This is a genomic window from Methylobacterium sp. WL8 (assembly GCF_008040045.1).
In the GTDB taxonomy this organism is placed as follows: Bacteria; Pseudomonadota; Alphaproteobacteria; order Rhizobiales; family Beijerinckiaceae; genus Methylobacterium; species Methylobacterium cerastii.
In genome coordinates, this window is record NZ_VRVF01000004.1 from 55,036 (window position 1) to 110,066 (window position 55,031).

At 72.2% G+C, this 55,031-nt stretch carries 55 protein-coding genes and 1 tRNA gene (2 of these 56 only partly in view); 17 read left to right on the forward strand and 39 right to left on the reverse strand.

Going from position 1 to position 55,031, the window contains the following annotated elements; genetic code table 11:
• The 3 genes from ftsE to FV234_RS02600 all read left to right on the forward strand — a co-directional run.
• Positions 1-108 carry the 3' portion of a cell division ATP-binding protein FtsE gene (gene ftsE, locus FV234_RS02590; protein ID WP_147750720.1) on the forward strand. 603 nt of this gene lie to the left of the window's left edge, so the window shows 108 of its 711 coding nt (coding positions 604-711); the start codon falls outside the window, past its left edge; the stop codon is at positions 106-108.
• The gene (locus FV234_RS02595) at positions 108-1,082 is read left to right on the forward strand and encodes an ABC transporter permease (RefSeq protein WP_147827989.1); all 975 of its coding nucleotides are present in this window, start codon (positions 108-110) and stop codon (positions 1,080-1,082) included. The genes ftsE and FV234_RS02595 overlap by 1 nt, the downstream gene beginning before the upstream one ends.
• 143 nt (positions 1,083-1,225) lie before the next feature.
• Positions 1,226-2,050, forward strand: coding sequence for a YdcF family protein (locus tag FV234_RS02600; RefSeq protein WP_238271108.1), 825 nt, complete (start codon positions 1,226-1,228; stop codon positions 2,048-2,050).
• 104 nt (positions 2,051-2,154) lie between these two features.
• On the opposite strand, the gene FV234_RS02605 is transcribed toward FV234_RS02600, so the two are convergent.
• The 18 genes from FV234_RS02605 to FV234_RS02690 all read right to left on the reverse strand — a co-directional run bounded on the left by FV234_RS02605 (position 2,155) and on the right by FV234_RS02690 (position 20,674).
• Entirely contained in the window at positions 2,155-2,811 is a 657-nt protein-coding gene (locus FV234_RS02605; protein ID WP_147750722.1) for a hypothetical protein, read from the reverse strand.
• A gap of 62 nt (positions 2,812-2,873) precedes the next feature.
• Positions 2,874-3,260, reverse strand: coding sequence for a PepSY domain-containing protein (locus tag FV234_RS02610; protein WP_147750723.1), 387 nt, complete (start codon positions 3,258-3,260; stop codon positions 2,874-2,876).
• 474 nt (positions 3,261-3,734) lie between these two features.
• Positions 3,735-4,088 carry a hypothetical protein gene (locus FV234_RS02615; RefSeq protein ID WP_147827990.1) on the reverse strand — a complete coding sequence of 118 codons (354 nt, stop codon included), beginning with the start codon at positions 4,086-4,088 and terminating at the stop codon, positions 3,735-3,737.
• Positions 4,085-4,552, reverse strand: a complete 468-nt coding sequence (gene ptsN, locus FV234_RS02620) for a PTS IIA-like nitrogen regulatory protein PtsN (protein ID WP_147750725.1) — start codon at positions 4,550-4,552, stop codon at positions 4,085-4,087. Before ptsN ends, FV234_RS02615 begins: the two co-directional genes overlap by 4 nt.
• Positions 4,553-4,685: 133 nt before the next feature.
• The gene (gene raiA, locus FV234_RS02625) at positions 4,686-5,294 is read right to left on the reverse strand and encodes a ribosome-associated translation inhibitor RaiA (RefSeq protein WP_147827991.1); all 609 of its coding nucleotides are present in this window, start codon (positions 5,292-5,294) and stop codon (positions 4,686-4,688) included.
• Positions 5,295-5,535: 241 nt separating this feature from the next.
• The gene (gene rpoN, locus FV234_RS02630) at positions 5,536-7,092 is read right to left on the reverse strand and encodes an RNA polymerase factor sigma-54 (protein ID WP_147827992.1); all 1,557 of its coding nucleotides are present in this window, start codon (positions 7,090-7,092) and stop codon (positions 5,536-5,538) included.
• A 319-nt stretch (positions 7,093-7,411) separates the two neighbouring features.
• Positions 7,412-8,422 carry a helix-turn-helix domain-containing protein gene (locus FV234_RS02635; RefSeq protein ID WP_147827993.1) on the reverse strand — a complete coding sequence of 337 codons (1,011 nt, stop codon included), beginning with the start codon at positions 8,420-8,422 and terminating at the stop codon, positions 7,412-7,414.
• Positions 8,423-8,638: 216 nt separating this feature from the next.
• On the reverse strand, positions 8,639-10,261 hold the full coding sequence (locus FV234_RS02640) for an ABC-F family ATP-binding cassette domain-containing protein (RefSeq protein ID WP_147827994.1): 1,623 nt from the start codon (positions 10,259-10,261) through the stop codon (positions 8,639-8,641).
• A gap of 69 nt (positions 10,262-10,330) precedes the next feature.
• Positions 10,331-10,684, reverse strand: a complete 354-nt coding sequence (locus FV234_RS02645) for a hypothetical protein (RefSeq protein ID WP_147827995.1) — start codon at positions 10,682-10,684, stop codon at positions 10,331-10,333.
• Positions 10,685-10,950: 266 nt separating this feature from the next.
• On the reverse strand, positions 10,951-14,079 hold the full coding sequence (locus FV234_RS02650; RefSeq protein ID WP_147827996.1) for an efflux RND transporter permease subunit: 3,129 nt from the start codon (positions 14,077-14,079) through the stop codon (positions 10,951-10,953).
• Positions 14,080-14,089: 10 nt separating this feature from the next.
• Positions 14,090-15,802, reverse strand: coding sequence for an HlyD family efflux transporter periplasmic adaptor subunit (locus FV234_RS02655; protein WP_147827997.1), 1,713 nt, complete (start codon positions 15,800-15,802; stop codon positions 14,090-14,092).
• Between the two features lie 82 nt (positions 15,803-15,884).
• The gene (locus tag FV234_RS02660) at positions 15,885-16,307 is read right to left on the reverse strand and encodes a hypothetical protein (protein WP_147827998.1); all 423 of its coding nucleotides are present in this window, start codon (positions 16,305-16,307) and stop codon (positions 15,885-15,887) included.
• Between the two features lie 91 nt (positions 16,308-16,398).
• Entirely contained in the window at positions 16,399-16,995 is a 597-nt protein-coding gene (locus FV234_RS02665) for a type II toxin-antitoxin system MqsA family antitoxin (protein ID WP_147762487.1), read from the reverse strand.
• Between the two features lie 344 nt (positions 16,996-17,339).
• Positions 17,340-17,753 carry a DUF305 domain-containing protein gene (locus FV234_RS02670; RefSeq protein WP_238271104.1) on the reverse strand — a complete coding sequence of 138 codons (414 nt, stop codon included), beginning with the start codon at positions 17,751-17,753 and terminating at the stop codon, positions 17,340-17,342.
• Between the two features lie 76 nt (positions 17,754-17,829).
• Positions 17,830-18,507, reverse strand: coding sequence for an NrsF family protein (locus FV234_RS02675; protein ID WP_147827999.1), 678 nt, complete (start codon positions 18,505-18,507; stop codon positions 17,830-17,832).
• Positions 18,500-19,171 carry an RNA polymerase sigma factor gene (locus FV234_RS02680; RefSeq protein ID WP_348643049.1) on the reverse strand — a complete coding sequence of 224 codons (672 nt, stop codon included), beginning with the start codon at positions 19,169-19,171 and terminating at the stop codon, positions 18,500-18,502. The genes FV234_RS02675 and FV234_RS02680 overlap by 8 nt, the downstream gene beginning before the upstream one ends.
• A gap of 182 nt (positions 19,172-19,353) precedes the next feature.
• Positions 19,354-20,082: a DUF1223 domain-containing protein gene (locus FV234_RS02685; protein ID WP_147828000.1), complete on the reverse strand. Its 729-nt coding sequence runs from the start codon at positions 20,080-20,082 to the stop codon at positions 19,354-19,356.
• 70 nt (positions 20,083-20,152) lie between these two features.
• Complete coding sequence (locus FV234_RS02690; protein ID WP_147754506.1) at positions 20,153-20,674, reverse strand: phosphate-starvation-inducible PsiE family protein; 522 nt, start codon at positions 20,672-20,674, stop codon at positions 20,153-20,155.
• Positions 20,675-20,704: 30 nt separating this feature from the next.
• Here FV234_RS02690 and FV234_RS02695 point away from each other — a divergent pair, with 30 nt between their 5' ends.
• Complete coding sequence (locus tag FV234_RS02695) at positions 20,705-20,920, forward strand: hypothetical protein (RefSeq protein ID WP_187273560.1); 216 nt, start codon at positions 20,705-20,707, stop codon at positions 20,918-20,920.
• Positions 20,921-21,006: 86 nt separating this feature from the next.
• Here FV234_RS02695 and FV234_RS02700 read toward each other — a convergent pair whose 3' ends face one another.
• Both FV234_RS02700 and FV234_RS02705 read right to left on the reverse strand, forming a co-directional pair.
• A complete protein-coding gene (locus FV234_RS02700) occupies positions 21,007-21,189 on the reverse strand; it encodes a hypothetical protein (RefSeq protein ID WP_147754504.1) in 183 nt (60 codons plus the stop codon).
• A gap of 48 nt (positions 21,190-21,237) precedes the next feature.
• Positions 21,238-22,527 (reverse strand): glycosyltransferase family 4 protein, encoded by a 1,290-nt coding sequence (locus FV234_RS02705; protein ID WP_147828001.1) that lies wholly within the window; start codon positions 22,525-22,527, stop codon positions 21,238-21,240.
• Between the two features lie 139 nt (positions 22,528-22,666).
• On the opposite strand from FV234_RS02705, the gene FV234_RS02710 reads away from it, so the two are divergent.
• The 5 genes from FV234_RS02710 (at position 22,667) to FV234_RS02730 (ending at position 29,826) form a co-directional block, all read left to right on the forward strand.
• Positions 22,667-23,941 (forward strand): glycosyltransferase family 4 protein, encoded by a 1,275-nt coding sequence (locus tag FV234_RS02710; RefSeq protein ID WP_147828002.1) that lies wholly within the window; start codon positions 22,667-22,669, stop codon positions 23,939-23,941.
• 320 nt (positions 23,942-24,261) lie between these two features.
• The gene (locus FV234_RS02715) at positions 24,262-24,615 is read left to right on the forward strand and encodes a phasin (protein ID WP_147762492.1); all 354 of its coding nucleotides are present in this window, start codon (positions 24,262-24,264) and stop codon (positions 24,613-24,615) included.
• A 186-nt stretch (positions 24,616-24,801) separates the two neighbouring features.
• On the forward strand, positions 24,802-25,635 hold the full coding sequence (locus FV234_RS02720; RefSeq protein ID WP_147828003.1) for a hypothetical protein: 834 nt from the start codon (positions 24,802-24,804) through the stop codon (positions 25,633-25,635).
• Between the two features lie 323 nt (positions 25,636-25,958).
• Positions 25,959-27,224 (forward strand): N-acetylmuramoyl-L-alanine amidase, encoded by a 1,266-nt coding sequence (locus tag FV234_RS02725; protein ID WP_147828004.1) that lies wholly within the window; start codon positions 25,959-25,961, stop codon positions 27,222-27,224.
• 181 nt (positions 27,225-27,405) lie between these two features.
• Positions 27,406-29,826: a penicillin-binding protein 1A gene (locus tag FV234_RS02730; protein WP_147828005.1), complete on the forward strand. Its 2,421-nt coding sequence runs from the start codon at positions 27,406-27,408 to the stop codon at positions 29,824-29,826.
• 610 nt (positions 29,827-30,436) lie between these two features.
• Here the strand turns inward: FV234_RS02730 and purQ are convergent.
• The 10 genes from purQ to FV234_RS02780 all read right to left on the reverse strand — a co-directional run bounded on the left by purQ (position 30,437) and on the right by FV234_RS02780 (position 38,232).
• Positions 30,437-31,117: a phosphoribosylformylglycinamidine synthase subunit PurQ gene (purQ, locus tag FV234_RS02735; protein WP_147828006.1), complete on the reverse strand. Its 681-nt coding sequence runs from the start codon at positions 31,115-31,117 to the stop codon at positions 30,437-30,439.
• On the reverse strand, positions 31,117-31,356 hold the full coding sequence (purS, locus tag FV234_RS02740; protein ID WP_147754103.1) for a phosphoribosylformylglycinamidine synthase subunit PurS: 240 nt from the start codon (positions 31,354-31,356) through the stop codon (positions 31,117-31,119). Before purS ends, purQ begins: the two co-directional genes overlap by 1 nt.
• Before the next feature lie 88 nt (positions 31,357-31,444).
• Positions 31,445-31,684, reverse strand: coding sequence for a hypothetical protein (locus tag FV234_RS02745; RefSeq protein WP_147828007.1), 240 nt, complete (start codon positions 31,682-31,684; stop codon positions 31,445-31,447).
• Between the two features lie 112 nt (positions 31,685-31,796).
• Entirely contained in the window at positions 31,797-32,396 is a 600-nt protein-coding gene (locus tag FV234_RS02750) for an ActR/PrrA/RegA family redox response regulator transcription factor (protein ID WP_147754105.1), read from the reverse strand.
• Positions 32,397-32,435: 39 nt separating this feature from the next.
• Positions 32,436-33,830, reverse strand: a complete 1,395-nt coding sequence (locus tag FV234_RS02755; protein ID WP_147828008.1) for an ActS/PrrB/RegB family redox-sensitive histidine kinase — start codon at positions 33,828-33,830, stop codon at positions 32,436-32,438.
• 67 nt (positions 33,831-33,897) lie between these two features.
• Positions 33,898-35,202, reverse strand: coding sequence for a Gfo/Idh/MocA family oxidoreductase (locus FV234_RS02760; protein ID WP_147828009.1), 1,305 nt, complete (start codon positions 35,200-35,202; stop codon positions 33,898-33,900).
• Between the two features lie 69 nt (positions 35,203-35,271).
• On the reverse strand, positions 35,272-35,610 hold the full coding sequence (locus FV234_RS02765) for a PilZ domain-containing protein (RefSeq protein ID WP_187273556.1): 339 nt from the start codon (positions 35,608-35,610) through the stop codon (positions 35,272-35,274).
• A gap of 119 nt (positions 35,611-35,729) precedes the next feature.
• Positions 35,730-36,488, reverse strand: coding sequence for a phosphatase PAP2 family protein (locus FV234_RS02770; protein ID WP_147762726.1), 759 nt, complete (start codon positions 36,486-36,488; stop codon positions 35,730-35,732).
• Positions 36,489-36,502: 14 nt separating this feature from the next.
• Positions 36,503-37,057, reverse strand: a complete 555-nt coding sequence (locus tag FV234_RS02775) for a 2'-5' RNA ligase family protein (protein WP_147828011.1) — start codon at positions 37,055-37,057, stop codon at positions 36,503-36,505.
• A 44-nt stretch (positions 37,058-37,101) separates the two neighbouring features.
• Positions 37,102-38,232, reverse strand: coding sequence for a spore photoproduct lyase family protein (locus FV234_RS02780; protein ID WP_238271100.1), 1,131 nt, complete (start codon positions 38,230-38,232; stop codon positions 37,102-37,104).
• A gap of 73 nt (positions 38,233-38,305) precedes the next feature.
• Between FV234_RS02780 and FV234_RS02785 the strand changes: the two genes are divergently transcribed.
• The gene (locus tag FV234_RS02785; RefSeq protein ID WP_147762728.1) at positions 38,306-39,232 is read left to right on the forward strand and encodes a hypothetical protein; all 927 of its coding nucleotides are present in this window, start codon (positions 38,306-38,308) and stop codon (positions 39,230-39,232) included.
• A gap of 92 nt (positions 39,233-39,324) precedes the next feature.
• Here FV234_RS02785 and FV234_RS02790 read toward each other — a convergent pair whose 3' ends face one another.
• Complete coding sequence (locus tag FV234_RS02790; RefSeq protein WP_147828012.1) at positions 39,325-39,552, reverse strand: hypothetical protein; 228 nt, start codon at positions 39,550-39,552, stop codon at positions 39,325-39,327.
• Between the two features lie 192 nt (positions 39,553-39,744).
• On the opposite strand from FV234_RS02790, the gene FV234_RS02795 reads away from it, so the two are divergent.
• From FV234_RS02795 to FV234_RS26895, 7 genes are all read left to right on the forward strand, one after another.
• Entirely contained in the window at positions 39,745-40,722 is a 978-nt protein-coding gene (locus FV234_RS02795; protein ID WP_147753789.1) for a glutathione S-transferase family protein, read from the forward strand.
• 82 nt (positions 40,723-40,804) lie between these two features.
• The gene (locus FV234_RS02800; RefSeq protein WP_147828013.1) at positions 40,805-41,287 is read left to right on the forward strand and encodes a hypothetical protein; all 483 of its coding nucleotides are present in this window, start codon (positions 40,805-40,807) and stop codon (positions 41,285-41,287) included.
• Positions 41,288-41,514: 227 nt separating this feature from the next.
• On the forward strand, positions 41,515-42,429 hold the full coding sequence (locus FV234_RS02805; RefSeq protein ID WP_147828014.1) for a co-chaperone YbbN: 915 nt from the start codon (positions 41,515-41,517) through the stop codon (positions 42,427-42,429).
• Positions 42,430-42,466: 37 nt separating this feature from the next.
• Entirely contained in the window at positions 42,467-43,135 is a 669-nt protein-coding gene (locus FV234_RS02810) for an LON peptidase substrate-binding domain-containing protein (protein WP_147753792.1), read from the forward strand.
• Positions 43,136-43,220: 85 nt separating this feature from the next.
• A complete protein-coding gene (locus FV234_RS02815; protein WP_147762732.1) occupies positions 43,221-43,436 on the forward strand; it encodes a Trm112 family protein in 216 nt (71 codons plus the stop codon).
• A gap of 19 nt (positions 43,437-43,455) precedes the next feature.
• Entirely contained in the window at positions 43,456-43,731 is a 276-nt protein-coding gene (locus tag FV234_RS02820) for an adenylosuccinate synthase (RefSeq protein ID WP_147828015.1), read from the forward strand.
• Between the two features lie 96 nt (positions 43,732-43,827).
• Positions 43,828-43,956: a hypothetical protein gene (locus FV234_RS26895; RefSeq protein ID WP_281406033.1), complete on the forward strand. Its 129-nt coding sequence runs from the start codon at positions 43,828-43,830 to the stop codon at positions 43,954-43,956.
• A 234-nt stretch (positions 43,957-44,190) separates the two neighbouring features.
• Here FV234_RS26895 and FV234_RS02825 read toward each other — a convergent pair whose 3' ends face one another.
• The 8 genes from FV234_RS02825 to FV234_RS02860 form a co-directional block, all read right to left on the reverse strand.
• Positions 44,191-46,173: an alpha/beta hydrolase domain-containing protein gene (locus FV234_RS02825; RefSeq protein ID WP_147828016.1), complete on the reverse strand. Its 1,983-nt coding sequence runs from the start codon at positions 46,171-46,173 to the stop codon at positions 44,191-44,193.
• A gap of 247 nt (positions 46,174-46,420) precedes the next feature.
• A tRNA-Thr gene (locus tag FV234_RS02830) sits at positions 46,421-46,495 on the reverse strand.
• 118 nt (positions 46,496-46,613) lie between these two features.
• Positions 46,614-47,072: an NUDIX hydrolase gene (locus FV234_RS02835; protein WP_147762735.1), complete on the reverse strand. Its 459-nt coding sequence runs from the start codon at positions 47,070-47,072 to the stop codon at positions 46,614-46,616.
• Between the two features lie 356 nt (positions 47,073-47,428).
• Positions 47,429-49,069: a heme biosynthesis HemY N-terminal domain-containing protein gene (locus tag FV234_RS02840; RefSeq protein WP_147828017.1), complete on the reverse strand. Its 1,641-nt coding sequence runs from the start codon at positions 49,067-49,069 to the stop codon at positions 47,429-47,431.
• A 151-nt stretch (positions 49,070-49,220) separates the two neighbouring features.
• Positions 49,221-51,557, reverse strand: coding sequence for a translation initiation factor 2 (locus tag FV234_RS02845; RefSeq protein WP_147828018.1), 2,337 nt, complete (start codon positions 51,555-51,557; stop codon positions 49,221-49,223).
• Positions 51,558-51,715: 158 nt separating this feature from the next.
• Positions 51,716-52,423 carry a uroporphyrinogen-III synthase gene (locus FV234_RS02850; RefSeq protein WP_147828019.1) on the reverse strand — a complete coding sequence of 236 codons (708 nt, stop codon included), beginning with the start codon at positions 52,421-52,423 and terminating at the stop codon, positions 51,716-51,718.
• A 1-nt stretch (position 52,424) separates the two neighbouring features.
• Positions 52,425-53,303 carry an aldose 1-epimerase family protein gene (locus FV234_RS02855; RefSeq protein ID WP_147828020.1) on the reverse strand — a complete coding sequence of 293 codons (879 nt, stop codon included), beginning with the start codon at positions 53,301-53,303 and terminating at the stop codon, positions 52,425-52,427.
• Positions 53,304-53,365: 62 nt separating this feature from the next.
• Positions 53,366-55,031, reverse strand: the 3' portion of a protein-coding gene (locus FV234_RS02860) for an ABC transporter ATP-binding protein (RefSeq protein ID WP_147828021.1). The gene runs 86 nt beyond the window's last position; the window shows 1,666 of its 1,752 coding nt (coding positions 87-1,752); the start codon falls outside the window, past its right edge; it ends in the stop codon at positions 53,366-53,368.

Sequence of the window (55,031 nt, forward strand, 5' to 3'; positions counted from 1 at the left end):
AAGCTCGGCACCTCGGTGATCATCGCCACCCACGATTTCGGGATCATGGATTCGGTCGATGCGCGCCGGATGGTGATCGGGGACGGCCGCCTGCGGATCGAAGGCTGATGGACGCAACCCGCGAACGCACCCAGGCCGCCGCCCGCAAGCCCGTCGATCGGCCAGCGGCCGAGCCGGCGCTTCCCCCGACCCTGCGGCGCAACGCGCCCCTGGTGCCGACCGATTCCGCCGCGAGCCGGTCGCTCGCCGCCGTCATCGCCATCCTCACCTTCCTGGCGGGCCTCTGCGCGGGCGCTGCCGAGATCGTCGCGTCGAGTGCCGGGCAGTGGCAGGGCACGGTGGCGCAGGAGGTGACGATCCAAGTGCGCCCGGCGCCGGGCCGCGACCTCGACGCCGACATCGCGCGGGCCGACGCCATCGCCAAGGCCGAGCCCGGTATCGCCGCGACGCGGGTGTTCTCCAAGATGGAGGCCGAGCGCCTGCTCGAACCCTGGCTCGGCAGCGGCCTCGACCTCTCGGACCTGCCGGTGCCGCGCCTCATCACCCTGAAGCTCGGCGACCAGACGCCCGACCTCAAGCACCTGCGCGCCGGCCTCACCGAGGCGATGCCGGGGGTCGCCAGCCTCGACGACCACGCGCTCTGGCTGCAGCGGCTCTCGACCGCGGCCAACACCTTCGTCGGCATCGGCGTCGGCATCGTCGCGCTGGTCCTGGTCGCCACCGGCCTCGCGGTCGCGTTCGCCACCCGCGGCGCCATGGCGGGCAACCGCGAGGTGGTGGAGGTGCTCCACTTCGTCGGCGCCGACGACGACTTCATCGCCCGCGCCTTCCAGCGGCGGTTCTTCGGCCTCGGGCTTCGCGGCGGCATCATCGGCTCGGCGGCGGCGCTGGCCGCCTTCGCGCTGGCCGGGCTGCTCGCCCGCAACTGGCGCTCGGGGCCGGCCGGCGACGAGGTCGAGGCGCTGTTCGGCGCCTTCCACATCGGCTGGCGCGGCTATGCCAGCGTGATGGCGATCGGCGTCATCGCCTCGCTCGTCACCGCCGTGATCTCCCGGCTGACCGTGCGGCGGTTCCTGGCCTGAGGGCGCGGCCGGGCGACCTGTGCGAACCGCTCCGAAAACCCCCGTGATCGAAAGCGCTTGGCGAACCGTTAACCCTCCGGAAAGGATTCGCCGCCGCAAATGTCGCCTCCGCCCCGCCGCATTCGGCGCTATCCTCAGCGAGCATGACCACGCGTATGGCGCGCGCCTTCGATCCGAGACGGGCCGGCCCGGGTGACGAGCTTGCCGAGCTCACCGGCTGGGTCTGGGATGCCGAGCCGCGCTCGGTGCCCGCGGTGCCCGCGGCGCCGGCCGCGCGGCCCCTCGGCCCGGTGGCGCTGACGATCCTCGGCCTCGGCGGCCTCGCCGCGGTGGCTTTGGTCGCCGGCTTCCTCGCCTTCGTCGCCGCCCTGGACCGCAGCGAGCGGGTGCCGCAGGGCCGCGCCGACGGCATCGTCGCGCTCACCGGCGGCGCCCAGCGCATCGGCGACGCGATCGACCTGCTGGCCGGCGGCTACGGCCGGCGCCTGCTGATCACCGGCGTCAACGAGCGCACCAGCCGCGACGAGATCGCCCGGCTCAACCCGACGCAGCGCCACTGGATCGATTGCTGCGTCGATCTCGACTACCGGGCGCGCAACACCATCGGCAACGCCATCGAGACCCGGCGCTGGATGCGCCACAACCGCTTCAGCACCGTCGCGGTGGTGACTTCGAACTACCACATGCCGCGGACGCTGATCGAGCTCGACCACGCCCTGCAGGGGGGCGACCGGATCGTGCCCCATCCGGTGATCGCCGAAGGGTTCGACGGCGCCGACTGGTGGCACAGCCCCTCGGCCACGAAACTGCTGGCGTCGGAATACCTGAAGTTCCTGGTGGCCTGGGTCCGCACCCGGTTCGAGACCGATCCGGAGAGCTCCCGCGTCGCGATCCTGATCGGCCGCGGCAAGCCTGTGAAGGCACCGGTACGGATGGTCGCAGAGCCGCTGCTGCGCGACCTGCGCTAGACGCCCCTTTGTCTTCCGAACACGAATCAGCCCCGGGCGCCGGGGCGCCGCGGGGCTGAAGATCGTGGGCCGCCGCCGGGGCGACGGACCCTAAGCGAGACCGCTTAAAGCGGCCGGGCGGGGTAGGTGCGGACGCCGGGGCGGCCGCCTGCGTTCGGCGGCAGGCCGTTCGTCGGCGTCGGGCCGGCCGGGTCCGATGCGGTCAGCGCCGGGCCGCTCCAGCCCTCGGAGCGCCAACTGTTCGAGCGCTCGCCGACGTCGACCGAGCCGTGCTCCTCGAGGATGTCCATCACCGTGTTGGCGTGGGCCTCGTCCGCCCGCACCGTGACGAGGGTGCCGCCGCGGCGGATGCCCTCGTTATAGGTGTGGGCGTCGGTCTCGCTGATGCCGGCACCCGTCAGGGCTCCGACGAGGCCGCCGGCGGCGGCGCCGATGCCGGCGCCGGTCAGGGTCGCCACGAGCCAGCCTGCGGCGACGACCGGGCCGACGCCGGGAATCGCGAGAAGGCCGAGGCCGGTGAGGAGGCCGGTCGCACCGCCGACGACGGTACCGAGCGAGGCGCCCGTGCCGGCTGCGGTCTCGGCCTTGTGCGCGGTGTCGGCGTGGTCGCCGGTCCCGAGCCGGCCGGCATGCCGGTCGCCTTCGTTGTTGCTGACGACGCTGATGTCGCCGTGCGAGACGCCGGCGGCCTCAAGGCGGGTCACCGCCGTGCTGGCCGCGTCGTAGTCGTCATAGAGGGCGGTGATGGTCTGATGTGCCATGGTCAAATCCTGGATGTCGTCGAAAATCGCGCGGCTGCGCTCGAACCGTCCGGGGACGGCGCTCACTGCGCGGCGACGTTGCCCTTGAAGTCGACGCCGACCTTGACCGGCTTGCCGTTCAGCACGGCTTCGGCGCGCCAGATGCCCTTGTCGTCCTTCTTCAGGCCGCGGACGTCCTTGTAGCCGGCATCCTCCAGGCGCTTGTGCGTCTGGGCTTCGGTGAAGCTGTTGGCGCCTTCCTCCAGCTTCGCGTTCGCGGCCGCGTTGGCGGTGGCCGGCTTGGAGGCGTCGGGGCGGTCGGTGTTCGGCCGCGTCACGGCCTCCTGACCACCGGACTTCTCGCTGGACTTTGCGTCCGGCGCGGGGGTGCCCGTGGTCGTGGTCTGAGCGGAGGCGATGCCGGTCCCGAGCAGGGTCACGAGCGCGATGGCAGTCAGATGGCGTTGCAAGGCGGTTTCCTCTACTGTTACCCCCAATCAATCCCGTCGCAGCCCCAAGCGTTCCGAACTATATTCTTCGAAGACATCTTCGCGCCGACTCGAGAAAGCGTGGCGTTTCGCGAAAAAATACCGTTTTCCTGGGAACGGTTTCGCGATGAGCGCTGAGACGCACCGGAAAGCCGGGCATTCCGTGCCTCGTAAACGCCTCGCCCCATCGGATGAACCGTGGGCTTCCCCTCTCCCCGCATGCGGGGAGAGGCCCGGCCGCACCCCGTCGTGCAGCCGGGAAGCGAAAGGCGAAGCCGAAGCGAGGGTGAGGGGGAGCGAACGGAGGAAGCTCATCCGGATCGGCTCCTCACCGTCGGCTGCCGCCTCGCTCGGCCGACGACGAGGTCGGCCAAGCCCTCTCCCCGCAAGCGGGGCGAGGGGGGCGCACGCGGCAAGCCGTCGGGAACGAAGGTGGGCGGCAGCCCGGCCGGCGGGTCAGCCCCGGCAGCGCGTCTTGATCGCGGCCGAGAATTCCTTCTCGGAGTCCTGCACCTGGCTCAGGCGCGCGCCGCGCTCGCCGCCGGAGAGGCAGCGGCCGTAGACGCCGGCGACGCGGCGCATGGTGTCGACGTGGCGGCGCCAGATCCGGCAGCTCTTGGCGTCGTCGCCGTCGGCCTGCTCGAGCTGGTCGATCGCCTGGCGCTGCATCGACTGGGCGACGAGCACGTCACGGGCGCAGGTGCCGTCGGCCGCGCCCTGTTGCGCCCGCGCGGCGTGCGGGACGGCGAGCAGCGTCGCCGCCACGGCGAACGGCAAGACCCGCGGCCGGCTCACGCGACGCCCGGTCATGCGGCCTGCGAGGTCGAGGTGTGGGTGAGCAGCGCGTAGAGGGCGTGCGCGTCGCGCGCCGCGCGGATGCGGTCGAGGATGCCGGGCTCGCGCAGGATGCGCGCCACCTGGGCCAGGGCCTTGAGGTGGTCGGCGCCCGCGCCCTCGGGGGCGAGCAGCAGGAAGGCGAAGTCCACCGGGCGGCCGTCGAGGGATTCGAAGTCCACCGGCCGGTCGAGGCGGGCGACGAGCCCGAACAGCCGGTCGAGGCCCGGCAGCTTGCCGTGCGGGATCGCGACGCCGTCGCCGATGCCGGTGGAGCCCAAGCGCTCGCGCTGCAGCAGGGTCTCGTAGACGTCGCGGACGTCGAGCGTCGGCAGGCGCCGGACCGCCTGGGCGGCCAGGTCCTGCAGCACCTGCTTCTTGGCCCGGGCGCGGAGCGAGGGCACCACGGAATCCGGATCGAGGAATTCCAGCATCGGCATCGAAGGACCGCCCGCCCGCTCTCGAACCATGGGGGCCACGCCCCCATGAAGAGGGCGCGCACCGCGTTGTCCGCGCGGCCGCGCCCCAAAAACACCAATCCCCGCCCCGAGGGCCGGTTCCGGCGTCCTCGGCTCAGGCCGCCGCGCTCGGCGGGTCGACCCAGCCGATCGCGCCGTCGCTGCGCCGGTATACGACGTTGATGCGGCCGGTGCCAGCATGCACGAAGACGATCACCGGGGCGCCGGTGAGGTCCAGCGCGGTGACCGCCTCGCTCACCGAGTGGCGCTTGAGGGTCTTGGTGCTCTCGGCCACGATCGGCGGGTGGCTCGCGCCGTCGTCGGGCTCGTCCTCGTCCTCGTCGTCCTCGGGCGCGGCGAACACCGCGTAGGCCGCCTCGATCGCGGCGCCGTTCGGCCCCCCGTTCGGTCCTTGGGCGTGCTCCTTGAGCCGGTGCTTGTAGCGGCGCAGGCGCTTCTCCAGCCGGTCTGCGGTCTGCTCGAAGCTGGCGCGCGGGTCGTGCGCGGTGGACGACGCCTCGATGGTGAGCCCGGAGACGAGGTGCAGCACGCAATCGGTGCGGTAGGCCGAGCCGTCGCGCCGGAGCGTGACGTGGCCGGTGCTGCTCTCGTTCATGTGCCCGTCGAGGTATTTTGACAGGGTCGCCGCCATCCGCTCGTCGACACGGCCCCTGAGGGCTTCGCCGAGGTCCAGGCCGTGGCCCGTGACGCGCAATGACCCCATGTATCCTCCGGTGCGGTTGACCCTGGTCTTTCGCCCGCCGACCGCGGCGAGCGGGATTCGGCGGAACGCCGACCCGTCGGCGTGACGGGGGAGGGAGTAGAGAAGCCGGCGCAGGCGAAGTCAACGGACGTGAGAAGCCTTGCCGGTCACGGTCCAACCGCCGGGGCGGGCCTGAAACCGCCCTGCGCGGCAGCGCCGTCATCCTCCAGCGCGGCGGGCGAAGAGCCCGCTCGCGGCGCGTTCACCGCGCCATCATCACCCCCGCCACCATCCCGCCCTGCGCGTAGCGTTCGCGGCGGCGCTCGATCGACGAGGGGATGCGCAGGGATTCGCGGTACTTCGCCACCGTGCGGCGGGCGATGTCGACGCCTTCGTGGCGCAGCTTCTGCACCAGGGCGTCGTCGGAGAGCACGTCGTCCGAGGTCTCGCCGTCGACGAGCTGCTTGATGCGGTGGCGCACGGCCTCCGAGGAGTGGGCGGCGGTGCCGGCGGCCCCGGGGATCGCGGCGGTGAAGAAGTACTTCATCTCCAACGTGCCGCGGCTGGTGCCGATCGCCTTGTTGGAGGTGACGCGCGAGACGGTGGATTCGTGCATGCCGATCGCCTCGGCGACCGTCTTGAGGTTCAGGGGCCGCAGGTGCGTGACGCCGTGGACGAAGAACCCGTCCTGCTGGCGCACGATCTCGGTGGCGACCTTGAGGATGGTGCGCGCCCGCTGCTCCAGGCTCCGGGTGAGCCAGTTCGCGGTCTGCAGCGCCTCGGAAAGGAAGGCCTTGTCGCCCTCTGCCTTCGCGCCGCGGACCACGCGGGCGTAGTAGCTCTGGTTGACCAGGACGCGGGGCAGCGCCTCGCCGTTGAGCTCCACCAGCCAGGAGCCGTCGGGGGCGGCGCGCACGAACACGTCGGGGATCAGCACCTCGACGCCGCTCGAGCCGAAGGCGCGGCCGGGCTTGGGATCGAGCCGGCGGATCTCGCCCAGCATCTCGACGAGGTCCTCGTCGTCGACGCCGCACAGGCGCCGGAGGGCGGAGAAGTCGCGCTTGGCCACGAGGTCGAGGCGCGAGACCAGCGCCTGCATCGCCGGGTCGAACCGGTCCTTCTCCCGCAGCTGCAGCGCCAGGCACTCGGCGAGGTCGCGCGCGGCGACGCCGGCCGGATCGAAGCTCTGGACGAGCTTGAGCACGCCGGCGACCCGGTCGAGGGAGGCGCCGAGGCGCTCGGCCACCGCGTCGATCGATTCCCGGAGGTAGCCGGCCTCGTCCACCGCATCGATCAGGAAGCCGCCGATCAGCCGGTCGGTGGCGTCGCGGGTGGCGAGGTCGAGCTGGCGGCCGAGATGCTCGCGGAGCGACGTCTCGACGGTGAGCGTCGCCTCGAAGTCCGGGGCCTCCGAATCGAAGCTGCCGCCGGTGTTGCCGTAGGGTGCGGGCGTCAGCGAGAGCATGTCGCCGGTGGCCGCCTCGCGGATCGGGCTCGGCGCGTCGTCGGGATAGACGTTGTCGAGGCGGGCGTCGAAGTCGCCGTCGATCTCGCCGCGGCCCGGGTCGACCTCGGCGGCCTTCCACTCCGCCCCGTCCGCGAAGGCCTCGGCGGCGGGTTCCGCGTTCGCGGCCTCGCCCGGGCCGTCGGTCGGCTCGGCCTCGGCGCGCTCCAGGAGCGGGTTGCGCTCCAGCTCGGCGTCGACGTAGGCCGCAAGATCGAGCTGGGAGAGTTGGAGGAGCTTGATCGCTTGCAGAAGCTGCGGTGTCATCACCAGGGACTGGCCCTGGCGCATTTCCAGCCGTTGCAGCAAACTCATCGCGTCGCCTCGGTCCTCTTCGGTGAACAGGCCGCGCCCCGCGTTGCTACGCAATAGGCACGGTTCTTGCTTTAACTTCAGTTAAGCCCTTTAAACCCATCGCGCCCCCGCGTCAAAGCGTGTTGGGTGTGCTGCGCGCTGGTTCGGTGGATGGTGGCGCCAACGCCACAGCCGGCACACGGCACGCTCGCACGGATGTGCTGAGGAACGGTTGCCATACGCAGGCTTCGCCGCGGGCGGTGCTTGCCTGTCCGGGCAGTCCTTGCCTGTCCGGGCGGTCCTTGCCTGCCCGGGCGGGCCGGATCGGCGCATCCCCGCGTCAGTACAATTCGATCAACCAGTCGTTGAGCGGCTGGGTCCGGCCGTCGCCCGGGTCCTTCGCGCGTCGCAGCTGCTCGATCATGCTCCGGAACTGCCCCGGCGGGCGGCCGAAGGTCGAGCGGAAGGCGCGGTTGAGGTGCTGCTCGCTGGAGAAGCCGTGCGCGTGGGCGATCGCCGCCAGCGGGTGCGCCCCGCCGCGGCGGCGCAGCACGTTGCGGATCCGTTCGAGGCGCCGCAGCTGGATGAAGCGCGCGACGCCGCCGTCCGCGGCGAAGCACCGGTACAGCACGGTGCGCGAGATCCCGACGCCGCCGGCGATCGCGTCGGCGTCGAGGCCGTGGTCCGACAGGTGCGCCTCGATGAACGCCTCGACCTTCCGGCGGCGTCCGCCGTCGGGCTGCCCCAACGCGGCGACGGCCTCGGCACCCGGCGGCGTCCCCTTGAGGGCCGCGGCCAGGAGCATGCCGAGCACGGGGCCGAACTGGTCCGACGTGTCCGGGGTCAGCGCCTCGACGCGGTGTGTGAAGGAGATCATCAGGTCGGCGATCACGCCGGCCACCCGCTGCGACAGCACCGTGCCGTGGAAGGCCCGCGGGTCCGGGATCAGCGTCCCGATCTGGTCGCGGGCCACCGCCACGGTGATCGTGTGCGTGTCGTCGCACCGGTTCCGCTGCGGCGCGCTGGTGTCGATGACCAGGATCTCGCCCGGGCGCAGGCGGCGCTCCTCGCCCTCCGCGCCGGCGACCAGGCTGCCGGAGAGCAGCAGGTGGAGCGTGAGGTGGTCGAAGCCGTCGCGGCGGACGCGGGCGACGTCGCGGTCGTGGCCGACGCCGGCGAGCCGGCGCTCGAACACCAGCATGCGGTTGAAGCGGTAGGCCCGCACCTCGGCGTGGAACGCCCCGTCCGTGCGCGTCACGTCGGCGCCGGTCGCGTAGAGGGCGTGATACGCGTCGAACCCGACGGCCGGGCGCAGGGCCTTGCTGGAGAAGGAGAGCAAGGGCAGCGACACGTTCTTCGACCCCTGCTGGCGCGGACCGCGATCGGCCTCGGCCCGCGATAACCCTAACCTATGTCAATCACCTAAAGGATTCGACAAGACTAGGGCGAGGTCTGCAACGCATGGTCGTGCGGTCGGCCGCCGTCTTCCCTGGGTGGGACCACTTATAGGCGCCTCGAACAGCTCGCGGTCTACGCAGGCGCGAAGGTCACCGCCCTCGTCGCGCCTTCAGCTGCGCAGGCCCGGTGCCTCCTGACCCGTCCGGGCCACGTACTCGGTGTAGCCGCCACCGTATTGGTGGATGCCGTCAGGGGTGAGTTCGAGCACCCGGTTCGAGAGCGCGGCCAGGAAGTGGCGGTCGTGGCTGACGAACAGCATCGTGCCCTCGTAGCTGGACAGCGCGTCGATCAGCATCGCCTTGGTGCCGATGTCGAGGTGGTTGGTGGGCTCGTCCAACACCAGGAAGTTCGGCGGGTCGAACAGCATCTTGGCCATCACCAGCCGCGCCTTCTCGCCGCCCGACAGCACCCGGCAGCGCTTCTCCACGTCGTCGCCCGAGAAGCCGAAGCAGCCGGCGAGCGCCCGCAAAGACCCCTGGCCGGCCTGCGGGAAAGTGCTTTCCAGGTCCTGGAAGACGGTCAGATCCCCGTCGAGCAGGTCCATGGCGTGCTGGGCGAAGTAGCCGAGCTTGACGCTGCCGCCGACCGCGACCGTGCCGTCGTCGGGCGCGGCCGAGCCGGTGACGAGCTTCAGAAGCGTCGACTTGCCGGCGCCGTTGACGCCCATCACGCACCAGCGCTCGCGCCGGCGGATGCCGAAATCCAGGCCCTCGTAGATCGTGCGGCTGCCGTAGCGCTTGTGCACGCCCTTGAGCATCACGACGTCGTCGCCCGAGCGCGGCGCCGGCTGGAACTCGAACGTCACGGATTGCCGGCGCTTCGGAGGTTCCACCCGCTCGATCTTGTCGAGCTTCTTCACCCGGCTCTGCACCTGGGCGGCGTGGCTCGCCCGCGCCTTGAAGCGCTCGATGAACTTGATCTCCTTGGCCAGCATCGCCTGCTGGCGCTCGAACTGCGCCTGCTGCTGGCTCTCGTTCAGCGCCCGCTGCTGCTCGTAGAAGGCGTAGTCGCCGGAGAACGTCGTGAGGGTGCCGCCGTCGATCTCGATCACCTTGCCGACGATGCGGTTCATGAACTCGCGGTCGTGCGAGGTCATCAGCAGCGCGCCCTCGAAGCCCTTGAGGAAGGATTCGAGCCAGATCAGGCTCTCCAGGTCGAGGTGGTTCGACGGCTCGTCGAGCAGCATCACGTCCGGGTTCATCAGGAGGATGCGGGCCAGCGCCACGCGCATCTTCCAGCCGCCCGACAACTTGCCGACGTCGCCGTCCATCATCTCCTGGCTGAAGCTCAGGCCGGCCAGCACCTCGTAGGCCCGGCCTTCGAGCGCGTAGCCGTCGAGCTCCTCGAAGCGCGCCTGGACCTCGCCGTAGCGGGCGATCAGCGCGTCCATCTCGTCGGCCCGGTCGGGATCGGAGAACGCCGCCTCCAGCGCCTTCATCTCCAGGCCGACCGCGCTCACCGGGCCGGCGCCGTCCATCACCGCCGAGACCACGCTGCAGCCCGACATCTCGCCGACGTCCTGGCTGAAATAGCCGATGGTGACGCCGCGATCGGTGGAGACCTGGCCCTCGTCGGGCTCCTCCTCGCCGGTGATCATCCGGAACAGGGTGGTCTTGCCGGCGCCGTTGGGGCCGACGAGCCCGATCTTCTCGCCCTTCTGCAGGGCGGCCGACGCCTCGATGAAGACGATCTGCCGGCCGTTCTGCTTGCCGATCTTTTCGAGGCGTATCATGCGGTGGAAAGGCCCTGGTGTGGTCCCGCGGGCCTTACGGCATCGGGCGCATCACCGAAAGGGCAGGGCTCATCTCTCGAAGCGGGCTTGCAGGGTGTGGCCGTGCATCCGCGCCGACAGCACCACCTTGGCGCCGGCGGGCAGCGGCGCCTTGAGCGCGCCGACGAGCCGGTTCGGCTCCGCGCCGGCCAGCGCCACCGTCTCGGTCCGGCCCCCGGCCTGGACGAAGGCCTTGCCCGTCACGCCGACGGTCCTGGCCGGGCCGCCGTCGTCGTCGGTGACGAAGAAGGTCAGCGCGGCGTCCGAGGCGACGAACTCGATCGGATGCCCGTCCGCCACCACCACGACGCCGCCGTTCGGGCCGGCGGCGAGGGCCGGGACGGCGAGGGTGAGGAAGAGGGCGGTGGCGAGGATGGGGCGCATGAGGGGCTCCTGGGTTTTACGGGGGGAGGTCTGTCGAAGGTCCTTCGCAAGGCCTCGACATCTTCGCGACGAAGCGCGGGCCCCCTCTCCCGGGCGGGAGAGGGTTGGGGTGAGGGGCGAGAACTGGCCGGAGAGGTCACGCCCCTCATCCCAGCCTTCTCCCCCCGGGAGAAGGAGCCGCGGTGCGTCTCGCGCGATCCGTACCGGAGCCGTCGTCTGACTGCGCAGCGGTCCTAGGGGGGAGGGAGACGTAGCGGAACGACCCGTCAAAACGCCTCGGCCGTCGCAACTCCGGTCGGCGCCTCCGCGCGGGCGGCGGCCCGCAGGCGTTCCAGCGGCTTGCGGCCGAAGGCGAGGAACAGGATCGGCGTCAGCACCGTGTCGAGCAGCGTCGCGCTGATCAGGCCGCCGAAGATCGTCACCGCGACCGGGTGCAGGATCTCCTTGCCCGGCGCGTCGGCGCCGACCAGCAGCGGCGCCAGCGCGATGCCGGCCGCGAGCGCCGTCATCAGCACCGGCGTCAACCGCTCCAGGCTGCCGCGGATCACGAGGTCCGGCCCGAACGGCAGGTCCTCGTGGATCGCGAGGTTGAGCCAATGGCTGATCTTCAGGATGCCGTTGCGCGTGGCGATGCCGGTGAGGGTGATGAAGCCGATCATCGAGGCGACCGAGAGCGGCTGCCCGGCGAGCCACAGGCCGACCACCGAGCCGATCAGCGCCAGCGGGATGCTGCCGAGGATGATCAGGGTCAGCACCGCCGAGCGGTAGCGCCCGTAGAGCAGGGTGAAGACCAGCGCCAGCGAGACGAGCGAGAGCAGGCCGATGGTGCGCGCCGCCTCGCCCTGCGCCTGGAACGAACCTTCGAGGCTCGTGGCGTAGCCCGGCGGCCACCGGGTGGCGTCCACCTGCTCGCGGATGGCGGCGACGACCCGGCCCATGTCGGCGCCCGGCGCGGTGTTGGCCTGGACGACGATCCTGCGCCTGGCGTTCTCGCGCAGGATCTGGTTCGGGCCGTCGGTCTCGCGGATGTCGGCGATCTGGCGCGCGGGCACCCAGCCGGACGGCGTCTCGACCAGGAGGTCGCCGAGCGCCTGGGTCGTGCGCTGGGTGTCGGACAGCCGCATCACCACGTCGAAGCGGCGGACGCCGTCCACCACCCGCGAGACCACCTGGCCGTTCGAGAGCCGGCTCAATTGCTCGACGAGGGCCGCCGGCTGCACGCCGTAGAGGGCGGCCCGGGCGTAGTCGACCCGGACCTCGAGCTGCGGGATCAGCACCTGCTTCTCGACCTGCAGGTCGGCGATGCCGGGGATCGCGGCCAGGCGCTGGCGCAGGTCTCCGGCGAGGCTGCGCAGGGTGTCGAGGTTGTCGCCGAAGATCTTCAGGGCGATCTCGGCCCGCACGCCCGAGAGCATGTGGTCGAGCCGGTGCGAGATCGGCTGGCCGACGTTGACGCCGACCGGCAGCAGGGCGAGGCGGGAGCGGATGTCGGCGACGAGGGCGTCCTTGGCCCGGGCGCCGGGCTTCAGGTCCACCTCCAGGTCGGAGGAGTGGACGCCCTCGGCGTGCTCGTCGAGCTCGGCCCGGCCGGTGCGGCGGCCGACGGAGCGCACGTCGGGGATCTCCAGGAGCAGGCGCTCGGCCACCAGCCCCATCCGATTGCTCTCGGGCAGCGAGATGCCGGGGTTGAACGTCATGTTGACGGTGAACGAGCCTTCGTTGAACGGCGGCAGGAAGGCGCGCGGCAGCCACGCCGCCGCGACGCCGGCCGCCGCGACCGCGACCGCGGCCGCGAGCAGGATCGGGCGCCCGCGGGGCAGGGCCACGCGCAGGGTCGCGGCCAGCGCGCGCTTGAGCCGGCGGATCAACCCGCTCTCGTGCTGGTCGAGGCGCTTGAGGCCGGGCAGGAGGTAGTAGGCCATCACCGGCGTCAGGGTGATCGAGACCACGAGGCTCGCCAGGATCGCGACGATGTAGGCTTGGCCGAGCGGGGCGAAGAGCCGGCCCTCGATGCCGGAGAGCGCGAACAGCGGCACGAACACCAGCACGATCACCATCGTCGCGTAGACGATGCCTGAGCGCACCTCCTGCGAGGCGGCGACCACCACCGCGAAGGTCGAGCGCGGGTCGCCCGCCGCGCGGTTCTCCTTGAGCCGGCGAAAGATGTTCTCGACGTCGACGACCGCGTCGTCGACGAGCTCGCCGATGGCGATGGCGAGCCCCCCGAGGGTCATCGTGTTGATCGAGAGGCCGGCGAGGTGGAACGCGATGGCCGTCGCCAGGATCGAGACGGGGATCGCGGTGAGCGAGATCGCCGTGGTCCGCAGGTTCAACAGGAAGGCAAACAGCACGATCGCCACCACCACGATCGCTTCCACCAGCACCTGCTCGACGTTGCGGATCGAGGTCTCGATGAAGTTCGCCTGCCGGAAGATCAGCCGGTCGGCGCGCACGCCCGCCGGCAGGGTCGCGGTGATCTCCGAGAGCGCCGCCTCGATCCGCCCGGTGAGCGCGACGGTGTCGGCGCCGGGCTGCTTCTCCACCGAGATCACCACCGCCGGCGCGCCCATGTAGCCGGCGTCGCCCCGCTTCACCTTGGCGGAGAACGACACCTCCGCCACCTGCCGCAGGTAGACCGGCCGCCCGTCCACGGTGGCGACGACCATGTTGCGCAGGTCGTCGAGGTTCATGGTCCGGCCGAGGTTCCGGATCAGGTATTCGCGGGCGTACTGGTCGGTGAAGCCGCCGCCGGTGTTGGTGCCGAACTGCGCCAACGCGGTCTCGAGCTGCGCCTGCGTCACGCCGAGCGCCCGCAGCGCCGTGGGTTGGGGCGCGACGCGGAACTGGCGCACTTCGCCGCCCATCGGGATCACCTGCGCCACGCCGGGGATCGACAGCAGGCGCGGCCGGATCGTGAAGTCGGCGATCTCGCGCAGGCGCATCGGGTCGACCGTGTCGCCGGTGAGCGCGACCATGACGATCTGCCCCATGATCGAGGAGATCGGACCCATGGTCGGGCTCACCTCCGCCGGCAGCTGCGGCCGCGCCATGGCGAGGCGCTCGGCCACCTGCTGGCGGTTGCGGTAGATGTCGGTGCCCCAGTCGAACTCGACATAGACCACCGACAGGCCGACGCCCGAGACCGAGCGCACGCGGGTGACGCCGGGCAGCCCGTTCATCTGCGTCTCCAGCGGGAAGGTGACGAGCTGCTCGACCTCCTGCGGGGCGAGGCCTTCCGCCTCGCTCATGATCGTGACGGTGGGCCGGTTGAGGTCGGGGAAGACGTCGACCGGCAGGCGCGTGACGGTGAACGCGCCGTAGACGACGAGGATCGCGGCGATGGCGAGCACCGCCAGCCGGTTGCGCAGGGCCTGCGTGACGAGGAACGTGAACATGCCGGCCTCCTCAGCGGATCTGGTTGAGGAGTTCGGAGCCCTGCGTCACGATCCGCTGGCCGGGCTTCAGCCCCGAGACCACCCGCACGCGGGCGGCGTCGAGCGGTTCGACCTGGACCTCGCGCGGCGCGAAGCGCTCCGGCGCGACGTGCTCGTAGACCAGGGTCTGGCCGTTGCCGCCGCGCACCACGCTGAGCCGCGGCAGGGCGAGGCCGGTCTGTTGGGTGTCGGTGGCGGCGAGCACGGTCACGAACTGGCCGGTGCGCAGCTCGGGCGGCGCGTCGCGCACGGCGAACTGGATCGGCACGGCCTGGGCGCGGTCGGCGAGGCCGGCGCCGCGGTAGGCCAGCTCGAGCCGGCGCCCGTCGGCGAGCCGCGCGGTGGCGTCGGCCGTGCTGGCCAGCGCGTCGAAGCTCAGGGCCTCGACCCAGAGCCGGGCCGGGTCGACGATCTTGAACACCATCGCGCCCGGGCTCGCCATCTGGCCGGCGACCGCGTTGGCCTCGGCGACCACCCCCGAGACCGGCGCCGCCAGCGCTTCGGGCTGCGAGCGGACGCCGTCGAGGGCCTTGCGGCGGTCGACCAGGCCCTTGAGCTCGGCGTCCGCGTCGTCGATCTGGACCTGCGAGACCGCGCCGCCGGGGCTCAGCTTGCGGTAGCGCTCGACCCGGCGCGCGACGATGGCGATCTGCTGGTCGAGCTCGCCCTGGCGCTGGCGCATGTCCGACACGTCCACCGCCTGGACCGGCGGCGTGACGAAGGCCAGCACCTCGCCCTTGCGCACCGGCGAGCCGAGGCGCGGGAACAGGCCGGATTCCGGCGGCGACAGCCGGCCGCCGACCGAGGATTGCACCACGCCGCTGCCGTTCGGGTCGGCGATGATCCGTCCCGGCAGCTCCGTGGTCCGCGCCAGCACGCCCGACGCGGTGACGAGGGTGCGCAGCGTCAGCACGCGCTGGGTGGGTTTCGGCACGAACACCGACCCGTCGGGCAGGCGCCGGGCAAGGTCCTGTGCGCCGGCGGCGGCCATCGGCGTCGGCGCGTCGTGGTCGTCGTCGCCGTGCGCGAAGGCGGAGGGCGCGAGCAGCAGCCCGGCCGCCAGCACGAGGAGCGCGACCGCCGCGACGCCCCGGCGGGCTCGCATCAGCACCGTCGCGAGGATGCCGAGCACGAAGCCGGCGCCCCCGACGAGGAACGGCATCGGGTCGGCGCTGCGCAGGTGCGCGCCGAAATCGTGGGCGACGGCGAGGCCCGCATGCCAGGGCGCGGGCTCGACCGCCGGGGCGGGGGGCACCGGGACGTCGAGGTCGACCGGGAACAGGTCGGCCCTGCCGCCGACGGTCACCGTGAACAGCACGTCGTACGCGCCCGGCGTCGCGCTCCAGGGGGCGTCGAGGCGGTAGCTCCCGTCGGGGCCCGCAACCGCCGTCGCCTGGCCCGCCGGCGTCTCCGCCGTGATCGTCGCGTCGGCGACGGGCTCGTTGGTGTCGGCGCGGTCGAGGAACACCGTCAGCCGTCCGTCGCGCGCCACCGCGACGAGTTCGAGGGCGTCGGTGCTCGACGTGCCGCGCGGGGCCTCGACGCCGGGCGCCGCGGCGGCCTCGGAATGGTCGTGGCCTTCGTGGGCGCGCGCCGCGCCGGCCCACGGGGCGAGGGTGAGTGCGGCGGCCGCCAGGAACGCCACGAGGGCCGCCGAAAGGGCGGCGGGAAGCCGGATCGTCATGGGAGGTCGACTTTCGCATCGGGACGGAGCGCGACTCGACCAGACGAGCCGCGTCGTGCGCGCCGGCCGGCGGCGCGCGGTCTCAGGCGAAGGGTCGAGGGGGCTCGGGAAGGGCCTCGGGCACCGCGCTCGGGCGCGCGGTCTCCGGCCCCATCGCGACGCGGAGGCCGTTCAAGTCGTCGGGGCGGACGCCGTCCCCGTCCGCGGCCGCGACGAAGACGTGGGCGCAGCAGCAGCCCGGGCAGGCCACGCAATCCGCCCGGTCGGACGCCGAGTCTCCCGCGGCGACGACCGCCGCCTGCATCGCGGGATCCGGCTGGGCCGCGGCGTTCAGGATGTGGCCGACCGCGGCATGGCCGAACGCGGGATGGCCGGCGCCGGTGTGGTGCGCGTGCGCGTGCGCGTGCCCGGCATGCGCCTGGGCGAAGGCCGGGACCATGACGAGGAGCGCTGCGACCCGAAGGATCGCAGCGAGCCGTCGCAAGAGGTGCCGGGCGCTAAGCATCGCGGCGAAGCCTAGCACGATTCGGGCGAAAGGGCAGGGTCGGCTCCGATGATCAGGGATCATGCCGCTCGGGCATTGGCCAAACACCCCGTCATTCCGGGGCCGCGAAGCGGAGCCCGGAATCCAGAGCCGCCGAAGCGTGGCCGACTGGCTCCGCCTCGGTCGCGATTCCGCTCACCGCGGTTCCGCTCACGGCAAGGGCGTCGACGACCGCCTCGGGGTGGCGATGGATCGTCCAGATCAATGTCATGGCCGTGGCGTTCGGCTTCGACTTGCCCTGCTCCCAATTCTTGACCGTCGCCTCCTCCAGCCCGAACCGGAGCGCGAACTGAGCTTGCGAGAGCCGCAGGGCCTCGCGCACGCTCCGGACGGAGATCGGGTCCGGCCCGTGCTTGCGGACCGCGATGCCCAACGCCGTCAGCTCCGAGGCGAGGCGGCTCAGGCTCTCGACCTTCGGGAGCTCGACATAGGCCTCGCCCGTGTCGAACACCTCCGTCATGACCGCGTGGGCGGCCTTCACCGGAAGGTGCCTACGGACCAGGGCGCGGGCCGCCGCCACCGTGTCGAGGTGCGAGCCCGGAAGCCGCTTGAGGTTGAGGCGTTCGGCGGAGCCGTCGCGGACGAGGGTCTCGTCCCGGATTTGCACCCGTGGTCCGAACGCCGCCAACAACGTGGATCGCGTCGACATCCAATTCCTCCATGACGCCCTGCGCGATGTCGCGGAGCACGGCCGCGCCCCACTTCGTCGTCGGGTCGCCGCCGACGTGCATGCCCTTCAGCTCCAGGACGCGTCCCGACAGCGTCACCTCGGCCATCACATCGAGCGAACCCCAGGGGGTCCGCACCTCGACCGTGAAGATCGGGTCGTCGCTGGCGGCATGATCGACGACGATCCGAACCTTGCAGGCCGACACCGGTTCTTCCTGTACGCAGGATGCCTATAAGATGCCGAACGTCCGATCCGTCAAGGCCGCACCCGCGCCGAACGGGATCGGGGCTCACGACAGAACGTTCGGAGCCGCAGAGCGCGTTTTACTTCGCGCCCGTCCGCGCCAGGATCGCCCGCATCCGGGCGATCTCGCCTTCCTGCGCCTTGACGATCTCCTCGGCGAGCGCCCGCACCTCCGGGTCCTTCGAGTATTGCAGCGCGACCCGCGCCATGCCGATGGCGCCCTCGTGGTGGGGGATCATGCCGCGCACGAAGTCGGCGTCGACGTCGCCGCTGTAGCGGATCGCCATGTCGGCGTGCATCCGCGCGTCGACGGCGCGGAACGCCTGGGTCGAGGGCGCCTCGCCGGCGGCCGGCGCGGGATGGCGCCCGGCATGGTCCATGTGCTCGTGACCCATCTTATCGTGGTCCATGCGCGGCGGCGTGCTCTGTGCCAGCGCCGCGCCGGCGAAGGTGGCGGCCAGCGCGATCGCGGCGGGGCGGACGATGTTTCGCATGGGGTCGAGGCTCCTCACGGGGATGTGGGCCACCGTGAAGCTTGCCATGGTGGCAAGGTCAACCGCCGCCGGAGGATCAATCGTTCCGGGCGCGCACGCCCGCATCCGGGCCGCCCCCGAGCAGCCGCCCGCCGAAGATTCCGTTCAGCCCGATCACGCCGAGCACGGTGGCGGCGTGGATCAGGAGGTCGGTCGCGGTGGCGTCGTGCGGGTGGAACGGGACGAGCAGGGTCGCCGCCGCCGCGGCCGCCGCGAGGCCGCCGAGCGCCGCGGTGAGGTTCGGGTGCAGCGGGCAGGCGCGGCGCAGCATCACCACGAGCAGCACCGAGAGCGGCAGCGACACGCCGACGAGGAAGGCGAAGCAGCCCTCCATCGCGTGGCCGTCGGCCGGGGTGGTGCCGGGGGCGAGCCAGCCGCGCAGGCATCCGAGCCCGCTCGCGCTGACCCAGAACGCGGCCGGCACCAGCGGCAGCAGCCCCCAGCGCAGGGAGCGGCCGGGCACGCTGGTCATGAAGGCGGCGAGCGCGGCGGTGATCGCGGTGAGCCCGGCGCAGAGCGCCGCGATGCGCAGGTCCGGCGTGGCGAGGCGCATGCGCAGGCCGTCCATGTCGGCCATCGGCATCAGGATCGCGGCGACCGCCAGCACAGCCGCGAGCCAGGCCGCCGCGCGCCAGGCCGGCGGGCTGAGCCGGCGCACCGGCGCGAGGCCGCCGACGAGGTCGTCGACCAGGGATTCGTGCACGGATTCAGGCATCGCCGCCCTCCTTGTCCCGGGCCAGCGTGCCGCGCAGCGCCTTCAGGGCGCGATGCAGGTTCACCTTCAGCGCACCCTTGCTGCGGCCGGTGAGCGCCGCCGCCTCCTCCAGCGAGCGCTCGGCGTAGGCGAGCTGCTCCACCGCCTGACGCTGCCCGTCCGGCAGCGCCGCCACCGCCCGCGCCAGCGCGGCGTTGCGCTCGTCCGCCTCGATGCGGGTGTTCGGGGCGGGCCCTGCGTCGGCGTGGGCCTCGTAGGCCAGGGGGTCGTGCACCTCCTGCGGGCGGCGCCCCGCGCGGCGCAGCCGGTCGATCGCCCGGCGCTGGGTGATGGCGCGCAGCCACGGCAGGAACGGCCGCGCCGGGTCGTAGCTCGCCCGCGCCTTGTGGATCGTCAGCAGGGTGTCCTGCACCACGTCGTCCACCGCCTCGCCGCGCACGCCTTGCGCGCGGGCGATGCCTGCGATCACCGGCAGGCAGGCGTTGAGCAGCCGGCGGTAGGCCGCCGCATCGCCCGCTTGCGCCGCGGCCATCGCCGTCGCCAGACTGTCCTCGAGCGCCATCGCCGCCCTGTCGCCGCGTCGTGTCCCCGACCCTAGCGCAACGGCGCCGCCGGGGGAACGCACCCGCAGCGTGGGAGCCGGGCCGACGGCGGACAGGAACATCGGCGAGCCTCAGGAACGACGTCGGGCGCCCATCGCCCGCATCCGTCTTCGCCGGGGCGGCGTGGAGGTTACGCTCATGCCGAACCTCGCCGAGCCCGACTCATCGAGGTTCGGCCCCCCCGCGACTGCGGGGCGGCGGTCGTCCGCCGGACCTCATGGGTTCTGACCCATGAGACTTGGTATCAGGTGGCCGGCCCGAGCCGCGCCGCCCCGAAGATCCGGCCGTCGGCGCCCTGCACGATCACCGCGGCGTCGGCGCCGGCCGGGAGCGGCGTCTCCCAGGTCGCCGCCTGCCCGCTCCAGCGGCCGAGGTCCGACACGGCGCGGACGACGTTGGCCTGGGCGATGGTGCGGCCGGCGTTCTCGCCGCGGGCGACCCGGGTGGCGTGGCTCGGATCGAACCCGACGAGCGTCACGGTGCCGCCACCCTGCCCGGCGCCGACCGCGACGACGAGGGTGCCGCCGCGCCGCGCCAGCGTCACCGGCGCCTCCGCGGAGGCCGCGCCGTGCGCCGTCGCGATCGCGCCGCGGACCGCGCCGGCGTCGGAGCCGACGAGCCCGACCCGGCCGTCGATCACCGCCTCGGGCGTGTACGACCCGCCGCCGAGCTTTTTCGCGTAGGCCGCCTGCCGGGCGGTGGCGGCGGGCAGGGCGTAGGTGTCGCGCCAGTCGAGGTGGTCCCAGTAGGTGACGTGGAAGGCGAGCGGCAGAACCTCGCGCCCCTCGCCGGCGAGCTGCCCGAGCAGCGCCTCGGCCGGCGGGCAGGACGAGCAGCTCTGCGAGGTGAACAGCTCCACCACCACCGGCCGTCCGGCGGCGTCGGCGCGTGTGCCGGCGAAAGAGCCGATCAGGGCGGCGAGGAGCGCGAGCGGGATCGTGCGGCGCAGGGTGGATCGCGTGATGGATCGCATGGCCAATCTCCGGAAACGGGCAGATGCCGGTGTTTCGCGCCCGCGCCGTACCGGTTACCGAGCCGCCGCGTCAGAGCGTGTCCGTCTCCTCGCCGGCCGGCTTGTCGTCGTCGCGGGCGCGATGGAGCAGGAAGATCGAGGCCACCATGGTGAGGATCAGGCCGGCGAGGACGCCGAGCTCGATCATCGAGGCCTGGAACAGGGCCGCCTTCTCCGGCGACCAATCCTTGCCGTGCATGATCTCGGAGGATTGCAGGGTGATCACCAGCACCCGCCGGATCGAGGCGATCAACCCGACGATCAGGAACGGCTCGCAGGTGAGCCGGCCCGAGCGCATCGAGACCCGCACCGTGTGCAGGATCTCCACAAGCATCAGCAGGAACAGCAGCCGGTCGACAACCTCCAGCGTCTGCGTGGCCCCGCCGAGGGAGCGCACCGCTTCCCATGTGAGCCCGACGGCGTCGATCAGCGCGATCAGCGCCGTGAAGGCCAGGAGCAGGCCGAGCGCCGCGTAGATCGCGTGCTCGGTGTGCAGGAAGACGAAGCTGGACGCCCGCGTAAGGCGGCCCTGCGCGTGCGGATCGTCGGCCATGGCATGCCCCCCGGATGCTGCTTTGTTCCGATGAAACAGGATCGTGCGTCCGGCGTCCAGCGCAAGGGGGACGGCGTGTGGGGATCGCGGCGCTTTCCGCACGCCGGAACGGTTTTCCGGATCGCCCGGTTCTCCGTATGCAACTCAGAGGAGAATGACATGCTGACCGGCGGCCTGCTGTGGCTCATCGGGATCCCGATCCCCGTCATCCTCCTGATCTGGTTCTTCTTCCTGCGCGGGCGCTGAACACGCACTTCGCATCCTGCGGGAAGCCCATGAAAAAGGGCCGGCGCGCCTTCGCGCACCGGCCCGACATCTTTTCGCGAAACGAACTACTTGGTGATCTTCACCGAGACCGGGTCGCTCGACGGGAACGTCTCCTCGAGGGCGTCATCGAGGCGTTCGTTCAGCTTGTCCTGCCGGTTGGCGGGGTTCGTCTCGTCGCCGGGCTTGGCGCTGCCCTGCTGGAACCCCGGCTTGTCCGCGCCCTTCGGCGTCTTGTGGTCGTCGGTCATCGGGGCAACTCCTGCGTCACGAGGCGCCGAAGACGGCGCCGATGACCGTCAACGCCGGGCCGGCCCGGGTGTTTCACGCCGCGTCGGCAGGGCGGCGGCCGCGGGCCGGGCCGTCCGGCCGGACGCCGACTCGCGCAGCACCACGTCGTAGACGCCGCCGAGCCGGTCGAGGTGGGCGTCGAGGGTGAGCGGCGCGGCCCAGTAGCGGGCATGCGCGGCCCGGCCCATCCGCGCGGCCAGGGCGTCGTCGGCGAGGCGGCGCAGGTGGGCGGCCAGGGCGTCCGGGTCGCCGGAGCGGAACAGGAAGCCGGTCTCACCGTCGATCACCGCCTCGCGGCCCGCGCAGGCGTCGCTCACCACCACCGGCGTGCCGAGCGCCAGCGCCTCGTAGACCGTGAGCGGCTGGCCCTCGTACCAGACGCTGGGGAAGACCAGCGCGCGCGCCGACGCCATCAGGGCCTGCACGCCCGCGGCGTCGCGCCAGCCGAGCATCGTCGCCTCGGGGTAGCGCTGGGCGAGCTCCGCCCGCTGCTCGCCGTCGCCGACGAAGACCGGGCGGATGCCGGCCCGCCGCGCCGCCTCGGCGAAGATCGGCGCGCCCTTCTCGGTCGAGATCCGCCCGACGAACAGGAAGTCGCCCGGCGCCCGCTCCGCCATCGGCCGTTGCGCCACCGCGATCGGGTTGTCGACCCGGTGGAATTGCGTGCCGCGCGGCAGGAGCGGCCCGACCACCCGCGCCTGCAGGTCGCTGATCGTGATGACGTAGCGAAAGAGGTTTTGCAGGTCGGCCACCTGGGTCATGCCGAGGTGGCGGACCACCCGCGCGAGCTTGCGTGGAAAGCTCTGCGCGTCGCAGTTCGTGGTTAGGCAGGCGCCCGACATCGGCGTCCGGTGGCAGATCGCGGCGGCCGGGTACTCGTAGAACCCGCCCGTCGGGCAGACCAGGAAGAACTCGTGCATGGTGTAGACGAGCGGCAGCCGCGAGCGCCGTAGGGCGACGCCGATCGACGGCGACAGCGCCTTGGCGAAGGCGTGGACGTGGACCACGGTGTCGTGGGGGTCGCACAGGGCCAGCTCGGCGGCGAGCGCCCGGGCCGCGGTACGGTTCCAGATCGCCTGCGCCAGGAAGGCGAGCTTGTTGGTCGTGGTCGAGATGTCGTCCTGGTCCAGGCAGACGACGCGGATGCCGGCGGCGGCGAGCCGCGGGTCGGCCGGGCCGCAGGCGGCGAACAGCGTCACCCGGGTGCCGCGGGCGGCGAGCCCGAGGGCCGAATCGAGCGCGACCTTGGCCTGGCCGCCGTTGACGTAGGCGTGGTCGGCGACGAGGACGACGTGCACGAGGCGGCTCCCGCTCCCTGGATGTCCCCACGTTTACCGGAATGCAGTTGATCCCGCGTAAACCTCGGGCGGGTCGGCGATCTGCGGTTGTCCTCTCCGCTCGACCGCCTCTCATCCGACCTCCTGTGCCGGTGTCGCCATGCACGTCGTGATCCTGGCCGAGTTCGCGAGCCCAAGCGGCGGCGCCGAGAAGGTGGCCGTGGAATCGGCCCGGGGGCTGGCCGAGCTCGGCCTGAGGGTCACCTACGTCCAGGGCGTCGCCGGCCCGGTCGACCCGCTCCTCGACCATCGCAACGTCACCCGGATCGGCCTCGACCTTCCCGACGTCTGGGCGCGCAACCCCGTGGCCGCGGCGGCGGCCGGCATCTGGCACGCCCGCTCCGCGCGCGCGCTGCAGGACGCCCTCCGGCGGCTCCCCGTCGCGCCCGACGTCGTCCACGTGCACCAATGGACCCGCAGCCTGTCGCCCGCAATCTTCCCGGTGCTGCTGGCGGCCGGCGCCCCGGTGGTGCTGACGCTGCACGACTACTTCCTCGCCTGCCCCAACGGCGTCCACTACCGTTTCGACGCGGGCGAGCCCTGCAGCCTCGCGCCGATGTCCGCCGCCTGCATCCTGGCGCCCTGCGATGCCAAGAGCCGCCTGCACAAGCTGGTGCGGGTCGCCCGCACCGCGGCGGCGCGGCGGGCCGTGTCGGGGCGCGGGCTCCACGTGGTCCACGTCTGCGACGCGAGCCGGGCGCGGATGGGGACGATGCTCGGCGGCTACGGGCTGACGCACCACCGCGTCGACAACCCGGTGCGGGTCGCCCCCGGCGCCCCGGCCGCGCCGGAGGCGGGCGACGCCGTCGCCTATGTCGGCCGGCTCACCCGCGAGAAGGGCGCCGACCTCGTCGCCGCAGCCGCCCATCAGGCCGGCCTCACGGCTTTGTTCGTCGGCACCGGGCCTCTCGAGGCGGAATTGCGCGCCATGCCCGGCGTCGAGCTGCTCGGCTGGCGCTCGCCGGAGGCCGTGCAGGCGGAGTTGCGCCACCGCGCCCGCGCGCTCGCGGCGCCCTCGCGCTGGTACGAGACCGGGCCGCTCACCGTCTACGAAGCGCTCGCCGCCGGCATCCCGGTCGTCGCCTCCGACCGGTCCGGCGCCGCCGAGAAGGTCCTGGACGGCACCAGCGGTTTCGTCGTCCCGCCCGAGCCCGCGGCGCTCACCGCTGCCTTCGCGAAGCTCGCCGACGATGCCCGCGTCGCCGCGATGGGCCGGGCGGCGCATGCCCGCTACTGGGCCGCGCCGATGACGATCGCACGGCACGCCGAGGCGTCGGCCGCGCTCTATGCCGGCCTGCGGCGCACGCCTCGTGATGCGATGCAGCAAGAGCCCGCCGGCATCGCCGCCGAACGCCCGGCCCTGCATCCGCTGTGACGCGCGAACCCGACGCATCGGCTGTTGCGAGTCAAGTTTCCGTGCGCCGTCGTGGTGTTCGCAAGCGATGAATCGGCGATCCGGGCCGTCGTGTCCCTCTGCTCTGTCGGCCATTGCAGTAACACGACGGCCATTCTGTCAGGTGCCGAGCCTGTTGCCGCCGGACGGAGGCACCCGCAGCCGCTTCACTGTTGATTAGGCAACGATTTTTTGTTCCGATGAGACGTCTTGACTTATTGTTGCAACGCAACATAAATCCGGTCGGCACCGGCGATCGCTTCGAAATCGCCCGGTGGACGACGACCTCCGAGGAGCTGAAGATGCAGACCCCGAATTTCGAGATCCCGACCGAGATGCGCGACTTCGCCGAGAAGAGCGTCGACCAGGCCCGCACCGCCGTCGGCACCCTGATGGGCAACGCGCTCAAGGCCGCCGAGCAGGTCCAGACCTCGGGCGTCTCGCTCCAGTCCTCGATGCAGGCCGCCGTCGCCAAGGGCTTCGACCACGCCCAGACCAACGCCAACGCCACCTTCGATTTCGCGCAGAAGCTCGTGCGCACCAAGGACCTGCGCGAGGCCTTCGAGCTGCAGTCCGAGTTCGTCCGCAGCCAGATCGCCGCGATGCAGGCGCAGGCCAAGGACCTCGGCGCCATCGCCCAGAACGCCGCGCGCTGAGCCGACGCCCGGCCCCGTATGGGGCCGGACATGCCGGCCGCCCCGGCGCCGTGACGTCCCGTCGGCGCCGAGCGCCGCCTGGCCGGCGACACGTTGCGCCGGGCGGCAACTGGTCTACCTTGCTGCCCGTTTCCGATTCGCACGCGAGCCGGAACGGAATCCGGACGGCCTCGAGGGACTTCGACGATGGGCAAGCAACGGACGCCGCAGGGCCGATCGACCGGCCGCCGCCCGCCCGCGAAAGCGCCGACCCCGCTGAAGGCCAGCGCTCTCGAGGCGGCCTTGCACCCGGCCGAGGACGCGTTCCCGGCGGTGCCGTCGGAGGCCGCGCCCGAGCCGCTTCACGCCCACCTGCTCGACACGGTCTCGCCCGAGGCGCTGAGCGCCGCGACGCCCGCGGCCGAACCGCAGGCCGCGCCGGCCGAGATGCCGGTGCCCGCCGACGCCAACCTCGCCGAGCCCGAGCTCGCCGAGGCTGACCTCGCGGAGACCGATCTCGTCGCCGCGCCGTCCGCGGAGCCGGGGACCTCGTCTGCGCAGTCCGAGGCGCCGGTCGCAGAACCCGAAATCGCGGCGGCTCCCGAGCCGAGCCCGCCCGTCGAGGCCGCGCCGGTCGCGGCCGCGGAGCCCGAGGCTGCCCCCGCCTACACCAACGTGGTGCCGCTGAAACCCGCCGCGCCGTCCCGCCCGCCCGAGCCCGTTTCCGCACCGGCCGAGGCCGGCGAGGCGCCGGTGAGTCTGTCGGACGGCGCGCTGCCCTCGCCCGCCTCCTGGCGGGCCGGCCGCCGTCCCGTCCCGGCCCTGCGCCAGGACCTCGAAGGCCTCGGCGAGACCCTGTTCGCCTTCATGCGCGACGAGAGTTCCGCGGTCCTCACCCACCTCAACGCGCTGAAGGACGCGCGCTCGCCGGCCGACGCGATCCGCCTGCAGGTCAACGAGATGCAGCGCGCGGCCGACGCCTCGCTCACCTGCTGGAGCGAGCTCGCCCGCCGCGCGACGCGGATGGTCGCGCAGCGCTGAGGGAGGCGCGGCGCGCCTATCCCCCCTCCGCGCTGTCGAATTCATACCTGTCCGCATGCCCGCTCTGGACGGATCGCGCGGAGCACGGCACGGCCCCCTCTCCCGAACGGGAGAGGAAGCCCGCGCTTGGTTCGGCATTCGCGGCGAACTGTGTGAACCCGGCAGCTCCCCAAAGAGCGGATGTGCGCGTAAGCGCTCCCGCCTCCCCGCGCCAATCCCCTGTCGCGGCGCGGCCACAGGCGCCGCCCGAACGAAGCGTAGCCGGAAACCTTCGGTTAACCATGTCGCTCCTATGCCGTATCGGAGGCTCGGGAGGCCGACCGATGCTGCGATCCGCGCGCCTGATCCGTTCCGCGATCCTCACGCTGGCCGTGGCCCTGAACCCGGCGCTCGCCGTGTCGCCGACGCATGCGCAGGACCGGGCGCCGCCGGCGGTCGCGATCGCGGCCGACCTCGCCGCCTCGCCTGCTGGCACCAAGCTCACCCTCACCCTGTCGAAGCCGGTCGACGCCCGCGCCTTCGTCATGGAGCGCCCGGACCGGGCGGTGATCGACCTCGCCGAGGTCAACTTCCAGCTCGCCCCCGAGACCGGCCGCCGCCGCGAGGGCCTGGTGCAGTCGTTCCGCTACGGCCTGTTCGCGCCGGGCCGCTCGCGCATCGTCGTCGACCTCGCCGGCCCCGCCACCGTCGGCCGGATCGAGACCACGACGCGCGCGCGCGACGGCGCGGTGATCCTCACCGTCCCGTTCCAGCGCGCCGACCGCGACAGCTTCCGCAAGGCGGCGAGCGCCGGGGACCTCGCGCCCGCCTCCGGCAAGGCGGTGGCGCCGGTGGAGGCCGGAGACCGCCGCCCGCTGATCGTCGTCGACGCCGGCCACGGCGGCATCGATCCCGGCGCGATCGCGGTGGGCGGCGTGTTCGAGAAGGACATCGTCTTCGGCTTCGCCCAGGTGCTGGTCTCCCGCCTCGAGGCCGGCGGCCGCTACCGCGTGGCGATGACCCGCGACCGCGACGTCTACGTGCCGCTCTCCGAGCGCGTGCGCATCGCCCGCGACGCCAAGGCCGACCTGTTCGTCTCGATCCACGCGGATTCGATCTCGTCGGCGCCGCAGGTGCGCGGCGCGACGATCTACACCGGCTCCGAGAAGGCCACCGACAGCGAATCCGCCAAGCTCGCCGAGCGCGAGAACAAGGCCGACGCCGCCGCCGGCGCCGAATCCGGCGAGGGTCCGCCGGAGATCGCCGACATCCTGCAGGAACTGACGCTGCGCGAGACCCGCGGCTTCTCGTCCGGCTTCGCCAAGACCCTGATGGGCCAGCTCGGGCCGGTGATGGAGATGAGCACGAAGCCGCACCGCGAGGCCGGCTTCAAGGTGCTGCGCTCGCCCGACGTGCCGAGCGTGTTGGTCGAGCTCGGCTACCTGTCGAGCCAGCGCGACCTCGACCTGCTGCAATCGGCCGAGTGGCGCGCCTCCGTCACCGGCTCGATGGCCAAGGCGATCGACCAGTTCTTCGGCAACCGCGCCAGCCTGGTGCGGCCGGCCTCGCCGAACCGCCGCTCGGCGGCAATCGCCCCAGTTTCACCATAGATCCGGTGTCGATACGGGGCACTCGAGACCCCGTCGCGCCGTCCTCTCATCGGTCATCGTCGACGGGGACCTTCAAGGCTGCGGGCACGCCGGATCGGCCTGCGTCTTGCGGGCAGCCCCGACCCCCCTAGCCGGATGCGCTCGCGCGCACGGCCGACGAAACCGATCGACGGGAAACCGGATGCGCCTCATCCTTCGCTTCTTCGGCTTCCTGTTCAGCGCCTGCGCGGTCCTGTTCGTGCTCGCGGCCGCGGGTGGCGCGTTCTTCTACTGGAAGTACAGCCAGGACCTGCCGGACCACGCCGTGCTCGCCAACTACGAGCCGCCGGTGATGACCCGCGTCCACGCCGCCGACGGCTCGCTGCTGGCCGAGTACGCCAAGGAGCGCCGGCTCTACCTGCCGATCCAGGCGATGCCGAAGATCATCGTCGCCGCCTTCCTCTCGGCCGAGGACAAGAACTTCTACAAGCACGGCGGCATCGATCCCGAGGGGATCGTGCGCGCGGCGCTGACCAACGCCAAGAGCGGCAAGAAGCAGGGCGCCTCGACCATCACCCAGCAGGTGGCCAAGAACTTCCTTCTGTCGAACGAGCAGACCTTCGACCGCAAGATCAAGGAAGCGCTGATCGCGCTGCGCATCGAGGCGACCTACTCGAAGGACAAGATCCTCGAGCTCTACCTCAACGAGATCTTCCTCGGCACCATCGTGCCCGGCCGCAACCTGCACGGCGTCGCCGCGGCGGCCTTGGACTATTTCGGCAAGTCGGTGCACGAGCTGACGATCAACGAGGCGGCCTACCTCGCCGCCCTGCCGAAGGGGCCGAACAACTACCACCCCTACCGCAAGACCCAGGCGGCGCTCGACCGCCGCAACGAGATCATCCGCCTGATGGCGGAGAACAACTACATCACCAAGGAGGAGGCCGACGCCGCCAAGAAGATGCCGCTCGGCGTCAACCCGCGCGTCGCCTTCCCGAACGCCGCCAACGCCAACTACTTCACCGAGGAGGTCCGCCGCGAGATCTCCGAGCGCTACGGCGAGAAGAAGCTCTACGAGGGCGGCCTCTCGGTGCGCACCACCCTCGACCCGAAGATGCAGGGCTGGGCGCGCAAGGCGCTGGTCGACGGCCTTGTGCGCTACGACCAGGCGCATGGCTGGCGCGGCCCCGTCACCAAGGTCGACCTGACCGGGCGCGACTGGGGCATGGCGGCGTCCGAAGTGAGCGCGCTCGGCGACGTCGCCCCGTGGCGGCTCGCCGTGGTGCTCGGGCAAGGCGCCGGCGGCCTGCAGGTCGGCCTCCAGCCCAAGCGCGAGGCCTCGGGCCAGGTCTCCAAGGACCGCGAGACCGGCACGATCCCCGCCGAGGGCATGCGCTGGGCCGGCCGGGCGAACCTCACCGCCGGCGACATGGTCTACGTCGAGGCGATGGACGGCGGCCGCGGCCAGTACCGCCTGCGCCAGAAGCCCGAGGTGTCCGGCGCCATCGTCGCGATGGACCCGAACACCGGCCGCGTGCACGCCATGGTCGGCGGCTTCTCCTACGACGAGTCCGAGTTCAACCGCGCGACGCAGGCGATGCGCCAGCCCGGCTCGTCGTTCAAGCCGATCGTCTACTCGGCGGCGCTCGACAACGGCTACACCCCGTCCTCGATCGTTCAGGACACGCCGATCACCATCGAGGCCGGCCCCGGCCAGGAGGCGTGGACGCCCTCGAACTACGACGGCAAGTCCGGCGGCCCGCACACCCTGCGCTACGGCATCGAGCACTCGAAGAACCTGATGACGGTCCGGCTCGCCAAGGACGTCGGCATGCCGCTGATCGCCGAGTACGCCCGCCGCTTCGGCGTCTACGACGACATGCTGCCGGTGCTGCCGATGTCGCTCGGCGCCGGCGAGACCACCGTGATGCGGATGGTCACCGCCTACTCGATGCTGGCCAACGGCGGCCGCCGCATCCGCCCGACGCTGATCGACCGGATCCAGGACCGGATCGGCGAGACGATCTACCGGCACGACGGCCGCAAGTGCGTCGGCTGCGACGCCGAGAAGTGGTCGGGCCAGGACGAGCCGAAGCTGGTGGACGATTCCGAGCAGGTGCTCGATCCGCTGACCGCCTACCAGATGGTCTCGATCATGGAGGGCGTGGTCCAGCGCGGCACCGCGACGATCCTGAAGCAGATCGGCAAGCCGCTCGCCGGCAAGACCGGCACCACCAACGACGCCAAGGACGCGTGGTTCGTCGGCTTCTCGCCGGACCTCGCGGTCGGCATCTACATCGGCTTCGACAAGCCGCGCTCGCTTGGCGACCGCGCCACCGGCGGCGGGCTCGCCGCGCCGATCGCCCTCGACTTCCTGAAGGTCGCCCTGAAGGACAAGCCCCCGACGCCGTTCCGGGTGCCGCCGGGGATCAAGCTGATCCGCGTGGCCTTGGGCTCCGGCATGCGCGCCGGCTCGGGCGAGGGCGCCGGCACGATCCTCGAGGCGTTCAAGCCCGGCACCGCGCCGCCCGACTCCTACGTCGCCCCGGCGGGCCAGGCCGCGGCCCCCGCCGCCGTCCCGGCGGACGCAGACCGCGCGGCGCAAGCCGGCGGGCTGTACTGAGCGGACGCCGCCAGGCTCTCTGCGGATCGCTGGTCGCCCCGCACGGCTCGCTCTCCCCGGGGGCAGGGCGATCACACGGCACCGCACCGTCATTCCGGGGCGCCGCAGGCGAGCCCGGAATCCAGAACCGCCGACGGTGCCAAGTCCGGTGCGACCTGCGGTTCTGGATCCCGGGCTCCGCTGCCCGGCCCCGGGATGACGCGGTGCTGCCGGCGGGTTTCTCCCAAGAACAGGTCGCCGTCTGCGATCACACCCTGCCCAGGGAAGAATGGTTGGGGCGAGGTGTGTTGCCCTCTCCGGTGAGTTCTCATCCCTCACCCTGTCCCTCTCCCGCACGGGAGAGGGAACCCGCGCCCGCTCCGAACGCCGTGAGGTCCGGCGATGCGGTCAGTCGGCCGCCTGGCGATCCGAGACAAAAAAAGCCGCCCTGCGGGGGCGGCTTTGGAGTCTCAGTGAGGCATCAAACAGAGCGGAACGGAGGTCTCACTCGACATCCAGACATCTGGACTACGGTGAGATTGGACAAAAGAGGTTAACGCGCCGTTAACGCGGGCGCGTTCCTCAAGTCGTCGCCGCGTTGGGCCTACCCGAGATCAGTATCGCCGCAGGTTCAGGCCGCAAGGCTGGTGAACAACCCGCGTCCGTCGGTGCCGCCGACGAGGCCTTCGACGAAGTTCTCCGGGTGCGGCATCATCCCGAGGACGTTGCCGCCCTCGGAGTAGATCCCCGCGATGGAATTGAGCGAGCCGTTGCGGTTGGCGGCCGTCGTCACCTGGCCGTCGGCGTCGCAGTAGCGGAACGCGACCCGGTCCTCGCCCTCGATCCGGGCGAGGGTGTCGGGGTCGGCGAAGTAGTTGCCCTCGCCATGCGCGACGCAGACGTCGATGACGTCGCCCTTGGCGTAGGCGCTGGCGAAGCGGGTGTCGGCGCGCTCGACGCGCAGGGTCTGCCGGTGGCAGATGAAGCGGCGATCGACGTTGCGCATCAGCACGCCCGGCAGCAGGCCGGATTCGCACAGGATCTGGAAGCCGTTGCAGATGCCGAGCACGAGCCCGCCGCGGGCGGCGTGGGCGCGGACCGCATCCATGGCGGCGGCGCGGCCCGCGATGGCGCCGCAGCGCAGGTAGTCGCCGTAGGAGAAGCCGCCGGGCAGGACCGCGAGGTCGGTGCCGGAGGGCAGCGCGGCGTCGGCGTGCCACATCGTCGTGACCTCGGCGCCGGCAAGCCGGAGCGCGCGGGCGACGTCGGCGTCGCGGTTCGAGCCGGGGAAGACGACGATCGCGGCGCGCATCACGCGATCTCGATCGCGTAGTTCTCGACCACGGTGTTGGCCAGGAGCTTCTCGCAGGCCGTCTTGAGGGTGGCCTCGGCGCCGGCCCGGTCCGTGGCGGCGACCTCGATGTCGAACACCTTGCCCTGGCGGACGCCCTCGATCGACTCGATGCCGAAGGACTTCAGCGCGGCCTCGATGGCCTTGCCCTGCGGGTCCAGGACGCCGGTCTTCAGCGTGACGACGATGCGGGCTTTCATGATGGGCCACTCAGCAGGGTCTGGAACGGAAGGAGGCGAAGGCGGGCGTCGGGGCGGGGTCCGACACCGCGGGTGTCGTGGCCGTCCGTCACCGGCGGGCGGCCCGCGGCGCGGCGCGCAGGGGCTCGATGCTCGTCGCGCGCTGCCAGAGCTGGAACATGATCCAGGCCGCGAGCAGGCTGAACAGACCCATCAGCACATGGCCGACGGTGTCGCCGAGTTCGAACAGGCCTGCGATGGCCCAGCCCGCGGCGATCGCCACCGCGAAGACTTCCGTTCCCACCAGCACCATCATGCTGAGGATCGTGATCAGGTTGCGGGCGTTCACGAGGACCCCTTCCGCCGGCGGCACGGATTCGCGTCCCGCTTACGACGGCGGCAGTACCCCGATTGTCGCATGCTGTGCAACCGGCAAGCGCCCCTCGCGGGTGGCCCCCGCCTCAGCGCGGGGCGCGCTTGGCGAGGATGCGCTGCAGGGTGCGGCGGTGCATGTTGAGCCGGCGCGCGGTCTCGCTGACGTTCCGTCCGCACAGCTCGTAGACCCGCTGGATATGCTCCCAGCGCACGCGGTCGGCGGACATCGGGTTCTCGGGCGGGTCGGCCCGCTCGCCCGGCTGCGCCATCAACGTGCCGTGGATCTCGTCGGCGTCGGCGGGCTTGGCCAGGTAGTCGAAGGCCCCGAGCTTCACGGCGGTGACGGCGGTGGCGATGTTGCCGTAGCCGGTCAGGATGACGCCGCGGGCTTCCGGCCGGCGCTCCTTCAGGCGGGCGATCACGTCGAGGCCGTTGCCGTCGCCGAGCCGCATGTCGATCACCGCGAAGGCGGGCGCCCGCGCCTCGACCACGGACACGCCTTCGGCCACGCTCTCGGCGACCTGGACGTGGTAGCCGCGCGCTTCCATCGCACGGGCGAGCCGGGTCGAGAACGGCTTGTCGTCGTCGACGATCAGGAGGCTGCGGTCGGAGAATGCGGCCAGCGGGTCGGCGTCGCTGAGCGCCACGGCATCCGGGGCGCCCGACGAGCTCGATTGCGTCAGCATGAGAAGCTCCTCAAAGATTTCGCTGTATTCGTTGAGAGTTTATATAGGCGCGACATCGCCCGCGGGCAGGGGTGGGCGTGTGCCGAATTCGGGGGCATGACGCAGCGCCGCACCCCGCTCGAAGATGTGGCGCGCCCAGGAGATCCGGACCTGCGCCCCATGCGTGCCCGGCGCCGAGGCATTGGACAGGGTGATCTGCGCGCCCGAGCGCTCGATCAGCGTCTTGGCGATGAACAGCCCGAGGCCGAGGCCGGCGCCGACCGTGCCGCCCTGCGCCTGCCCCGCCGCGCGGTCGGGGCTGCGGGTGGTCACGTAGGGCTCTCCCGCCCGCAGCAGCACCTCGGCGGAGAAGCCGGGGCCGTCGTCGCGGATCTCGAGCGTCACCCGGTCCAGCGTCCAGCGGCCCTCGATCACCACGCGGGCGTCGGCGAAGTCGACCGCGTTGTCGAGGATGTTGCCGAGCCCGAACATCACGCCGGCGTTGCGGCGGCAATCCGGCTCCGGGGCGTCGCCCTGGCTCGAGATGTCGAGGGCGATGCCCATCGCCCGGTGCGGCGCCACCAGTTCCTCGATGAGGTGGCTGAAGCTCAAGGTCTCGAGGAAGCCGGCGCCGTCGCCGTCGAGCGACGTCAGCTTCGAGAGGATGCCGCGGCAGCGGTCGACCTGCTCGCGCAGGAGCTGCAGATCCTCGGCAACCGCCGGCGGCGCGTCGGGCCCGAGTTGGCGCACCAGCTCCTTGGTCACCACCATGATCGTGCCGAGCGGCGTGCCGAGCTCATGCGCCGCCGCCGCGGCAAGGCCGTCGAGCTGCGACAGGTGCTGCTCGCGGGCCAGCACCAGCTCCGTCGCGGCCAGCGCCTGCGCGAGCTGGCGCGTCTCCTCCGAGACCCGCCACGCGTAGACGCCGGTGAAGGCCGTGCCGAGCAGGATCGCCGTCCACACGCCGGAGACGTAGAGGAACGGCAACTCGATCCGCCCGTCGGCGAACCACGGCAGCGGGCGGTGGACCAAGGCCAGCAGCGTCGCGAGCCCGATCGCCAGCAGGCCGAGCGCCAAGGTCCGTTCCGGCGGCAGTGCGGTCGCCGAGATGAGGACGGGGGCGAGGAACAGCAGCGAGAACGGGTTCTGCAGGCCGCCGGTGAGGAACAGCAGCACGGCGAGCTGCACGATGTCGAAGGCCAGCAGCAGGGCGGCGGAATCCGCGCTCAGCCGGTAGCTCGCCGGGAAGCGGATGCGCAGGCCGAGGTTCAGCCAGGACGAGGCGGCGATCGCCAGGAAGCACCAGCCGAACGGCAGCCCGAGCCCGAGGCCGAACTGCGCTCCGACCACGGCCGCGCTCTGCCCGGTGATCGCGAGCCAGCGCAGGCGCACGAACGTGTCGAGGCGCAGGTGGCGCGCGTCGCGGACGAAGCCGCTCGGATCGGTGTCGAGCATGATGGCCTAACGATAGAGCCGGGGGCGGGCCGATCCAGAGCCCGCGACGATCCTCCCGCCTTGCGCCTCAGCCCGCCTCGTCGAGTTCGGGGCCACGGGTGGCGTCGAGGCCGGCGCCGGGGACGGGCGGGATCGAAACCGGCGCGCCGGTGCGGGCCGCCTCGTAGATCGCCTCCATCAGCACGTGGTCCTGAAGACCCTCCTCGCCCGGCGTCCGCGGCCGGCGGTTCTCCTGGATGCAGCGCGAGAAATGGTCCATCTCCAGGGCGAACTGGTTCTTGGCGCCGATCACCTTGGTGTCCTGCGACACCACCTTGCCGTCGCGGTGGGTGACCACGAGGCGCTGGCCGACATAGGCGAAGGCGTTCTGCAGATCGATGTCGGCGCCCCCCGTATGCACGGTCAGGCGGCGCGATTCGTGGACGCCGTAGCTGGTCATGCATTGCGCCAGCACGCCCGACGGGAAGCGTAGGGTGAAGCTCACACCCTCCTCGACCTCGCGGAACTTCGGGTCGTCTGCCGGCGAATGCGTCTGCGCCTGGATCAGGTCCGGCTCCTCGCCGAGCAGCGCCCGAACGCCGTTGAGGCAGTAGAGCCCGATGTCGGGCAGGGCGCCGCCGCCCGAGAGCGCCTTCTTCAGGCGCCATTGCTCCGGCAGCCCCGAGGTTTGGCCGTTGAAGGCCTGGATCATCCGCGGCTTGCCGAATTCGCCCGATCGAACGAGGCGCACCACCTCGCGGTTGTACGGCTCGTACTGGCAGCGATAGGCGATCATCAGCTTGACCTTGGCGCGCTCGCACGCCGCGATCATCGCCCGCGCCTCCGCGGAGGAGGCCGCCATCGGCTTCTCGCACAGCACGTGCTTGCCCGCTGCCGCCGCGGCCGCGACGTTGTCGTGGTGCACCGCGTTCGGGGTGACGACGTAGACCGCCTGGATCTCCGGGTTGGCCTTCAGCTTGTCCCAGTCGCCGTAGCCGTAGACCGCGCTCTCGGGCACGCCGTATTGCTGCGCGACGAGCTTCGCCTTGTCCGGCGTGCCCGACATCAGCGCCACGAGCCGCGAGCGCTTGGCCTGGGACAGGGCCGGGAGGATCTCGTCGAGGCTGAGGCGGCCGAGGCCGACGACGCAGTAGCCGACGCGCTGTCCCGGCGGCTGCGGCGCAGGTGTCGGCGCCGGCGGCCGGTCGCCCTGGCCGCGCCAGTTCGGGAACTGCACCCGGCCGCCCTGCACGGCGCCGGTGTCGGCGGGCACGGTCGGCCCGGGCGTCGTGCCTGCGCGGGCCGCGTCCGCCGCCCCGAGGGCGGCGCCGGTGAGGGTGACGCCGCCGGCCCGCAGCAGGGTCCGTCGCGAGAGCCCGAAATCGTCCGCCATGCCACCCCGTCTCGGTCGGTTGAGAGGCGGGGAAACCCGGCGCCGGTTGGCAGAGTTCCGTGCTTCGGCTCAGTGCAGCCGGTCGGGCGGGGCGGCCGCGTTCCAGGCGGCGCCCGCTTCGACCTCCGTCGCGACCTCGCGCGGCGGTCCTTCGAGGAAAGCGAGGCCGGCCTGGGTGCCGCTGCGCCAGACGATCTCGGCGCGGCGGGTCTGATCGCGGCAGGCCACCGTGAGGTCGACGACGCGCGGCAGAACCACGTCCTCCGCGATCACGATGCGGACGCCGGTGAGCGAATGATCCCGAAGGCGGCACTCGACTTCCGGGAGGAACGCCGCGATGCGCAGGGTGCCGCCGTAGCAGGCGCGGCGGCGATCACATTGGCGGCGCTCGATCGGGGGCGTCGTCAAGGTCACAGGCGTGTTTCCCATCTCAGGTTGCTACTTCGATAATGCAGCCAAGCATGAAAGGCTTCCTAGAGTCAGGCGTAACCATTCGTTAAGCTTAACGCCTGGCCGCAGCCGGCGCGTCACTCGGGCGGGGGCGGGTCGGGGGCCTCGACGCCGCCGCTGCGCTGAAGCTGGAGCGCCACGAACCAGCAGAGAGCCGCCCAGGCGGCGCCGATGCACCAGCCGGCCAGCACGTCGCTCGGCCAGTGGACGCCGAGGTAGATCCGGCTGATCCCGACCAGCAGGGTCATGGCGACGCCCAGCGCCAGCACCAGCGCCTTGACCCGGCGGTGGCGGTCGATCCGCGCGATCAGCGTCGCCAGGGTCAGGTAGGCGATCGCCGACATCATGGCGTGCCCGCTCGGGAAGCTCGCGGTGAACACGTCCATGCCGTGCGGCACCAGGTCCGGCCGCGGGCGGTGATAGAACAGCTTCAGCACCGTCGAGACCAATTCGCCGCCGCCGACCGCGCCGACCACGAACAGGCCGACCCGGCGCTTGCCCGACAGGGCGAGGTAGGCCGCCACCGCCACGGTGAGGAGGACGATGGTGAAGACGCTGCCGAGCCCGGTGATGTCGCGCATCGTCTCTTCGAGCCAGGGCGGCCCGATCGGATCGGAGAGGTCGGCGGGGTTGCGCAGGGCCAGCAGGATCCGGCGGTCGAGCGCCTCGGTGGAGCCCTCGCCGACCTCGTGGGCGAGCGCGAAGAACGCGTAGCCGAGCCCGCTGACGCAGATCAGCGCCAGCAGCGGCCCGACCTCGTTGAGGCGCAGCCGGAGCCAGACGGAGGTGGCGTGGGAGAGGAAGGGGATGCGGCGGACGAAGGTGGGCGCACGCATCGGCGACATCCCGCTCACGCGTTCTCACCGAACGCGAACTGCGCCCGCTCGTCCCACGGGCCGCCGAGATAGCGCCAGAGCCGCGTCGCCGGCGCGGTGAAGTGGAACGGCGCGAAGTCGTCGGCGAGGGCGGCGTGGAGCGCGCGGGCGGTCTCGGGATCGACCTTGTTCTGCACGGTGACGTGCGGGCGCCAGCCCTGCTTGTCCTGCGCCGTGAGGTGCGCCTCGAAGGTCTTGGCCAGGCGTGCGCGAAACGCCGACAGCGCCTCGGATTCGAGCACGTAGGCGACCCCGCGGCCTGTGAAGCGCAGGCCCGTCACCGCGACCACCGGCGGCGGCACGGTGCGGGCGAGCATCGCGATCGTCTCGCGCACCCCGGGCTCGGCCGCGCCCGGCAGGTTGTGGAACAGCGTGGCATGGGCCGGAATGTGGTTCAGCGCCTTCGGGAAGTGGCGCCGGCGCAGGCCGTCGAACCGCGCGAACGTCTCCGCATCGAAGGCGAGCGTCAGGATCAGCGGCGCCGCGTCGGCGTCCGGCTCCCCGGTGTTTCGTGTCGGCGTATCGGGCATGCGGGCTCTCGGTCGCGGCCGAACGAAGATGGCGCAGGGCGCGGTCAGGTCCAGTAGAGGATGCGCGCGGCGGGCAGGTCGCGGGAGAGCGCAGCGAACAGGGTGGCGCGCATCGCGGCCATCACGTCCTTGGGGAAGACGTACTTCACCGAGCCGAACTTGGTGAGCTTCCTGGTGCGCCCGGCCTCGTCGAGCGGCAGGTCGGAGCCCGGATACCAGCCCTGCAGCACCTGCTTCGAGCCCGGCGTGAAGCGGTGGGTGATCAGCTCGGCGGTGAGGTCGAGGTCGGGAACGCCCGCCAAAGCCTCGGCCGCCTCGCGGATCAGCGCGGCGTAGCCTGCCTCCCAGTCCGGCACCGGCAGGATCGGCGCGATGGTGAGGCCGACGGGATAGCCCGCCAGCGCCACCGCCCGCATCGCCCCGAGCCGGGCGTCGAGGCTCGCGGTGCCGCCCTCGTAGCGCGTGGCGGCGCGGGCGTTGACCGAGAACCGGATGCGGGTGCGGCGGCGGTGCGGAAGGTCGAGCAGCGGCTCGACGGCGGCGAACTTGGTGGTGAAGCGCAATTGCACCGGCGCCTCCCAGGCGCCGAAATGCCGGATCGCCGCCGAGAGCGACCCGGTGAGGTGCTCGATACCGAGCGGATCGGTGTAGCACGAGGCCTCGAAGGTGGTGCCCTCCTGCGCCCGCTCGGCCTGGGCGGAGGTGACCGCGCCCTGGCCGAGGTAAGCTTCGAGATTCCCGAGGATCGCGTCGAGGTTGGCGTAGGCGCGCGTCAATGGCGGCCCGGAGAGCGAGCCGGCGAGGTAGCAGTACTGGCAATGGGCCGGGCAGCCCTCGGCCAGGTCGAAGCGCCAGTCGGCCGAGGGCGGGATCGGCTGCAGCCGGAGCTTGGTCGGCGGCGCCACGACGAGGGCGAGCGTCGCCTTCGCCTCGACGTAGGCCCGGCGCGGGTCGGCGTGGCGCAGGCCGGTGAGGCGGTTGGCGGGCAGGCGTTCGACTGGGATGCCCTGCGCCTCCGCGCGGGCGAGCATCGCCCGTCCGTGCGCGTGCTCCAGGGCAGCCGGCGTCACCAGCACGCGCCGCGGTCGCCACAGGCGCGCCGGCCGGGCGGGCGAGGGAGCCGACGACGGCGGCGCGAGGGCCGGTGGCGGCGCGAGGGTCTGGGCGGTCTCCATGGTTTGCGAACGCCGCGGCCCCTGCGCCGGCTCCTGACTTCCGCCGGGCGCGGCCTGCGGCTAAAGCACCGCCATGGCCTCGCAGCGTTCTCCCGTCCCCCCCGTCCGGGAAACCGTCCACGAGGGGCGCGACGGCTGGCTGTTCCTGATCGGCGGCAGCAACGACGTCATGGAGCGCTACCGCGGCACCTTGCGCCAATGGTGGACCCTGCGCGGCTGGACCCGGCTGATGACGGCGCGCGCCGCCCGCGCCGCCCGCCTCGGCATCCGCTGCGTCCAGTTCATCGTGCCCGAGAAGCTCTCGGTCTACGACCACATGACGATCGACCTGCCCTACGACCCGTCGCGCGCCTCGACCCGACGGCTCGCCCGCAAGCTCGCGGGACAGGCCGCCTACCTCGACCTGCTCGGCCCCTTCCGCGCCGCCCGCGACGGGCCGGCGCCCCTCTACCTGAAGACCGACACGCATTGGTCGGCGGACGGGTGCCTGCTCGCCTACCGCGAGCTGATGCGTGCCCTCGCCGCAATCCCGCCGGCCGACATCGGCGCGCGCCCCGCCCTCGTCATGGATCGGGTGATGGACCTCGGCGCCAAGCTGCCGGGCCGGCCGGTCGAGCGGCTGGTGCGCCCGCAGATCCAGCGGGACGCGGTGCGCGTCGAGGCCGGCGCGCTGCTCGCCGCCTACGAGGCGGAGGGCCGCGAGCGCGACCTGCACACGGGGGCGCACGTGGTCTACCGCAACGACAACCCGGCCGCGGACCCGCGGCGCGTGGTGCTGTTCGGCGATTCCTACGCGCATTTCGCGCCCATGCTGCTCACGGGGCTGCTCGCCGAGAGCTTCGCCGAGGTGCACTTCGTGTGGTCGGCGAACCTCGATTGGGCCTACGTCGAGCGGGTGCGCCCCGACATCCTGCTGTTCGAGCTGGCCGAGCGCTTCCTCGCCCGCCTGCCGAGCGACGACTTCGACGTGGCCGCCGGGCGCAGGGTCGCGACGGTCTAAGCGAGTTTTGCAAAAGTGGCCGCCGGTTTTTCGTCAAAAACTTGCAGCGGACCAAGGACTTGAGCAGGGTCGCGTTGCCGACGCGGCTCTGCTCAGGGCGTCGGCTGGACCAGGCTGGTCTCCGTCAGGGCGTCGTCGATTTGGAAGGCGCGGTACCCGTCCGGCGTCGCGGCGATGCCGAACAGCAGGACGAGGATCGCGAGGATTCCAGCCAGGCCCAGCGTCACCCCGTCGGCCTGCCGTCGCAACCCGTGGATCGTGGCGCATCCGGCGGTGAACACGGCCGCCTCGGCGGCGGGAATCGCGAGGGCGAGCGACATCGATCCTCCATTCAGGCCATCTCGGCGCGGTCGCGCCGGGCGTCCCACGGCCCGGCCGCAACCGCCGAGCAAGATAGCCAAGCCAGACAACCAAGCAGGAAACGGGCTAGGTTTTGCACCGACCCTTCTTCCCTTCCGCGCAAGGCCGGCCCGAGGGGCGGGCGGACGCGCGCAGCACCGGAAACGCATCGCATGGGATTGCTCGTCGACGGCGCCTGGCAGGACCAATGGTACGACACCAAGTCGACCGGTGGCCGCTTCGAGCGCAAGGCCTCGGCGTTCCGCAGCTGGGTCACCGCCGACGGCGCCCCGGGCCCGTCGGGGGAGGGCGGGTTCGCGGCCGAGGCGGGGCGCTACCACCTCTACGTCTCGCTCGCCTGCCCGTGGGCGCACCGCGCCCTCATCGTGCGGGCGCTGAAGGGCCTGGAGGACGCGATCTCCGTCTCCGTCGTCGATCCGCACATGGGCTCGGAGGGTTGGGTGTTCGGCGACAGCCCCGGCGCCACCCCCGATCCGATCCACCACGCGACGCGGCTCTACGAGGTCTACCGCGCCGCCGACCCGCACTATACCGGCCGCGTCACCGTGCCGGTGCTGTGGGACCGCAAGAAGCGGACGATCGTCTCGAACGAGTCGGCCGAGATCATCCGCATGTTCGATTCGGCCTTCGGCGGCACCGGGCCGGACCTCTGCCCGGACGACCTGCGTGAGTCGATCGATGCCGTGAACGCCCGGGTCTACGACCGGGTCAACAACGGCGTCTACAAGGCGGGCTTCGCCACCGAACAATCCGTCTACGAGGAGGCCTTCGCCGCGCTGTTTTCCGAGCTCGACGCCCTCGAAGCCCGCCTCGACGGCCAGCGCTATCTCTGCGGCGCGCAGCTGACCGAGGCCGACATCCGGCTGTTCACGACGCTGGTGCGGTTCGATGCGGTCTATGTCGGGCACTTCAAGTGCAACCGGCGGCGCATCGCCGACTACCCGAACCTGTCGAACTACCTGCGCGACCTCTACGCCCTGCCGGGCGTCGCCGGGACGGTGAACCTCGTCCACATCAAGCGGCACTATTACGAGAGCCACCCGACCATCAACCCGACGGGCATCGTGCCGGCGGGGCCGGACCTGGACTTCGCCGCGCCCAACGACAGGGCGCTGCGCTTCGGCGCGTGAAGCGCGAACTTGTGGCGCGAACTTGCAGCGCGAACTTGCAAACCGGACTCGACGGATGCGCGCGGCGCGTTAGATCGCCGCCATGACGATCGCACAGACGCTCCGCCGCCTCGCCCTCCTCACCGCGCCCCTGGCGCTCGCCGGCCCCGCCTGGTCGCAGGCGGCGGTGCAGCTCGAGGGCACCTGCGAGAAGCTGGTGATCGAGGGCAAGGACGCCACCGCCGCCTGCAAGCCGACGCTCGGGAACGCCGCCGAGCGCCGCCGCACGACCTTCGACTTCACCACCACCGACGGACGCACCCTGAGCTTTAGCGGCACCGGCGCGCAGCAGGAGCGCACGGAGGAAACCGATCCGCTCCAGCCGATCAACCTCGTCACCGCCGGCACGTCGAGCGACAAGGGGATCGTGCGCAACCCGACGCCGGCGGTCGGCGCCTGCACCTTCTCGACCCCGGCCCCGGGCAAGACTACCATCGCCTGCGAGGCTTCGGCGCCGGACGGGCGCACCTTCGCCGGCACCTTCGTGACGCAGGCGAAGGCCGCCTCGGGAGCCCCGGCGCAGTAAGCCGCCTTTTTTCGAAGACGTCGGCCACTCCGCCTCCGGGAGATCGCTCCCGGGGGGCATGTCTCGCGCCGCGACGCCGGCCAGACGAGGATGGCGGCAAGATCGCACCGGCGGCGACCTGGCGCACGGATTCCCTTGCGGACAGAGCGCGTTCCGCACTGGTCAGCCGGGCGCCTGAGTCCCATGTACCGCACTAGGTGACACTTGGTTCCAAGGCCCGATACCGCATGCTGAACGACACGCTCGCGACGGACGCGCATCCCGGTGCGTCCGACCTGATCCGAGAGACCACCACGACCGGATTCCGGCAGGACGTGATCGCCGAGTCGGCGAACCGCCCCGTGCTGGTCCTGTTCTGGTCGCCCCGCGCCCCGTCGAGCAAGACGCTGCTGACGGTGCTCGAAAAGTTCGTCCGCGCGGCCGCCGGCAAGGTCGTCCTCGTCAAGATGAACGTCGACGAGCATCCGGCGGTCTGGGGCCAGATCGGCCAGCAGCTCGGCCTGCAGGGCGTGCCCGCCGTGGTCGCCATCGACCAGGGCCGCCCGGTCGACATGTTCGAGGGCGCCCTGCCCGAGGCCCAGATCAAGACGTTCTTCGATCGTCTCGCCGGGCCGAGCGAGATCGACCAGGTGATGGCGGAAGCCGCACAGGCGCTGGAGGAGGGCGACCTCGCCGGCGCCTCCGAGCTCTATGCCGCCGTGCTTGGGCAGCAGCCCGACAACGTCGCGGCACTCGCCGGCCTCGCCAAGATCCAGCTCGACGCGGGCGAGCTCGAGAACGCCAAGCAGGTGCTCGCGATGGTGCCGGAGGCCAAGGCCGCCGACCCGGGGCTCGCCGGCATCCGCGCCGCGATCGAGCTGGCCGAGCAGGCCGCCGCGCTCGGCGACCTCGCCGGCCTCGAGACCGAGGTCGCGGCCAACCCCGACGCGCATCAGGCCCGGTTCGACCTGGCGTTGGGGCTCAACGCCGGCAACGAGCGCGAGAAGGCGGTCGATCACCTGATCGAGATCATCCGCCGGGACCGCACCTGGAACGAGGACGGCGCGCGCAAGCAGCTGCTTCAGTTCTTCGAGGCCTGGGGCCCGATGGACCCGGCCGCGATCCGCGGGCGGCGCAAGCTCTCGACGCTGCTGTTCGCGTGAGGTCGGACTCCGAAGGTTTCGTATCGCTGGAGGCGTCATGAGCACGCATGCGGGCTACAAGGGTCCGGGCGATTGCCCCCCCGTCATCCCGGTCTTCCCCCTGCCCGGCGCCCTGCTGCTGCCGCGCGGGCAGATGCCGCTCAACATCTTCGAGCCGCGCTACCTCGCCATGGTGGACGACGCGCTGCGGACCGACCGGGTCATCGGCATGATCCAGCCAGACGCCGAGGGCGGCGCCTCGCCGATGAGCCCGAAGCTGTACCGGGTCGGCTGCGCCGGCCGCATCACCCAGTTCGCCGAGACCGGCGACGGCCGCTACCTGCTGTCGCTGACCGGCATCGGCCGCTTCCGGGTGATGAGCGAGTTCGCCACCACCGGCGCCTACCGCCGCTGCCAGGTCAGCTACGACGACTTCGCCATCGACTTCACCGCGCGCGCCGGGGAAGACGCCGTGGACCGCGACGGCGTCCTGCGGGCCCTGCGCGACTTCGTCGATTCCAACGACCTCAAGGTCGACTGGGCGGGCATCGAGGAGGCTCCGAACGAGGCGCTGGTCAACGCGCTCTGCATGATGAGCCCGTTCGGCGTCCGCGAGAAGCAGGCGATGCTCGAGGCGCCCGACCTGAAGACCCGCGCCGAGATCTTGGTCGCGGTCACCGAGATGGAGATGGTGCGCAGCACCGGGCCCGAGCCGACGATGCAGTAGCGGGCGTTCCCACGGCGGGTTCGGCGATGACGAACGCCTGCGCCTCCGCTACCAACCGGCACGGCTTCGAACGGAGATCGAGAGCATGACGCAGGACATGACCACCCCGGGCACCGCCGTCGAGGCGACCCGCGTCGACCCGAAGCTGCTCGAGCTGCTGGTCTGCCCGCTGACCAAGGGCACCCTCGACTACGACGCCGGCCGCCAGGAACTGATCAGCCGCTCGGCCAAGCTCGCCTACCCGATCCGCGACGGCATCCCGATCATGCTGCCGGAAGAGGCGCGCCAGCTCACGGACTGATCGGCACGAGGAGCCAGGCATGGCCTTCAAGGCGAAATCGGCCTCCGAGACCAAGGCCGCCGACCTCGCGTCGGCCCTCGTGCGCATCGCCGACCGGGACGGCGTGCCGCTTCAGGTCGGCGTCGACCGGCTGCGCCAGGGCAACCCGCGCCTGACGCCGCTGGCGATCGGGCAGCTCTACCGCAAACACCGCGACCACCTCGACGCCGCGCTCGCCGAGCGCGGCTACGTCCTCGTCGGCTATGCCGACCAGGGTCCGGGCCGCGGCATGGAATTCGCGATCGACCCGGCCTGACGCCGCACTCTCGGCCGACGCAAGCCGCGCCGACGCGAGGCACGCCGACGAACGTGCCGCGGTGCCCGTCCGCCCGCCCCCGTGCTAGGGGACGGCATGCCCCGCTGGCTTTTCCTCACCTTCGCCGCCGCCATCGTGCTGGCCGTGTTCGGCAGCGCCTTCATCGCCCTGAGGGGCGCGCCGGCCAAGCCGTCGATCTCCGAGCCGGCCGCCGCCCCGCGCTGAATCGCGTTTCGCGCGATCGATCGCGCGAGAGCATGTTCCGTGATCTCTGGATCACGGAACATGCTCTAATACCAAGTCTCATGGGTAGGAACCCATGAGGTCCGGCGGATTGCCGCCGCCCCGCAGTCGCGGGGGCCAGACTTCGATGAGTCGGGCTCATCGAGGTCTGGTATAACTTGCTGTGTGGTCGCACTTTCCTCATGCGAGCCGGCATCCACCTCGCTTGAAAATGCGCTAGGGCGCCGCGTCCTGGCGTGCCGACGCGATCAGGCGGTCGCCGTCCTCGCGCAGCAGCAGGCGGTCCACGACGAGGGCGTCGACGGATTTCGTGACCGCCGCAATGTAGGCGTCCGCGCTCGCGTAGCGCTCCTCCAGGGACGGGCGTGGGTCGCCGGCCGCCTCGCGTTCGGCCCGCGTGCGCGCGAAGCCGATCTGGCTGCCCTCGCGATCGCACAGGGCGCCGGCCGGGAACGGGTCGGCGTAGAGGTTCCAGCCGGTGAAGGTCGCGCGCGGGGCCGCGACAGCGGGCAGGCGGATGCCCGCCGCCTCGTTGCCGTCCGCGTCGACACGCGGCACCAGCGGCCGGTACTGCGGCCCGGTCTCGGGGCGCGGGTCGACATAGGTGGAAAACCGCGCGATCGCGTTGGGCGTCGTCGGCACGGGTGTGCCCACGAGGAACGGGAAGCCGGCGTCGGCGGCCTCCACCAGCGTGCCGTCCGACAGGCGGGGGACGCGGCTCTCCGGCGGAGCCTTGCCCGCGGTCACCCATTCCTCGAGCGCGACGAGGAGCGCCCGCAGGGCCGGCGCCGGGTTCAGGGTGCTGCGCGGGTTCGCGCACGCCCCCTTGGTCGAGGTCAAGCCGGCGCGCCCGTAATGGAATCCGCTGGAGACCAGGAAGGCGCGCGACGTCTCGGGCAGCGGCATGTCGGACCGGCCGAGCGGGTCCGTCGTGAGCATCGAGGCGCCCTTCTGCCAATACTCGGTGCCGGTGTTCACCTCGATCAGGAGCGGGTCGAAGCCGTCGTCGCGCATGAGCGCGCCGGTCCGGCCGGTGATCGGGTCGTGCTGCCGCGCGGTGGAGAACGGAAAGGCGTTCTCGGGATAGAGGTGGTCCTCGTGCTGCGTGTTGGTGCGGGAGGGCTGCCCGAACCGGGCGTTGAGGAAGATCCCGCCGACGCCCGCGATGTGCGAGAGCATGCCGTCGAAGACCCGGCGGCCGGCCTCGTCGCGGTTGAAGCCCTGGAAGACGAAGTCGCGCAGGTAGCGCCCGCTCTGCGAGATGCCGAGGGCGACGGCGTGGCGGATGGAGCCGCCGGCCGGGTTCGCCCCGTCGGCCGCGGCGCCGCGCAGATAGCCCACCACGTCCCGCGTCGCGGCGAAGCCGACGCCGAGCACCTTCGGCTCGGTGGCCTGGTAGGTGAGCTCGTAGAGCGACCCCGGCAGCGGCTTGGTGCCCTTGGGCAGCAACTCGAGTTGCCGCGGCGTCGCGTAGTGCCAGGCGTCGGCCGGGACCGGCCGCGGCGGGTCGCCCTCGCGGCGGCGGACGGTGAGCTGCGCGCCGGCCTTGTCGGGGCTCACGGCCTTGTCCTGGCTCGCGGCCTTGAAGGTGAGGTAGAACGGCGCCTCGGGCGGCCCGCGCGTGGCGCTGACGAGCTCGTCGCGCACCGTCTCGACGATCGGCTTGCCGTCGCGCGTCGCCACCGGAACGTCGATCGCCATGCCGCCCTGTTGGCGCAGGGCGTCCGCCTCCCAGCCCGACCAGACCACCGTGTCGCCGCGGCGCAGGACGAGGCCGGTTCCGGCATCCGCGGCGGAGCGCGGATCGTTGACGGCTTGGGCCGCCTGCGCCGGCGCGTCGAGCACCCAGTTGAACAGGAACTTGCGGCCGCGGTTCAGCACCTCGAACAGCAGCGTGCCGCTCCCGCGGGCGGGGTCCTTCGGGCGCAGCATGAAGAGGTCGGTTTTGTATTCGACCAGGCCGCGGGCGTTTCGCGGCGCCAGCGCGATGTCGACGATGCCGGCGTTGGCCGGGTCCGCCGGGTCGAGCTCGCCGCGGGCCGTGCCGACGACGCGCTCGTAGGCGCCGGCCGCACCGAACGCGGCTCCGTCGGCGAAGGGCTGGACCGCCGTGACGTCGATCCCGACGATGCGGGCCTCCGCGGGCGCGGCGCACAGCGCGCAGCCGAGCGCGGCGAGGATGGCGCCGTTGGTTCGCATGGTCACTCCCTGGTCCGGCTCGAAGAAGGCCGGTGCGGTCAGCAACCACACGTTGGGGCAAGCGTCGAGGGGGTGCGTCGTCCGAGAGGTGCCGACCTCGCCGACCTGTCAGCCGAGAGAGCCGGTCGCCGGTCCGGCGACGATCGACGGCACGGGCTGTCGGACATCGATGCTGCCGACGCAAAAAAGGCGCCCGTATCGGGCGCCTGCGGAGAGGCCGAGCGTTGATCTTGCGAGGTGTGATGGATGGTGCTGCGAGGGGGGATCGAACCCACGACCTCCTCATTACCAATGAGGTGCTCTACCACTGAGCTACCGCAGCGACGGCTTTTCGGGGCCCGCGAGGGGGCGTCTCCGTCCGACCGAGAGGGGCTTTAAGGGATCGGCGGCGGCTTGGCAATCGCGTCTGGCGGTCCTGGCGGCGCAATCGACCGGACGGCTCACGATTTGGCGCGACCGTCCTTCTTCAGCGCCGCGCGGATGATCGCCGCGAGGCCGGGCTCGGTGACCGCCTCGGCAGCTTCGGCCGGCGTGAACCAGCGCTGCTCGCGCTCGTGCTGCTCCGGCCAGCTCTTGCGGTGCTTGCGTACCTCGAGGGGGAACACCTTCACCTGGCACAGCACCGCATCGCGGTTCTTCAGGCGCTTCTGGTAGAGGTAGAAGCCGAGCGGCCGCTTGCCGATCTGCCCGAGCACGCCGGCCTCCTCGTAGGCCTCGCGTGCCGCCGCCTCGAACGGCTTGCGCCCCTTCATCGGCCACCCCTTCGGGATCACCCAGCGCCGGCTCTCGCGAGAGGTGACGAGGAGGACGCTGTAGCTCCCGTCGGGCTCGCGCCGGAACGGCAGCGCCCCGACCTGCGGGCGCGCCTCGCGCTCGTCGTCGAGCGGCATCGTCGTCATGCCCGCCGCCCCCGGGCGGCCGCGCCGAAGCGTGCATGGCGCGCAAACACGTGCGGCCCGGTCGCGGCCAGGACGATGCGGTTTCCAGGACCGGAACGGGGATGGAACAGCGGCGAAGCCTCTCGGATCGGATAGTTACCCGGCAAATAATCGATCCGGGTCGTCCAGGGAAGCGGATGCCCTGCGACATCCAGGCCATTTCCCGCCCATGACACGGACCTGACCCGGGTCAAACGCGCCAAGTCACGGCTCGGTCCCGTCCTGTCGGACAATCTGGTGTTGCAGGACGCTTGATCGAGATGGATGTCCGATGAAAGCCCGACGCGAGGCAGGGTTCGTACCTGCGCCCAGTCCGGTCAGCCGAACCGGCGGGCCTTGGCTTCTGCATCCTCGTTCGGGCTGCCCGGAGGAAGGGGCTGCGGCAGGACGACGGGGCTTGCGGTGCCCGCCGGCATCGGTCCGGGCTCGGCGAGGTTCGCGGATGAGCCGGTCGCAGGTCCGGTCCGTGCCGAGGGGGCGCCGGCCGGCAGGGTGGTGGCCGACGTCGCGCCGTTCGGCGGTATCACGGCCGCCGGCTTCGGCTCGGTCGTCGAGACGCTCGCGGGGAAGGCGGGCGCCGGGTTCGCGGTGGGCGGCGCGGCCGGGCGCGGTGCCGCGAGGGCGGCGGACTCGGCCTCGGGTGCGGCGCTCTCGAACGGCTCCTGGCCTGTGAGCAGGTTCGGCGGCGCCTGCCAGACGAAGGCGTCGATGCGGCCGGAGACCGGGGAGATCGGCTCCCAGGTCGGCGAGGCGACGCCGTCGGCGATCCAGACGGGGTCGCGCGGGGCATGCGCGGCACGCGCCAACCACTCGCGGGCGCGGCCCGAGCCGGCGCCGTGCTCGGCTTCCTCGATCCGCGCCATCATCAGGCAGGTCCGCACGGTCGGGCCGTCGTCGAGGAGCGGCTGGATCGCCTCGCGCGCCTTGGCGAAGTCGCGGGCGTCGAAGGCGGCCTGGGCGAGGGCGAGGCGCGCCTCGGGGGTCCAGGACGAGAGCTTGGCCAGGGTCTCGGCCCGCGTCAGGCGGTCCCGCACGGAATCACCCGTGCGCAGGTTGAGGTAGACCTTGGCGAGGTCCGGGTGCGGGTTGGCCTTCCAGGCCGCCTCGACGATCTTGGCGGCCTTCTTCAGGTCGCCGCGGCGCGCCAGCAGGCGCCCGGCGATGCAGGCGGCGGGAACGAGGTCGGGCGCGAGCTTGACCGCCTGGAGCGCGCGCTCGGTGGCGGCTTCGGGCTCGCCGGCCTCGCGCACCTGCGCCATCGCGGTGAGCAGGACCGCGCGCTGGCGGCGCGCCTCCGCCTTCTCGATCAGCCCGAGGGAGCCGCGGCGCTCGACGATCTCAAGCGCGCCGCCCCAATCGCCGTCGGCGCATTGCGCCTCGAGCACGGCGTCGTTCGCCCAGGTGACGCTGGGGGCGAGGCGTGCGGCTTCCGCGGCGTAGGCGCGGGCGGAGACGTCGTCCTCGCGGCGGCGGGCCTCGACGAACAGGCCGCGCAGGCCGAGCACCCGGGTCTCGGGGTCATCGACCATGCGCTGGAAGGCGCTCTCGGCCGCCTGCCGGTCGCCGGAGATCTGCGCCGCCTGGGCCTTGAGCAGCAGGGTCAGCGGCTCGGCGCCGAGAAGGCGCTCGGCGTCGCCCGCATGGCGGCGGGCGGCGAGCGGGTCGCCCGACCCGACGGCGACCATGCCGCGCGACAAGGCGGTGAAGCCCTTCGCCCGGCGCCGCTCGCGCGAGCCGTTCACCAGGGTGTCCGGCAGGGTGATGAGGCCGCGCACCACGGCCCAGACCAGGCCGAGCACGATCGCCGCGACGCCGACGCCGACGAGCGCGATGGCGAGGCTGGTGGCCACCTCGTACCCGTTCCACACGATGGTGACCGAGCCGGGTCGGTCGGCGATCCACACCGCCCCGAAGGCGGCGACGGCAAGCAGGGCCAGGAAGGCGAGGGCGCGCCACATGAGGTCGGGTACTCCTGTCAGCCGCGAGAACGGCGTCGCGTCGCGACGAGGTCGTGGGCGGGGGCGTCGGGCGCCCCCGCGGGATGGTGTGTCGCCGCGATCACGACTTGAGACTGATCACGGCTTCGATGCGATCACGGCAAGGAATGCATCAAGGTTTGGCGGCCGGCGCGGTCGTCGGCAGGCCCTTGAAGGCGTCGGAGAGCAGCGCCTGCGCCGCCTGCGCCGCGGCGGCCCGCGCCGTCAGCGTCGCGCCGAAGCCGCCGGCCTGCGCCTTCAGGTCCTGCGGCATCGCCGCGTAGGCCTGCGACGCCTCGAGCAGCGCGCCGCTGTCGAGCGCCGCCTGGACCTTCGCCACCGGATCGGTGTCGGCGGCCTCGGCCGTTTGCGGCGCGTCGACCTTGCGGACCTGCACGATCGAATCCGCGATGCTGAGGAAGCGGCTCTTCAGGTCGCCGTTGGCGGCCACGTCCTTGGAGGCCGCCGCCTTGCGCGCCGCCGCCGCCTTGTCGGCGATCGGCCGGAACTCGGCGGCGAGCTGGTCGGCCGTGGGCGCGCCCTTGTCGGCGAAGGGCGCCAGGGCGTCGATCCGGCTCGCGTCGCCGGTCTCGAGCTTGCGCAGGGTCGCCAGCGGCTCGGCATAGGGCACGCCGGCGTCGAGCGCGGCAGCGATCCGGTCCGCTGTGACGACCTTCAGCGCGGCCTGTACGGTGCTGGCCTCGGCCCGCAGTGCCACCGCCTTGTCGAGGGCCGCGACCTTCTCCGCCTGCTCCTGCAGGCGCCGGTCGAGGGCCTTGGTCGCCGCCTCGGCTGTGCTCCTGCCAGCCTCGGCCGCCTCGCGGCTGGCCTGGGTCGCGGTCTGGACCGCCTCGGTGGCGGCCTTCACTCGGTCGTCGAGGGTCTTCTGCAGGGCGTCGAGGCGCTGGCCGAGCGCCTGGTCGGCCTCGGCGTTCGCCTTGGTGCGCGTCTCGACCTCGCCCTGGAGCGCGGCGAGCTTCGGGGCGAGGTCGGCCGCCGGCGCGCGCGCCGCCTTGTCGGGCGCCTTGTCCTCGAGCGCCTTCACGCGCCCGTCGAGGGCGGCGAGCTGCTTCGGCCCGTCGCCGGCCTGGGTCGCGCCGAGGCGCGCATCCGCCGGCTGGTCGCGGCCCGGCTCCTCCTGCAGGGCGGAGACGCGCTGGTCGAGGCTGTCGAGGCGGGCGGCGATGTCGGAGGGGAGCGCGGCCGGGGCCGGGCTCGCGTCCTGGCCCGCGGCCTGCGTGGCCGGCGCGCCGGCGGCGCGGTCCAGGGCCTGCTTGGCCGTGGCTTCGGCCGCCTTCACCGCGTCGGGCAGCGGCTTCAGCGTCGCCTCGTTGGCGGCGACGCGCTTGTCGAGGGCGGAGACCGCGTCGCGCGGGCTCAAGGACGCCATCCGCTGGTCGAGGCCGGTGAGCTGGCCGGAGATGCGCTGGTCGAGCGCGGTGAGCCGGGCGTCGTCTCCGGCGTTGCCGAGGATGCCGGCGCGTTCCACCGCGAAAAGCAGGCCGGCGCCGATGACGCCGCCGAGCAGGCCCGCGGTCGCCACCGAGCCGAAGCCCGGCCCGCGGGCGGCGGGAACGTCGGCCGGGCCGACGCGCGGCGGGGCGCTGCCGGAGCCGGCGGGCTTGGCGCCGGCCGTCGCGGCACCTGGCTTGCTGTCGGAAGCCTTGTCGTCGGAAGCCTTTTCGGAAGTTTTGCCGTTGGATGCGGCCATGCCGGCAGCGAGGCCCGCTGCGCCGGCCGCCGCCGCCTTGGCGTCGCCGCGCACGTCGCCCTTCGCGTCCGGCTTCTTCGCGGCGTCCTCGACGCGCTTGGCCTTCAGGTCGATGATCGGCCCGTCGGTGAGGGCGCCCGTGGGGCGCGGCCCGCCTTGGGCCGGGCCGCCGGCGGATTTCGGCGGCTCGGTGGTCGCACCGGGGCGACCGAACTCGGGCTTGCCGGCGTCCGGCTTGTTCGTCTCGGGCTTGCCCGGCTCCTTTGCAGCGGCCGATCCGGCCGGTACGCCGGAGAGCCCGGGCTTGCCAGGCTCGGTGCCAGGCTTGCCCGTCGGGCTTGCCGCGCTTGCGCCCGGGGCGACCGCGGGCTTGGCCTCGGTCTTCGTCGGATCCGACGCCGCGGACGACGGCTGAGCCGGGCGGCCGGGTTCGATCTTGGGGTTGGCGGAGGTCGGCGGATCGGTCCGGCCAGCCTCGGGCTTCGACGCCGGGGTGGGGGCGGACGAGGACGAAGGCGAGGCGACGGAAGCCGCCGGCTTGCCCGGTTCGAGCTTGCCGGCTTCGAGCTTGCCCGGCTCCGACTTCACGTGGATGCCCGGCGGCAGGGTGTCGGAGGGGCGGCCCTGCGGCGTCGCGGGCGCTCCGGGCTTGCCGGCCTGCGCGGGAGGGGCGTTCGGAGTCGTCGGGCCGTCCTTCGCGGCGCCCGGGGTCGGGGTTCCGGCGTTCGAGCGGTCGGCGTCGTTGGATGGTGGCTTCACGGCCGTTGTCTCTCCCGTCTCGACGTGCCCGGCGCGGCGGTTCTGCCCGGCGCCCCGATCTCAAGCGTTTCCGCGACCCCGCGCCGCCTCGTGCGACACTTCCCTACCATCCCCGGTTCGAACCGGGCGAGACCCGATCCGACGGCATCGCAAGGATGTCAGGACAGGCCCGCGAGGAGGTCGTCCTCGCGCGGTCGCCCAGCGACGAAATGGGCCGCGACCCCGGCTTGGTCCAGGGCTGCCGCCACGTCGTCCGACAGGCAGTAATGCCTCAACGCGCCGAAAGCTCCGCCGTGTCCGGCCGCTTCCGACAATCGATGCGCCACGCGTGCGCTGCGGCGGGAGTAGTGCAGGGCGGCATCGAGCCCGGGCGGCGTCGCGGCCAGCGCGGAAAAGACCGCGTCCGGCAGGTGCGGCACGGCCTCGGCCGCGTAGGCCACGTGCGTCGCGATCGCGTAGCCCGCAGCCGTCAGCGCCGCGGCGGGCTCGGCCTTGCGCTCGGCGCCCGCCAGATGGAGCAGGCGCGCGCCGGCCGCGAGCCTGCCCCGCACCAAGGCGGCGAGCGCGACGGCGTCGCCCGCGCCGACCGCGACCGGTCCGAGCCGCGCCTCGGCGAGCGCCGCCGTACGCGCGCCGACGGCGAAGACCGGGATTCCGCGCAACGCCCCGGCGTCGGTGGTCGCGAGCACCGCGTCGAGGGCGTTCGCGCTGGTGAGGATCAGGCCGTCGAAGGGTCCGTGCGGCAGGGCCGCGCCGGTGGGGCGCACCGCCAGCACCGGCGCCACCAGCGGCCGGTGGCCGAGCGCGGCCAGGCGTTCGCCGGTGCGCGCGGCGCCGGGCTCTGGCCGCGCCACCCAGATCCGCACCTCAACCCTCCAGGTCGAGGCGGATGCCGTGATGCGCCGTGGCGCCCGGCGCCAGCAGGCGCTGCGCGTCCCGCTCGGCGAGTTCGCCCGAGAAGCCGGCCCAGTCGGCATGCCCGGTCCAGGCTTCGAGCGACAGGAACGGCGCCGTCGGCTTCGTCCACACCGCCAGGTGCGGAAAGTCCTCCACCGCCATCCGGATCGCCCGGCCGCCCGGCCCGGTGAAGCGCATCGTGCGGCTCAGCGCATCGCGGAACACCAGCGCCTCGGTGAACAGGGCCGGATCGAGCGGCAGTGTCGTGCCGTCGAGGTGGATCGGGCGCTCCTCGCGCAGCAGCAGGCCGCCGGGGCCGACCTCGGGGACGGCGGCGCGCTCCGCCTGCTCGAATTCCACCGCGTAGCCGCCGTCGGCCGCCCGCGTGCCGCCTGCGAACGGCCAGGGGAAGGCCGGGTGGAAGCCGAGCCCGTAGGGCAGGGCCGTATCGCCCGGATTGTGGACCGCGATCGCGAAGTCGAGCCCGGCCGGGCGCACCCGGGCGGTGACGTCGAGGCGGAACCGGAAGGGATAATGCGCCAGCGTCTCGGACGTCTCGGTCAGGCGCAGGGTGACGGCGTCGTCGGCCCGCTCCACCACCGCGAAGGGCAGGTCGCGGGCGAAGCCGTGCTGCGCCATCGGGTAGGTCCGGCCCTCGACCCGCACCACCCCGCCGGCCGAGGCGCCGACCACCGGGAAGAGCCAGGGCGCGTGCCGGCTCCAGTGCTCGGGATTGCCGTTCCAGAGATATTCGGTGCCGCCCACCCGCCACGACACCGGCTCGGCGCCGGCGAGCGCCAAGGCCGCTTCGGTGCCGTCGGCGGCTTTCAGGTGGATCGTGTCGGACATGGATGTGATCTCCGAGGTCGTGGCTATGTCACCCTGGCGGAAATGGCCTTCCAGCACGCGGATCACGCCGCCGCCCCGAGGTGCTGGGTCACCGCATGAAGCGGGCCGGAGGCGACGAGGCGGCCGTCCTCCAACACGTGGACCGTGTCGGCGGCCTCCAGGCTGGTGAGGCGGTGGGCGATCATGATCAGCGTGCGCTGGCCGGCCAGCGCGTTCAGCGCGGCCATCACCGCGCCCTCGGTCTCGCCGTCCAGCGCCGAGGTCGCCTCGTCGAACACGATCACGTCGGGGTCGTGGTAGAGCGCCCGGGCGATGCCGATGCGCTGGCGCTGCCCGCCGGAGAGGCGCGCGCCGCGCTCGCCGACGCGGGCGTCGTAGCCCTCGGGCAGGGCCGCGACGAAGTCGTGCGCGCCGGCCAGCCGCGCCGCGCGCTCCGCCGCCGCGCGGTCCACCGGCTCGAGGCCCAGCGCGATGTTCTCGGCCACCGTCCCGTCCACGAGAAAGACGTCCTGCGGCACGTAGCCGATCCGGTTCTGCCAGGCGGGCAGGGTGTCCGCGTCGAGGGGCGTGCCGTCGACGGTGATGCGGCCCGCATCCGGTGTCAGGATGCCGAGGACGAGGCCGACGAGGGTCGACTTGCCCGATCCGGTGCGCCCGACGAGGCCGACGGTGGTGTTGGCCCGGATCGTCAGGCTCACCTCGGCCAGCGCCGGCCGGCCGGGCGCGTAGGCGAAGCCGACGCCCTCCAGGCGGATCGCGTCGCAGAACGGCAGCCGGGCGAGAGTCCGCGGCGGGCTCTCGGTCTCGCCGGCGAGGTCGTCGACGATGACGCGCACCGCCGGCAGGTAGAAGCGCAGCAGCGCCAGCGAGTTGAAGATGTTCTGGAAGGCCGGCAGCATCCGGTATCCGGCGAAGGCGAACAGCCCGAGCAGCGGCAGGATGCCGGCGGTGTCGAGCCCCTGGGCCAGCGCGAACAGAACCACCACGATGACGCCGCCGAAGGCCAGCGCCTCGATGACGAAGCGCGGCATCTGCCCGGTCAGCAGACTCTCGGCGGTGGCCTTCGCGTAGGCGCGGGCGGGGGTGTCGAACTTGCCGGCGAAGGTCTCCGCCCGGCCGTAGAGCTTGAGTTCGGTGAGCGCGCCCAGCGTCTCCTGCACCACGCGGTAGCGCTGCGCGTTGTCGCCGACCGAGCGCGCGCCGAGCGAGGCGAGGCGCGCACGCATCACCAGGTAGATGCCGACGTAGAGCCCGCCGAAGCCGCCGCCGAGGATCAGCGCGAGGCGCGGCGCGTAGACCAGCAGGAAGGCGATGACGGCGAGCGCCGAGATCGCGCGGGACGCGATGACGGTCGCCGGCGTCAGCACGCCGATGACCAGCCGGTCGGTCTCCGAAAGCACGTTCTTGGCGAGCTCCGCGCTGTTCCCCTGCGTGAAGAACAAGCGTTCACGCGCGAGGTAGCGGAACAGCAGACGCCGGGCGAAGCCGTAGCCGGTGAGATGCGTGAACAGGAGCTGGGCGTAGGTCAGCGCGGCGTTGACCACGGCGGTGACGAGGATCGCGAGCAGCGCCGCCAGACCCGCGGCGATGAGGAAGCTGCGGTCGTCGGCCAGCCCCAGCGTATCGCGGATGTGGGCGAGGTAGGGCAGGCGGGTGGCGGCCGCGGGATCGCCGACAAGCGTAAGGAACGGGATCACCGAGGCGACGCCGACCACTTCGAGCAGGCCC

Coding starts and splice junctions, on each gene's coding strand:
- FV234_RS02595 (WP_147827989.1), top strand. CDS start 108: ATGGACGCAACCCGCGAACGCACCCAGGCCGCCGCCCGCAAGCCCGTC.
- FV234_RS02600 (WP_238271108.1), top strand. CDS start 1,226: ATGACCACGCGTATGGCGCGCGCCTTCGATCCGAGACGGGCCGGCCCG.
- FV234_RS02605 (WP_147750722.1), bottom strand. CDS start 2,811: ATGGCACATCAGACCATCACCGCCCTCTATGACGACTACGACGCGGCC.
- FV234_RS02615 (WP_147827990.1), bottom strand. CDS start 4,088: ATGACCGGGCGTCGCGTGAGCCGGCCGCGGGTCTTGCCGTTCGCCGTG.
- ptsN (WP_147750725.1), bottom strand. CDS start 4,552: ATGCCGATGCTGGAATTCCTCGATCCGGATTCCGTGGTGCCCTCGCTC.
- raiA (WP_147827991.1), bottom strand. CDS start 5,294: ATGGGGTCATTGCGCGTCACGGGCCACGGCCTGGACCTCGGCGAAGCC.
- rpoN (WP_147827992.1), bottom strand. CDS start 7,092: ATGAGTTTGCTGCAACGGCTGGAAATGCGCCAGGGCCAGTCCCTGGTG.
- FV234_RS02640 (WP_147827994.1), bottom strand. CDS start 10,261: ATGATACGCCTCGAAAAGATCGGCAAGCAGAACGGCCGGCAGATCGTC.
- FV234_RS02645 (WP_147827995.1), bottom strand. CDS start 10,684: ATGCGCCCCATCCTCGCCACCGCCCTCTTCCTCACCCTCGCCGTCCCG.
- FV234_RS02650 (WP_147827996.1), bottom strand. CDS start 14,079: ATGTTCACGTTCCTCGTCACGCAGGCCCTGCGCAACCGGCTGGCGGTG.
- FV234_RS02655 (WP_147827997.1), bottom strand. CDS start 15,802: ATGACGATCCGGCTTCCCGCCGCCCTTTCGGCGGCCCTCGTGGCGTTC.
- FV234_RS02660 (WP_147827998.1), bottom strand. CDS start 16,307: ATGCTTAGCGCCCGGCACCTCTTGCGACGGCTCGCTGCGATCCTTCGG.
- FV234_RS02665 (WP_147762487.1), bottom strand. CDS start 16,995: ATGTCGACGCGATCCACGTTGTTGGCGGCGTTCGGACCACGGGTGCAA.
- FV234_RS02670 (WP_238271104.1), bottom strand. CDS start 17,753: ATGCGAAACATCGTCCGCCCCGCCGCGATCGCGCTGGCCGCCACCTTC.
- FV234_RS02675 (WP_147827999.1), bottom strand. CDS start 18,507: ATGCCTGAATCCGTGCACGAATCCCTGGTCGACGACCTCGTCGGCGGC.
- FV234_RS02680 (WP_348643049.1), bottom strand. CDS start 19,171: ATGTTCCTGTCCGCCGTCGGCCCGGCTCCCACGCTGCGGGTGCGTTCC.
- FV234_RS02685 (WP_147828000.1), bottom strand. CDS start 20,082: ATGCGATCCATCACGCGATCCACCCTGCGCCGCACGATCCCGCTCGCG.
- FV234_RS02690 (WP_147754506.1), bottom strand. CDS start 20,674: ATGGCCGACGATCCGCACGCGCAGGGCCGCCTTACGCGGGCGTCCAGC.
- FV234_RS02695 (WP_187273560.1), top strand. CDS start 20,705: ATGAAACAGGATCGTGCGTCCGGCGTCCAGCGCAAGGGGGACGGCGTG.
- FV234_RS02700 (WP_147754504.1), bottom strand. CDS start 21,189: ATGACCGACGACCACAAGACGCCGAAGGGCGCGGACAAGCCGGGGTTC.
- FV234_RS02710 (WP_147828002.1), top strand. CDS start 22,667: ATGCACGTCGTGATCCTGGCCGAGTTCGCGAGCCCAAGCGGCGGCGCC.
- FV234_RS02715 (WP_147762492.1), top strand. CDS start 24,262: ATGCAGACCCCGAATTTCGAGATCCCGACCGAGATGCGCGACTTCGCC.
- FV234_RS02720 (WP_147828003.1), top strand. CDS start 24,802: ATGGGCAAGCAACGGACGCCGCAGGGCCGATCGACCGGCCGCCGCCCG.
- FV234_RS02725 (WP_147828004.1), top strand. CDS start 25,959: ATGCTGCGATCCGCGCGCCTGATCCGTTCCGCGATCCTCACGCTGGCC.
- FV234_RS02730 (WP_147828005.1), top strand. CDS start 27,406: ATGCGCCTCATCCTTCGCTTCTTCGGCTTCCTGTTCAGCGCCTGCGCG.
- purQ (WP_147828006.1), bottom strand. CDS start 31,117: ATGCGCGCCGCGATCGTCGTCTTCCCCGGCTCGAACCGCGACGCCGAC.
- purS (WP_147754103.1), bottom strand. CDS start 31,356: ATGAAAGCCCGCATCGTCGTCACGCTGAAGACCGGCGTCCTGGACCCG.
- FV234_RS02750 (WP_147754105.1), bottom strand. CDS start 32,396: ATGCTGACGCAATCGAGCTCGTCGGGCGCCCCGGATGCCGTGGCGCTC.
- FV234_RS02755 (WP_147828008.1), bottom strand. CDS start 33,830: ATGCTCGACACCGATCCGAGCGGCTTCGTCCGCGACGCGCGCCACCTG.
- FV234_RS02760 (WP_147828009.1), bottom strand. CDS start 35,202: ATGGCGGACGATTTCGGGCTCTCGCGACGGACCCTGCTGCGGGCCGGC.
- FV234_RS02770 (WP_147762726.1), bottom strand. CDS start 36,488: ATGCGTGCGCCCACCTTCGTCCGCCGCATCCCCTTCCTCTCCCACGCC.
- FV234_RS02775 (WP_147828011.1), bottom strand. CDS start 37,057: ATGCCCGATACGCCGACACGAAACACCGGGGAGCCGGACGCCGACGCG.
- FV234_RS02780 (WP_238271100.1), bottom strand. CDS start 38,232: ATGGAGACCGCCCAGACCCTCGCGCCGCCACCGGCCCTCGCGCCGCCG.
- FV234_RS02785 (WP_147762728.1), top strand. CDS start 38,306: ATGGCCTCGCAGCGTTCTCCCGTCCCCCCCGTCCGGGAAACCGTCCAC.
- FV234_RS02790 (WP_147828012.1), bottom strand. CDS start 39,552: ATGTCGCTCGCCCTCGCGATTCCCGCCGCCGAGGCGGCCGTGTTCACC.
- FV234_RS02795 (WP_147753789.1), top strand. CDS start 39,745: ATGGGATTGCTCGTCGACGGCGCCTGGCAGGACCAATGGTACGACACC.
- FV234_RS02800 (WP_147828013.1), top strand. CDS start 40,805: ATGACGATCGCACAGACGCTCCGCCGCCTCGCCCTCCTCACCGCGCCC.
- FV234_RS02805 (WP_147828014.1), top strand. CDS start 41,515: ATGCTGAACGACACGCTCGCGACGGACGCGCATCCCGGTGCGTCCGAC.
- FV234_RS02810 (WP_147753792.1), top strand. CDS start 42,467: ATGAGCACGCATGCGGGCTACAAGGGTCCGGGCGATTGCCCCCCCGTC.
- FV234_RS02815 (WP_147762732.1), top strand. CDS start 43,221: ATGACGCAGGACATGACCACCCCGGGCACCGCCGTCGAGGCGACCCGC.
- FV234_RS02820 (WP_147828015.1), top strand. CDS start 43,456: ATGGCCTTCAAGGCGAAATCGGCCTCCGAGACCAAGGCCGCCGACCTC.
- FV234_RS26895 (WP_281406033.1), top strand. CDS start 43,828: ATGCCCCGCTGGCTTTTCCTCACCTTCGCCGCCGCCATCGTGCTGGCC.
- FV234_RS02825 (WP_147828016.1), bottom strand. CDS start 46,173: ATGCGAACCAACGGCGCCATCCTCGCCGCGCTCGGCTGCGCGCTGTGC.
- FV234_RS02835 (WP_147762735.1), bottom strand. CDS start 47,072: ATGACGACGATGCCGCTCGACGACGAGCGCGAGGCGCGCCCGCAGGTC.
- FV234_RS02840 (WP_147828017.1), bottom strand. CDS start 49,069: ATGTGGCGCGCCCTCGCCTTCCTGGCCCTGCTTGCCGTCGCCGCCTTC.
- FV234_RS02855 (WP_147828020.1), bottom strand. CDS start 53,303: ATGTCCGACACGATCCACCTGAAAGCCGCCGACGGCACCGAAGCGGCC.